This is a genomic window from Escherichia sp. MOD1-EC6475 (assembly GCF_003046645.1).
In the GTDB taxonomy this organism is placed as follows: Bacteria; Pseudomonadota; Gammaproteobacteria; order Enterobacterales; family Enterobacteriaceae; genus Escherichia; species Escherichia ruysiae.
The window spans coordinates 1-57,671 of the sequence record NZ_PZKQ01000005.1; the positions used below are offsets into that span (position 1 = coordinate 1).

General features: G+C 51.9%; 53 protein-coding genes, 1 pseudogene and 1 other annotated feature. Of the genes and pseudogenes, 19 read left to right on the forward strand and 35 right to left on the reverse strand.

Annotated elements, in window-relative coordinates; genetic code table 11:
* Positions 1–43: 43 nt before the first annotated feature.
* Positions 44–859 carry a co-chaperone DjlA gene (gene djlA / locus A7589_RS01150; RefSeq protein WP_001200584.1) on the reverse strand — a complete coding sequence of 272 codons (816 nt, stop codon included), beginning with the start codon at positions 857–859 and terminating at the stop codon, positions 44–46.
* Between the two features lie 254 nt (positions 860–1,113).
* On the opposite strand from djlA, the gene lptD reads away from it, so the two are divergent.
* The 6 genes from lptD to apaH are packed head-to-tail and all read left to right on the forward strand — an operon-like array spanning position 1,114 to position 7,852.
* A complete protein-coding gene (gene lptD / locus A7589_RS01155; RefSeq protein WP_000746181.1) occupies positions 1,114–3,471 on the forward strand; it encodes an LPS assembly protein LptD in 2,358 nt (785 codons plus the stop codon).
* Between the two features lie 52 nt (positions 3,472–3,523).
* Entirely contained in the window at positions 3,524–4,810 is a 1,287-nt protein-coding gene (surA, locus tag A7589_RS01160) for a peptidylprolyl isomerase SurA (RefSeq protein WP_000800488.1), read from the forward strand.
* Positions 4,810–5,799, forward strand: a complete 990-nt coding sequence (gene pdxA / locus A7589_RS01165) for a 4-hydroxythreonine-4-phosphate dehydrogenase PdxA (RefSeq protein WP_000241238.1) — start codon at positions 4,810–4,812, stop codon at positions 5,797–5,799. Before surA ends, pdxA begins: the two co-directional genes overlap by 1 nt.
* Positions 5,796–6,617: a 16S rRNA (adenine(1518)-N(6)/adenine(1519)-N(6))-dimethyltransferase RsmA gene (rsmA, locus tag A7589_RS01170; RefSeq protein ID WP_001042779.1), complete on the forward strand. Its 822-nt coding sequence runs from the start codon at positions 5,796–5,798 to the stop codon at positions 6,615–6,617. Before pdxA ends, rsmA begins: the two co-directional genes overlap by 4 nt.
* Before the next feature lie 2 nt (positions 6,618–6,619).
* A complete protein-coding gene (gene apaG / locus A7589_RS01175) occupies positions 6,620–6,997 on the forward strand; it encodes a Co2+/Mg2+ efflux facilitator ApaG/CorD (RefSeq protein ID WP_000610906.1) in 378 nt (125 codons plus the stop codon).
* 6 nt (positions 6,998–7,003) lie between these two features.
* The gene (gene apaH / locus A7589_RS01180; RefSeq protein ID WP_000257193.1) at positions 7,004–7,852 is read left to right on the forward strand and encodes a bis(5'-nucleosyl)-tetraphosphatase (symmetrical) ApaH; all 849 of its coding nucleotides are present in this window, start codon (positions 7,004–7,006) and stop codon (positions 7,850–7,852) included.
* On the opposite strand, the gene A7589_RS01185 is transcribed toward apaH, so the two are convergent.
* The 10 genes from A7589_RS01185 to A7589_RS01230 form a co-directional block, all read right to left on the reverse strand.
* A complete protein-coding gene (locus tag A7589_RS01185; protein WP_001160968.1) occupies positions 7,849–8,163 on the reverse strand; it encodes a CcdB family protein in 315 nt (104 codons plus the stop codon). The two genes, apaH and A7589_RS01185, sit on opposite strands and share 4 nt — an antisense overlap.
* A 2-nt stretch (positions 8,164–8,165) precedes the next feature.
* Complete coding sequence (locus A7589_RS01190) at positions 8,166–8,399, reverse strand: type II toxin-antitoxin system CcdA family antitoxin (RefSeq protein ID WP_000125566.1); 234 nt, start codon at positions 8,397–8,399, stop codon at positions 8,166–8,168.
* An 85-nt stretch (positions 8,400–8,484) separates the two neighbouring features.
* Complete coding sequence (gene folA, locus A7589_RS01195) at positions 8,485–8,964, reverse strand: type 3 dihydrofolate reductase (RefSeq protein ID WP_024257374.1); 480 nt, start codon at positions 8,962–8,964, stop codon at positions 8,485–8,487.
* Positions 8,965–9,155: 191 nt separating this feature from the next.
* Complete coding sequence (kefC, locus tag A7589_RS01200) at positions 9,156–11,018, reverse strand: glutathione-regulated potassium-efflux system protein KefC (RefSeq protein ID WP_000377119.1); 1,863 nt, start codon at positions 11,016–11,018, stop codon at positions 9,156–9,158.
* On the reverse strand, positions 11,011–11,541 hold the full coding sequence (gene kefF / locus A7589_RS01205; protein ID WP_000600739.1) for a glutathione-regulated potassium-efflux system oxidoreductase KefF: 531 nt from the start codon (positions 11,539–11,541) through the stop codon (positions 11,011–11,013). Before kefF ends, kefC begins: the two co-directional genes overlap by 8 nt.
* Before the next feature lie 110 nt (positions 11,542–11,651).
* Positions 11,652–12,983 (reverse strand): MFS transporter, encoded by a 1,332-nt coding sequence (locus A7589_RS01210; RefSeq protein WP_001183190.1) that lies wholly within the window; start codon positions 12,981–12,983, stop codon positions 11,652–11,654.
* 58 nt (positions 12,984–13,041) lie between these two features.
* The gene (gene fixX, locus A7589_RS01215) at positions 13,042–13,329 is read right to left on the reverse strand and encodes a ferredoxin-like protein FixX (protein ID WP_000203741.1); all 288 of its coding nucleotides are present in this window, start codon (positions 13,327–13,329) and stop codon (positions 13,042–13,044) included.
* On the reverse strand, positions 13,326–14,612 hold the full coding sequence (locus tag A7589_RS01220; protein ID WP_001287715.1) for an FAD-dependent oxidoreductase: 1,287 nt from the start codon (positions 14,610–14,612) through the stop codon (positions 13,326–13,328). The genes fixX and A7589_RS01220 overlap by 4 nt, the downstream gene beginning before the upstream one ends.
* Before the next feature lie 50 nt (positions 14,613–14,662).
* A complete protein-coding gene (locus tag A7589_RS01225; RefSeq protein ID WP_001091503.1) occupies positions 14,663–15,604 on the reverse strand; it encodes an electron transfer flavoprotein subunit alpha/FixB family protein in 942 nt (313 codons plus the stop codon).
* Between the two features lie 14 nt (positions 15,605–15,618).
* Positions 15,619–16,389 carry an electron transfer flavoprotein FixA gene (locus A7589_RS01230; RefSeq protein ID WP_105282525.1) on the reverse strand — a complete coding sequence of 257 codons (771 nt, stop codon included), beginning with the start codon at positions 16,387–16,389 and terminating at the stop codon, positions 15,619–15,621.
* 472 nt (positions 16,390–16,861) lie between these two features.
* Here A7589_RS01230 and caiT point away from each other — a divergent pair, with 472 nt between their 5' ends.
* The 6 genes from caiT to caiE all read left to right on the forward strand — a co-directional run bounded on the left by caiT (position 16,862) and on the right by caiE (position 24,014).
* The gene (gene caiT / locus A7589_RS01235) at positions 16,862–18,376 is read left to right on the forward strand and encodes an L-carnitine/gamma-butyrobetaine antiporter (protein WP_000650972.1); all 1,515 of its coding nucleotides are present in this window, start codon (positions 16,862–16,864) and stop codon (positions 18,374–18,376) included.
* A gap of 30 nt (positions 18,377–18,406) precedes the next feature.
* A complete protein-coding gene (gene caiA, locus A7589_RS01240) occupies positions 18,407–19,549 on the forward strand; it encodes a crotonobetainyl-CoA dehydrogenase (protein ID WP_000347117.1) in 1,143 nt (380 codons plus the stop codon).
* Positions 19,550–19,677: 128 nt separating this feature from the next.
* On the forward strand, positions 19,678–20,895 hold the full coding sequence (caiB, locus tag A7589_RS01245; protein ID WP_000349930.1) for an L-carnitine CoA-transferase: 1,218 nt from the start codon (positions 19,678–19,680) through the stop codon (positions 20,893–20,895).
* Between the two features lie 73 nt (positions 20,896–20,968).
* Entirely contained in the window at positions 20,969–22,522 is a 1,554-nt protein-coding gene (gene caiC / locus A7589_RS01250; RefSeq protein WP_105282526.1) for a crotonobetaine/carnitine-CoA ligase, read from the forward strand.
* A 110-nt stretch (positions 22,523–22,632) separates the two neighbouring features.
* A complete protein-coding gene (caiD, locus tag A7589_RS01255) occupies positions 22,633–23,418 on the forward strand; it encodes a crotonobetainyl-CoA hydratase (RefSeq protein WP_000004401.1) in 786 nt (261 codons plus the stop codon).
* Between the two features lie 5 nt (positions 23,419–23,423).
* Positions 23,424–24,014 carry a carnitine operon protein CaiE gene (gene caiE / locus A7589_RS01260; protein WP_000122891.1) on the forward strand — a complete coding sequence of 197 codons (591 nt, stop codon included), beginning with the start codon at positions 23,424–23,426 and terminating at the stop codon, positions 24,012–24,014.
* Between the two features lie 118 nt (positions 24,015–24,132).
* Here caiE and caiF read toward each other — a convergent pair whose 3' ends face one another.
* The 11 genes and pseudogenes from caiF to A7589_RS01320 all read right to left on the reverse strand — a co-directional run bounded on the left by caiF (position 24,133) and on the right by A7589_RS01320 (position 37,629).
* Positions 24,133–24,528, reverse strand: coding sequence for a carnitine metabolism transcriptional regulator CaiF (gene caiF, locus A7589_RS01265; protein ID WP_000333115.1), 396 nt, complete (start codon positions 24,526–24,528; stop codon positions 24,133–24,135).
* A gap of 261 nt (positions 24,529–24,789) precedes the next feature.
* Positions 24,790–28,011, reverse strand: coding sequence for a carbamoyl-phosphate synthase large subunit (carB, locus tag A7589_RS01275; protein WP_001126396.1), 3,222 nt, complete (start codon positions 28,009–28,011; stop codon positions 24,790–24,792).
* Between the two features lie 17 nt (positions 28,012–28,028).
* Complete coding sequence (carA, locus tag A7589_RS01280) at positions 28,029–29,177, reverse strand: glutamine-hydrolyzing carbamoyl-phosphate synthase small subunit (protein ID WP_010356347.1); 1,149 nt, start codon at positions 29,175–29,177, stop codon at positions 28,029–28,031.
* Positions 29,178–29,633: 456 nt separating this feature from the next.
* Positions 29,634–30,455 (reverse strand): 4-hydroxy-tetrahydrodipicolinate reductase, encoded by an 822-nt coding sequence (dapB, locus tag A7589_RS01285; RefSeq protein ID WP_000543575.1) that lies wholly within the window; start codon positions 30,453–30,455, stop codon positions 29,634–29,636.
* 166 nt (positions 30,456–30,621) lie between these two features.
* A complete protein-coding gene (rihC, locus tag A7589_RS01290; RefSeq protein ID WP_001239106.1) occupies positions 30,622–31,536 on the reverse strand; it encodes a ribonucleoside hydrolase RihC in 915 nt (304 codons plus the stop codon).
* A gap of 65 nt (positions 31,537–31,601) precedes the next feature.
* A complete protein-coding gene (ispH, locus tag A7589_RS01295; protein WP_001166391.1) occupies positions 31,602–32,552 on the reverse strand; it encodes a 4-hydroxy-3-methylbut-2-enyl diphosphate reductase in 951 nt (316 codons plus the stop codon).
* Between the two features lies 1 nt (position 32,553).
* A complete protein-coding gene (gene fkpB / locus A7589_RS01300; RefSeq protein ID WP_000004655.1) occupies positions 32,554–33,003 on the reverse strand; it encodes an FKBP-type peptidyl-prolyl cis-trans isomerase in 450 nt (149 codons plus the stop codon).
* 106 nt (positions 33,004–33,109) lie between these two features.
* On the reverse strand, positions 33,110–33,604 hold the full coding sequence (gene lspA, locus A7589_RS01305; protein ID WP_000083378.1) for a signal peptidase II: 495 nt from the start codon (positions 33,602–33,604) through the stop codon (positions 33,110–33,112).
* A complete protein-coding gene (ileS, locus tag A7589_RS01310; protein WP_001286816.1) occupies positions 33,604–36,420 on the reverse strand; it encodes an isoleucine--tRNA ligase in 2,817 nt (938 codons plus the stop codon). The genes lspA and ileS overlap by 1 nt, the downstream gene beginning before the upstream one ends.
* A gap of 42 nt (positions 36,421–36,462) precedes the next feature.
* Positions 36,463–37,404, reverse strand: coding sequence for a bifunctional riboflavin kinase/FAD synthetase (gene ribF, locus A7589_RS01315; RefSeq protein ID WP_000767345.1), 942 nt, complete (start codon positions 37,402–37,404; stop codon positions 36,463–36,465).
* 7 nt (positions 37,405–37,411) lie between these two features.
* Positions 37,412–37,629 (reverse strand): annotated as a pseudogene (locus A7589_RS01320) (DUF2575 domain-containing protein).
* A 102-nt stretch (positions 37,630–37,731) separates the two neighbouring features.
* On the opposite strand from A7589_RS01320, the gene rpsT reads away from it, so the two are divergent.
* Positions 37,732–37,995: a 30S ribosomal protein S20 gene (gene rpsT / locus A7589_RS01325; protein ID WP_001274019.1), complete on the forward strand. Its 264-nt coding sequence runs from the start codon at positions 37,732–37,734 to the stop codon at positions 37,993–37,995.
* Positions 37,996–38,090: 95 nt separating this feature from the next.
* Here rpsT and nhaR read toward each other — a convergent pair whose 3' ends face one another.
* Both nhaR and nhaA read right to left on the reverse strand, forming a co-directional pair.
* Positions 38,091–38,996 (reverse strand): transcriptional activator NhaR, encoded by a 906-nt coding sequence (gene nhaR / locus A7589_RS01330; RefSeq protein ID WP_000062880.1) that lies wholly within the window; start codon positions 38,994–38,996, stop codon positions 38,091–38,093.
* 59 nt (positions 38,997–39,055) lie between these two features.
* The gene (nhaA, locus tag A7589_RS01335) at positions 39,056–40,222 is read right to left on the reverse strand and encodes a Na+/H+ antiporter NhaA (protein WP_000681376.1); all 1,167 of its coding nucleotides are present in this window, start codon (positions 40,220–40,222) and stop codon (positions 39,056–39,058) included.
* Between the two features lie 584 nt (positions 40,223–40,806).
* Here nhaA and mokC point away from each other — a divergent pair.
* Positions 40,807–40,959 (forward strand): type I toxin-antitoxin system toxin MokC, encoded by a 153-nt coding sequence (gene mokC / locus A7589_RS01340; RefSeq protein ID WP_000809168.1) that lies wholly within the window; start codon positions 40,807–40,809, stop codon positions 40,957–40,959.
* Between the two features lie 104 nt (positions 40,960–41,063).
* Here the strand turns inward: mokC and dnaJ are convergent, their stop codons facing one another.
* Positions 41,064–42,194, reverse strand: a complete 1,131-nt coding sequence (gene dnaJ / locus A7589_RS01345) for a molecular chaperone DnaJ (protein ID WP_032173190.1) — start codon at positions 42,192–42,194, stop codon at positions 41,064–41,066.
* Between the two features lie 88 nt (positions 42,195–42,282).
* Positions 42,283–44,199, reverse strand: coding sequence for a molecular chaperone DnaK (gene dnaK / locus A7589_RS01350; RefSeq protein ID WP_000516135.1), 1,917 nt, complete (start codon positions 44,197–44,199; stop codon positions 42,283–42,285).
* Positions 44,200–44,575: 376 nt separating this feature from the next.
* Between dnaK and A7589_RS01355 the strand changes: the two genes are divergently transcribed.
* From A7589_RS01355 to satP, 3 genes are all read left to right on the forward strand, one after another.
* Positions 44,576–44,980, forward strand: coding sequence for a DUF2541 family protein (locus A7589_RS01355; RefSeq protein WP_000835565.1), 405 nt, complete (start codon positions 44,576–44,578; stop codon positions 44,978–44,980).
* A gap of 26 nt (positions 44,981–45,006) precedes the next feature.
* Positions 45,007–45,720: an acidic protein MsyB gene (gene msyB / locus A7589_RS01360; protein WP_001102346.1), complete on the forward strand. Its 714-nt coding sequence runs from the start codon at positions 45,007–45,009 to the stop codon at positions 45,718–45,720.
* A gap of 148 nt (positions 45,721–45,868) precedes the next feature.
* The gene (gene satP, locus A7589_RS01365; protein ID WP_000528538.1) at positions 45,869–46,435 is read left to right on the forward strand and encodes an acetate uptake transporter; all 567 of its coding nucleotides are present in this window, start codon (positions 45,869–45,871) and stop codon (positions 46,433–46,435) included.
* A gap of 33 nt (positions 46,436–46,468) precedes the next feature.
* Here satP and mog read toward each other — a convergent pair whose 3' ends face one another.
* Together mog and tal are read right to left on the reverse strand one after the other, a co-directional pair.
* Entirely contained in the window at positions 46,469–47,056 is a 588-nt protein-coding gene (mog, locus tag A7589_RS01370) for a molybdopterin adenylyltransferase (RefSeq protein WP_001094685.1), read from the reverse strand.
* 114 nt (positions 47,057–47,170) lie between these two features.
* Positions 47,171–48,124 carry a transaldolase gene (gene tal / locus A7589_RS01375; RefSeq protein ID WP_000130187.1) on the reverse strand — a complete coding sequence of 318 codons (954 nt, stop codon included), beginning with the start codon at positions 48,122–48,124 and terminating at the stop codon, positions 47,171–47,173.
* Between the two features lie 279 nt (positions 48,125–48,403).
* Between tal and A7589_RS01385 the strand changes: the two genes are divergently transcribed.
* On the forward strand, positions 48,404–49,834 hold the full coding sequence (locus tag A7589_RS01385) for an alanine/glycine:cation symporter family protein (RefSeq protein ID WP_001112544.1): 1,431 nt from the start codon (positions 48,404–48,406) through the stop codon (positions 49,832–49,834).
* Between the two features lie 69 nt (positions 49,835–49,903).
* The gene (gene yaaA, locus A7589_RS01390; RefSeq protein ID WP_000906160.1) at positions 49,904–50,680 is read left to right on the forward strand and encodes a peroxide stress protein YaaA; all 777 of its coding nucleotides are present in this window, start codon (positions 49,904–49,906) and stop codon (positions 50,678–50,680) included.
* Between the two features lie 163 nt (positions 50,681–50,843).
* Here the strand turns inward: yaaA and A7589_RS01395 are convergent, their stop codons facing one another.
* The 7 genes from A7589_RS01395 to yjjY form a co-directional block, all read right to left on the reverse strand.
* Positions 50,844–51,158 (reverse strand): DUF2502 domain-containing protein, encoded by a 315-nt coding sequence (locus A7589_RS01395; protein ID WP_194309646.1) that lies wholly within the window; start codon positions 51,156–51,158, stop codon positions 50,844–50,846.
* Between the two features lie 222 nt (positions 51,159–51,380).
* A complete protein-coding gene (thrC, locus tag A7589_RS01400; protein WP_105282529.1) occupies positions 51,381–52,667 on the reverse strand; it encodes a threonine synthase in 1,287 nt (428 codons plus the stop codon).
* Positions 52,668–53,600 (reverse strand): homoserine kinase, encoded by a 933-nt coding sequence (thrB, locus tag A7589_RS01405; protein WP_000241666.1) that lies wholly within the window; start codon positions 53,598–53,600, stop codon positions 52,668–52,670.
* 1 nt (position 53,601) lies between these two features.
* Positions 53,602–56,064, reverse strand: coding sequence for a bifunctional aspartate kinase/homoserine dehydrogenase I (thrA, locus tag A7589_RS01410; protein ID WP_001264708.1), 2,463 nt, complete (start codon positions 56,062–56,064; stop codon positions 53,602–53,604).
* Between the two features lie 25 nt (positions 56,065–56,089).
* Positions 56,090–56,209, reverse strand: a sequence feature (Thr leader region).
* Positions 56,145–56,210 (reverse strand): thr operon leader peptide, encoded by a 66-nt coding sequence (thrL, locus tag A7589_RS01415; protein WP_001386572.1) that lies wholly within the window; start codon positions 56,208–56,210, stop codon positions 56,145–56,147. (Overlaps the previous feature by 65 nt.)
* Positions 56,211–56,423: 213 nt before the next feature.
* Positions 56,424–57,110 (reverse strand): tRNA/rRNA methyltransferase, encoded by a 687-nt coding sequence (locus tag A7589_RS01420; RefSeq protein WP_001241208.1) that lies wholly within the window; start codon positions 57,108–57,110, stop codon positions 56,424–56,426.
* Between the two features lie 399 nt (positions 57,111–57,509).
* Complete coding sequence (gene yjjY / locus A7589_RS01425; RefSeq protein ID WP_001303782.1) at positions 57,510–57,650, reverse strand: YjjY family protein; 141 nt, start codon at positions 57,648–57,650, stop codon at positions 57,510–57,512.
* Positions 57,651–57,671 lie beyond the last annotated feature (21 nt).

Here is a 57,671-nt window from a genome sequence, read left to right on the forward strand (position 1 = left end):
TTCACGCCGCATCCGGCCTACAATGTCTGACTCGCCCTAAAACTTATTTAAATCCTTTCTGCTGCTTTATCAGCTCATACGCCTGCTGAATTTCCTGCGCTTTTTGCTTCGCCATCTCCATCATCTCTGGCGGTAAACCTTTCGCTACCAACTTATCGGGATGGTGTTCACTCATCAGCTTACGGTAGGCACGTTTAATGGTGGTTGCATCATCCGTCGGCTTCACGCCCAGCACGTTACAGGCATCTTCCAGCGTCGGGCCACGCTGCGCTTGCTGCCAGTTACCACCGCCAGACTGCTGCTGATAACCGCCGCCAAATTGCGCTCCGCCCTGCATCATGCGCAGAAACTGGTCAAACTGGGCGCGGGAGATCCCCAACTCTTCAGCAATCACATACAACACCGCCCGTTCGTTTGGATGCAGTGAACCATCGGCAAATGCTGCCTGAATCTGGATCTCCAGAAACATACGAATTAAGTCAAAACGACCAAAGCAGACACTGCGAAACTGACGCATCTTTTCGCGCAGCGGGTAATTGTCTGATTTTCCCACCCGGAATGCATTTTGCGCCGCAGTACGGGAAGCACCGTGTAAATTCATCCGATCCATGAGCAATGTGGCAATATGAATATCAGCCTCAGTAACACGTCCTTTGGATTTGGTTAAATGCCCCATCACTTCAAAAGTGGTGGCAAAAAACAGCGCCTGACGCTCACGCTGGTTGGCGAACCACGCCATTTTGCGGCTGCGGGCTTTATCAAACATATGGCCGATTAACAGACCTAATACAACGCCCCAAAAGCCGCCGCCCATCAGTAAGGCCACGGCCACGCCAATGATTTTTCCCCAATACTGCATATATTCCCCAAATCGACACACGGATATCAGGGCTATCTCCCACAATATAAAGGTGCTTTTACCGTTTTCCGGCTGCGGTCAATTGTGGGACATCGCCTATAATTTGCATTATCATACCTGTCATTCAATGCCGTGCCTAACACCACTGACGCTATTCGGACAGGATTAACACTAGCGTAGAGATGACGAGTACGTTAGTCTCTGACCGTTTGTCACGCGCAACGTTACCGATGATGGAACAATAAAATCAACGTATGAAAAAACGTATCCCCACTCTCCTGGCCACCATGATTGCCACCGCCCTTTATAGTCAACAGGGACTGGCAGCCGACCTCGCCTCACAGTGTATGTTGGGCGTGCCAAGCTATGACCGTCCTCTGGTACAGGGCGATACTAACGACTTACCCGTGACGATTAATGCTGACCACGCAAAGGGGAATTACCCCGATGACGCCGTGTTTACTGGCAGCGTAGATATCATGCAGGGTAACAGCCGTCTGCAGGCCGACGAAGTGCAGCTCCATCAAAAAGAGGCACCAGGACAACCGGAGCCGATACGTACTGTTGATGCGCTCGGTAATGTCCATTACGACGATAACCAGGTGATCCTCAAAGGGCCGAAAGGCTGGGCGAATCTGAACACCAAAGATACCAACGTCTGGGAAGGTGATTACCAGATGGTGGGTCGCCAGGGTCGTGGTAAAGCGGACCTGATGAAACAACGTGGCGAAAACCGCTACACCATTCTGGATAACGGTAGCTTTACTTCCTGTTTGCCAGGTTCTGATACCTGGAGCGTGGTAGGTAGCGAAATTATTCATGACCGCGAAGAACAAGTTGCGGAGATCTGGAACGCCCGCTTTAAGGTGGGTCCGGTTCCGATCTTTTACAGCCCGTATTTGCAATTGCCGGTGGGTGATAAACGCCGTTCTGGTTTCTTGATCCCGAACGCCAAATACACCACCACCAACTACTTTGAGTTCTATCTGCCATATTACTGGAACATCGCGCCAAATATGGATGCCACCATCACGCCGCATTATATGCATCGTCGTGGCAACATCATGTGGGAGAACGAATTCCGTTATCTCACCCAGGCAGGCGCAGGCTTGATGGAACTGGATTATCTGCCTTCGGATAAAGTCTATGAAGATGAACATCCAGAAGATAGCAATTCACGCCGTTGGTTGTTCTACTGGCAACACTCCGGAGTGATGGACCAGGTTTGGCGCTTTAACATCGACTACACCAAAGTCAGCGACCCGACCTATTTCAACGATTTTGATAATAAATATGGTTCCAGTACCGATGGTTACGCAACGCAAAAATTCAGCGTTGGCTATGCGGTGCAGAACTTTGACGCTACGCTTTCAACCAAACAATTCCAGGTCTTTGACGATAACAGTGGCAACAGCTACGCCGCTGAACCGCAGTTAGACGTCAACTACTACCATAACGATCTCGGTCCGTTTGATACCCGCATCTATGGTCAGGCTGTGCATTTTGTAAATACCAATAGCAATATGCCAGAAGCCACACGTCTGCACCTTGAACCGACGATTAATCTCCCGTTGTCGAATAACTGGGGTAGTCTGAATACCGAAGCCAAACTGATGGCGACGCACTATCAGCAGACCAATCTTGACTGGTATAACAGCAATCCGCAAAACAATAAGTTGGCAGATTCTGTTAACCGTGTAATGCCGCAATTTAAAGTTGACGGCAAAATGGTCTTCGAGCGCGATATGGAGATGCTGGCACCGGGTTACACCCAGACGCTGGAACCGCGCGCACAATATTTGTATGTGCCGTATCGCGATCAGAGCGATATCTACAACTACGACTCGTCTCTGCTGCAATCTGACTACTCTGGCCTCTTCCGGGATCGGACTTACGGTGGTCTTGACCGTATTGCTTCTGCTAACCAGGTGACGACCGGTGTCACAACTCGCGTATATGATGACGCAGCCGTTGAACGTTTTAATATTTCCGTTGGTCAAATCTACTATTTCACGGAGTCTCGCACTGGCGATGACAACATAACATGGGAGAATGACGACAAAACGGGATCACTGGTGTGGGCAGGCGACACCTACTGGCGCATTTCCGAACGTTGGGGACTGCGTGGCGGGATTCAGTACGACACTCGCCTGGATAACGTGGCGACCAGTAGTTCCAGCATTGAATATCGCCGGGATGAAGACCGTCTGGTACAGCTGAACTACCGTTACGCCAGCCCGGAATATATTCAGGCTACGCTGCCTAAGTACTATTCCACTGCCGAGCAGTACAAAAACGGTATTTCGCAGGTAGGCGCAGTCGCCAGCTGGCCAATCGCCGATCGTTGGTCAATTGTCGGGGCTTACTACTACGACACCAATGCGAACAAGCAAGCCGACTCTATGTTAGGCGTGCAATACAGCTCCTGCTGCTATGCGATTCGCGTCGGTTACGAGCGGAAGCTGAACGGTTGGGATAACGATAAACAACATGCGGTATATGACAACGCAATCGGCTTTAACATCGAACTTCGCGGCCTGAGCTCTAACTACGGTCTGGGTACGCAAGAGATGCTGCGTTCGAACATTCTGCCGTATCAAAACTCTTTGTGATTTGTTGATTTACCACGTAATCCGCAGTGCGGTTAATTGAAATGGAAAAAGTATGAAGAACTGGAAAACGCTGCTTCTCGGTATCGCGATGATCGCGAATACCAGTTTCGCTGCCCCCCAGGTAGTCGATAAAGTCGCAGCCGTCGTCAATAACGGCGTCGTGCTGGAAAGCGACGTTGATGGATTAATGCAGTCGGTAAAAATGAATGCCGCCCAGGCAAGGCAGCAACTTCCTGATGACGCGACGCTGCGCCACCAAATCATGGAGCGTTTGATCATGGATCAAATCCTCTTGCAGATGGGGCAGAAAATGGGAGTGAAAATCTCCGATGAGCAGCTCGATCAGGCGATTGCCAATATTGCCAAACAGAACAATATGACGCTGGATCAGATGCGCAGCCGTCTGGCCTACGATGGTCTGAACTACAACACCTATCGTAACCAGATCCGCAAAGAGATGATTATCTCTGAAGTGCGTAACAACGAAGTGCGTCGTCGTATCACCATCCTGCCGCAGGAAGTTGAAGCTCTGGCGCAACAAGTCGGTAATCAAAACGATGCCAGCACTGAGCTGAACTTAAGCCACATCCTGATCCCGCTGCCGGAAAACCCGTCTTCTGAGCAGGTAAACGAAGCGGAAACGCAGGCGCGTGCCATTGTCGATCAGGCTCGTAACGGCGCTGATTTCGGTAAACTGGCGATCGCTCACTCTGCCGATCAGCAGGCGCTGAACGGCGGTCAGATGGGCTGGGGTCGTATTCAGGAACTGCCGGGAATTTTCGCCCAGGCGTTAAGCACGGCGAAGAAAGGCGATATTGTTGGTCCGATTCGTTCTGGCGTTGGCTTCCATATTCTGAAAGTTAACGACCTGCGCGGCGAAAGCAAAAATATCTCGGTGACCGAAGTTCATGCTCGCCATATTCTGCTGAAACCGTCGCCGATCATGACTGACGAACAGGCCCGCGTGAAACTGGAACAAATTGCAGCGGACATCAAGAGTGGTAAAACAACTTTTGCTGCCGCAGCGAAAGAGTTCTCTCAGGATCCTGGCTCTGCCAACCAGGGCGGCGATCTTGGCTGGGCAACGCCAGATATTTTCGATCCGGCCTTCCGTGACGCGTTGACCCGCCTGAATAAAGGTCAAATGAGTGCACCGGTTCACTCTTCATTCGGCTGGCATTTAATCGAACTGCTGGATACCCGTAATGTCGATAAAACCGACGCTGCGCAGAAAGATCGTGCTTATCGTATGCTGATGAACCGTAAGTTCTCGGAAGAAGCAGCAAGCTGGATGCAGGAACAACGCGCCAGCGCCTACGTTAAAATCCTGAGCAACTAATGGTTAAAACCCAACGTGTTGTGATCACTCCCGGCGAACCCGCCGGGATTGGCCCGGACTTAGTTGTCCAGCTTGCACAGCGTGAGTGGCCGGTCGAACTGGTTGTTTGTGCCGATGCCACTCTCCTTACCGACCGGGCAGCGATGCTCGGTTTGCCGCTTACTCTCCGCCCTTATTCCCCAGACTCCCCTGCACAACCGCAAACTGCGGGCACATTAACGCTACTTCCTGTCGCGCTACGATCACCTGTGACTGCGGGGCAATTAACGGTTGAAAATGGGCATTACGTGGTAGAGACGCTGGCGCGAGCGTGTGATGGCTGTCTGAACGGTGAATTTGCCGCACTGATTACCGGCCCCGTGCATAAAGGCGTCATTAACGACGCTGGTATTCCGTTTACCGGTCATACCGAGTTTTTCGAAGAACGCTCGCAGGCAAAAAAAGTCGTGATGATGCTGGCAACCGAAGAACTTCGCGTGGCGCTGGCAACGACGCATTTACCGCTACGTGATATCGCTGACGCCATCACCCCACCACTGCTGCATGAAGTCATTTCTATTTTGCATCACGATTTGCGGACCAAATTTGGTATTGCTGAGCCGCGCATTCTGGTCTGTGGACTGAATCCGCACGCGGGTGAAGGCGGTCATATGGGCACGGAAGAGATAGACACCATCATTCCGGTGCTCGACGAGTTACGGGCGCAGGGGATGAAACTCAACGGGCCTTTGCCTGCCGATACCCTGTTTCAGCCTAAATATCTCGACAACGCCGACGCGGTGCTGGCGATGTACCACGATCAGGGTCTTCCCGTGCTAAAATACCAGGGCTTCGGGCGCGGTGTGAACATTACGCTGGGCCTGCCCTTTATTCGCACATCGGTTGACCACGGCACCGCGCTGGAACTGGCGGGACGTGGCAAAGCCGATGTCGGCAGTTTTATTACGGCGCTTAATCTCGCCATCAAAATGATTGTTAATACCCAATGAATAAACGAGTCCACCAGGGCCACTTAGCCCGTAAACGCTTCGGGCAAAACTTTCTCAACGATCAGTTCGTGATCGACAGCATTGTTTCTGCCATTAACCCGCAGAAGGGTCAGGCGATGGTCGAAATCGGCCCCGGTCTGGCAGCGTTGACCGAGCCGGTCGGCGAACGTCTGGATCAACTGACGGTCATCGAACTTGACCGCGATCTGGCGGCACGTCTGCAAACGCATCCGTTCTTAGGCCCGAAACTGACGATTTATCAGCAGGATGCGATGACCTTTAACTTCGGTGAGCTGGCCGAGAAAATGGGGCAGCCGCTACGAGTTTTCGGTAACCTGCCGTATAACATCTCCACGCCGTTGATGTTCCATCTGTTTAGCTATACTGATGCCATTGCCGACATGCACTTTATGTTGCAAAAAGAGGTGGTGAATCGTCTGGTTGCAGGACCGAACAGCAAAGCGTATGGTCGATTAAGCGTCATGGCGCAATATTATTGCAACGTGATCCCGGTGCTGGAAGTACCGCCATCAGCCTTTACACCACCACCAAAAGTGGATTCCGCCGTCGTGCGCCTGGTTCCTCATGCAACGATGCCTTACCCGGTTAAAGATGTTCGCGTGTTAAGCCGTATCACCACCGAAGCCTTTAACCAGCGTCGTAAAACCATTCGTAACAGCCTCGGCAACCTGTTTAGCGTTGAGGTGTTAACGGGAATGGGCATCGACCCGGCGATGCGAGCGGAAAATATCTCTGTCGCGCAATATTGCCAGATGGCGAACTATCTGGCGGAGAACGCGTCTTTGCAGGAGAGTTAACGATGATCAATTCGCCCCGAGTGTGTATTCAGGTTCAAAGTGTTTACATTGAAGCGCAATCTTCACCTGATAATGAACGTTACGTTTTTTCTTATACCGTAACCATACGCAACCTGGGGCGAGCGCCAGTGCAGTTGTTGGGGCGTTACTGGCTGATCACCAATGGCAATGGCCGTGAAACCGAAGTCCAGGGCGAAGGAGTGGTTGGCGTCCAGCCACTTATCGCGCCTGGCGAAGAGTACCAGTACACCAGCGGTGCAATCATTGAAACCCCGCTGGGCACCATGCAGGGTCACTACGAAATGATCGATGAAAATGGCGTCCCTTTCAGCATCGACATTCCCGTATTCCGACTCGCCGTTCCCACACTCATTCATTAAAAGAATATGGCGACATACCTTATTGGCGACGTTCATGGTTGTTACGATGAACTGATCGCATTGCTGCATAAAGTAGAATTTACCCCTGGGAAAGATACCCTCTGGCTGACGGGCGATCTGGTCGCGCGCGGCCCGGGTTCGCTGGATGTTCTGCGCTATGTGAAATCCTTAGGTGACAGCGTACGTCTGGTGCTGGGCAATCACGATCTGCATCTGCTGGCGGTATTTGCCGGGATCAGCCGCAATAAACCGAAAGATCGCCTGACACCGCTGCTGGAAGCGCCGGATGCCGACGAGCTGCTTAACTGGCTGCGTCGCCAGCCTTTGCTGCAAATCGACGAAGAGAAAAAGCTGGTGATGGCCCACGCAGGGATCACGCCGCAGTGGGATCTGCAGACCGCCAAAGAGTGCGCACGCGATGTAGAAGCGGTGCTGTCGAGCGACTCCTATCCCTTCTTTCTCGACGCTATGTACGGCGATATGCCAAATAACTGGTCACCGGAATTGCGGGGGCTGGGAAGACTGCGTTTTATCACCAACGCCTTTACCCGTATGCGTTTTTGCTTCCCGAACGGTCAACTGGATATGTACAGCAAAGAATCGCCGGAAGAGGCCCCTGCCCCACTGAAACCGTGGTTTGCGATTCCTGGCCCTGTCGCTGAAGAATACAGCATCGCCTTTGGTCACTGGGCATCGCTGGAGGGCAAAGGTACGCCGGAAGGTATTTACGCGCTGGATACTGGCTGCTGCTGGGGTGGTACATTAACCTGCCTGCGCTGGGAAGATAAACAGTATTTTGTCCAGCCGTCGAACCGGCATAAGGATTTGGGCGAAGGAGAGGCGGTCGCGTCTTAAATCCCGTCGAGCATAAAATCTAATGCTCCTTTAATCAACGTTCGGTGCGCGCTGGCATCGCAAAATTTCGTTCCCAGCGCGTTAACTGGAACAGTGGCAGTCTCATGCGTCATGAGCACATATTCTTTGCCATCTACCAGTAAAAGGATTGGGTTAAGCCGTTCTGGTGGGCGAATACGGCTAAATCGTTCAATAGGTGTTAATGGAATAACGATACGGCGATTCATCTCACCAATAATGTCGCTGGTAACATCGATAACAAAGGGAAACGCGGCGTTCCTGCCGCGACTGCGGTATACCGTAAATTGCATCGCTAGAAGCTCCGGTACTCATCAGAGAAACATCCGGTTTCATCAGCCAATTGATTTAACGCAGCGATAGCTTCTGCGTTCTCTTCACGCCAACGTGTTGCTGCATGTTTTTTAAGTTCAGCATTGAGCGCAACCGTAAGGGTGGCGCTCATATTTAACCCTGCATCACGAGCGCGATTGACTAACTCACGGTCGACGGTGACGGTCACACTTTGTGTGGTACGTTTTGCAGTCATGATATCGTGCTCCTGTACAATTTATACGTCTAGTATACACGGATATCTGCACGTATCAGTGATGCCGGAATTCTAATATACAGAATTACCGCCGCTCCAGAATCTCAAAGCAATAGCTGTGAGAGTTCTGCACATCGGCGTCGTGGAATTCGCTGAATACCGATTCCCAGTCATCCGGCTCGTAATCCGGGAAATGGGTGTCGCCTTCCACTTCTGCGTCGATATGCGTCAGATACAGTTTTTGCGCTTTGGGCAGGAACTGCTCATAAACGCGACCACCGCCAATCACCATGATTTCTGGTACGTCACCACATGCCGCGATGGCTTCATCCACCGATTTCACCCACGTTACGCGATCGTCCGTACCCGGTTGACTGCTGAGGATAATATTTTTGCGTCCTGGCAGAGGACGACCGATGGATTCCCAGGTATGGCGGCCCATAATCACGGGTTTATTTAAAGTGTTGCGTTTAAACCAGGCGAGATCGGCAGGCAGGTTCCACGGCATGGCGTTTTCCATGCCGATAACGCGATCTACCGCTAACGCCGCAATCAGACTGATCATTGAGATTTCCCGATAAAAAAAATTGTCGCCACTATACGTAAAGCGTAAACCGTCGTCGACTGGTGCGAGGATGATGTTGAGGAAAATTTTATATTCTGCTGGCGAGTCCACGCTCTCCCCCTGGACTCGCCGCATTACAATGAAACAAAAACAAACAGTTAGCTGTAAAGTGTGATTTACGTCACTCTTTATTAGGATGAGGGTTTCGTTTCCGGTTCATCCGCCATGTTGCCGGTATGTTTACCTTCTTCGGTTCCCTGCCAGCCATGTCGTTGAATTAATGACAGATGTTCACGGTCTTCGGTAATGATCTCACTTAACATCGCGCTGGTGCGTTTATAGACTGCCGCGCGGGCTTTGGTGTCGTTTTCGCCCATTGCCATCTCTTCCACCATCTGAATATTAAAGCGGCGGAACACATCCGCGCGTTCTCGCGCTTCATATGGCCCAAGACCTAAACTTTCCAGCGCCAGCCGCCCTGTTTTCAGCGCGCCTTCGAAAGTTTCACGCTCCGGCTTTTCAACGCCAGCCTGGCGCAAACGAATGTAGTGATCGACATCGCGGGCGCGGGCAATAATCTGCAAATGGGGAAAATGCTCCTTCACCATCTCCGTCAGTTGCAGATTGGTTTGCGGATCGTCGATGGCGTTAATCAGCACTTCTGCTTTCGCCGCTCCGGCAGATTCCAGTAAATCCATCCGCGTGGCATCGCCGTAAAACACTTTCATGCCGAATTTGCGCAACGTTTCGATATGGTCAGGATCGTGATCGAGCACCACCATTTTTACCCCACTGGAGAGCAGTAAACGTCCGGTGATCTGCCCAAAACGTCCAAATCCGGCAACAATAACCCGTGGCTGTTCTTCGTCAATCTCATCGGCTTCACGCGCTTCTTCAGTAGAAGATTGCTCAAGGCGATTGAGGATCACCAGCAGAATCGGCGTTGCCGCCATCGACAGCGCCACCGCCAGGGTCAGCGATTTCGCCCACTCCGGCTCCAGCACATTTGCCATCTGCGCCGCACCAAACACCACAAAGGCAAACTCACTGCCCTGCCCTAACAGCACCGCAAACCAGCGACGCTGTTTATTCGGCACCTGCAACGGTCGGGCAATCAGCCACAACATGGCGATTTTGATGATGAGGAAACCAAGCAGCAAAATGACAATGCGTAATGGATTTTCAAGCAGCGTGCCAAAGTCTATCGACATGCCAACGCCAATGAAAAACAGCCCCAGCAGCAAACCTTTGAACGGTTCGATATCGCTTTCCAGCGCATGACGATATTCCGAGCTTGCCAGCAGTACGCCCGCCAGAAACGCGCCCATCGCCATCGACAAGCCAACCTCTTCCAGCAGCAAACCAAAGCCAAACACGAGGAATAACGCCACGGCACTGAATACTTCCCGCAAGCCAGAGCGGGCAACAAAACGCAGCGCCGGACGCGTGACATAGCGCCCCAGCAATACTACCAGCACCAGTGCGCCCGCCACTTTTAATGCCGAGAGAGCAAATGCGCCCATCGTCGTCGAGGCGCTGCTCGCCGCCAGTAGCGGGATCATCGCTACCAGCGGGATTGCGGCAATATCCTGGAACAGCAGTACCGCAAAGGCGCTGCGTCCCATCTGCGTCACCATTAGGTTACGCTCATTCATCGCCTGCATGGCTATCGCCGTAGAGGAGAGCGCCAGCGTCATGCCGATCAGTTCCGCTACCTGCCAGCGCAGCCCAAGTAACATGCAGAATAGCCCCAGCAGGCCGCCACAAATCACCATCTGCAACGCGCCACCACCGAACACCGCCGCACGCAGCTTCCACAGCCTTTGTGGGTCGAGTTCGAGGCCAATGATAAACAGCATCAGCACCACGCCGATTTCAGCAAAGTGCAGGATAGATTCGGCATCGGTCACCAGCCGCAGCCCCCACGGGCCAATAATACAACCCGCGATCAGGTAGCCAAGTACCGATCCCAGACCAAGACGTACCGCAATGGGGACAATCAGCGCCGCTGAACCGAGATAAATCAGCGCCTGAATCAGCGTATGACTATCCATGATGTGCCTCCTGCCATTCCAGCAGACGTTGCTTATAGTGACGCGCCTGCCCTTCGAGGGTTTCGTCGTCACAAATAAAGGTGCAGTGCATGGCAAACGGTGGCAGCCAGTTCAGCCCGCAGTAAATCGCCGTCGCCTGTAGCGGCTGCGACAGCACATCAAAGCCCGGATGATCGCCAATCTCAAAATGGCTTTCCCCGCCGCCGGTCGTCACCGCCCACAGCAAATGTTTGCCATGCAGCGCCGTACCGCCGTGACCGTAAGCCCAGCCGTGCGAGAGGACTTTATCGATCCAAAGTTTAAGGAGCGGTGGAATGCTGTACCACTGCATCGGGTGCTGCCAGACGATCAGATCGGCGCGAGACAGCGCCTCTTGCTCGGCGGCAATATCGATATTGAAGTCAGGATAGAGTTGATAAAGAGAGCGAATTTCGACGCCTTCCAGCGTCCTTGCCTGTTCAAGCATCCGTTTATTCGCATGGGAATGATGCGGATACGGATGCGCATAAATTATGAGGATCATAGTTATTAGCCCGCGTGTTTACGCCTTTGTTTTCCCACAAAATGTAGTCACATATTCACGCGGCTTATAGTCAATAATATTGATTCAGAAAAGAGAGAAATCTGAACAAATTACCCCATTCGCTGCCTGCGGATGGTCATATTGCTGGTCTGCGCCAGTGACATCCCACGGGTTTCCGGGGCAAACGCTACGGAAATCAACAAGCCAAACAGCGAGATCCCCGCCCCCATCAGCATCGTGTTACTGATACCGTAATTATTGATAAAGATCGGCAGCGCCCAAGTTGAAACAATGGTGCCAATCCGACTCAGAGACATAATCACCCCCACGGCAGAAGCGCGGATATCCGTCGGGAAGAGTTCATTAGGATAGAGCCACTGCAAATTACCCGGCCCGCCAGAGAAAAAGGCATACACCGCGAACGCCATCACCACCAGCCAAATCCCCATATCCGGGATCAGCCCCAAAACCGCCAGCGCCAGCGTCATCATGGCAAAGCTGCCAATCAACAATGGACGCCGTCCGGCAGTGTTTAGCCACAGCATCGGCGGAATACAGCCGAGCATAAAGAACAGGCTAATCACCACGTTCCCCAGTGCCGCGTTTTTGCCAACCCCCAATCCCAACAAACCAACGATTTGCGGGCCAAAGGTGTAAATGGCGAACATTGGGATCACCTGGCAGGTCCAGATGGCGGCAACAAACAGAACAAAAGGAAAATGGCGGCGATTAAACAGATCGCGAAAACGGGTTTGCTGTGGCTGCTCTTCATCGAAAGCCACCGGTTCGCCAAACAGTTTGATCATCATCTCTTCGCACTCTTTTACTCGCCCTTTGCGTAGCAGCCAGCGGGGAGATTCAGGCAGTTCGAATCGACCAATCAAAATCAACAAACACGGGATCGCCGCGCTACCCAACATCCAGCGCCAACCACCTTCCATATCATAAAGCCAGTAACCGACCAGATCGGCGCAGGTCGCGCCGACATACCACATGGCGGCGATAAAGCTGATGGAGAACGCCCGCTGACGGGTGCTGGAGAACTCGGTGATCATTGAGGTGGCGATGGGATAATCCGCGCCAATGACAATGCCGATGAGTACCCGCATCACCAGCAGTTCGACGGGGGATGAGACAAACATCGTCGCCACCGATATCACGCCGATGGCGATGATATCAATGAGGAACATTTTGCGCCGTCCGACTTTATCGGAGATATAGCCAAACAGCGATGTGCCAACGAACAGCCCGGCGAGCGTTCCCGCGCCCAGCAAGCCAATCCAGTCAGCGTCCAGTTTCAGTGCCGGAGTCAGTTGCTCCAACGCCACGCCAATCATTACCAGTACGTAACCATCCAGAAACGGACCACCGCTTCCCCACAGCAAAATGCGGCGGTGAATAGAGGAGAATTTGAGATCGTCAAAGTTTCTGGACGGTTGCATGGGTTATTCCTGTTTTTTTGCAATGAGAGTCAGTACGGCGTTACGTATCAAACCAACATCAGCCGTAACGGAACTCCACACCAAAGGTGCCGCGCGGGTATTCCCACTGTTCCAGCGCCGACCCCAGCCCCAGAATGCGACAGGTGCCGCACTCCAGACATCCGGCGTAATCGAAGCGCACACTGCCGTCATCCTGCTTCTTGTACAGACCTGCGGGGCACGCTTTCACCAGCAGCTCCAGCGCCTGTTTATCAGCATCGGCCTTCACAACAATGTGCGGATGCTCTTCATCGACATTGAATTTATTGACGCCCAGTTTGACGTCCACATTGACGGGAGAAGTCATAAAACGGTCACTCCTTTCATGCCATCCTTGATTAGATTGATGAAGCCCACTTTCTTACCGTGGCGGAGGATTTTCTTGCGCATCAGTTCCGGCGCGCTGCCGTCAATGGTGAACAGGTCACGCGCCACGCCCACCGCCAGTTCCGGGTAGCCGCTAAACATGCGTGGGTTATCAAGGAACGCCGGTAGTTTTTGGTACATGCGCATATCGCGCAGCGGGCCACTCTCAAGATGCTGACGATATTCCGCCAGTTTTTGCTTACTGAAATCGTCGCTTTTCATCGCTGAAAGCACAGTTTTTGCTGCTGCTTCCCCGGCGGCAATCGCCAGATCCATACCGCGAATGGTAAAACCGAGGTTCATACACATTCCGGCGGCATCACCCGCAATCAATACGCCGTCACCAACCAACTCCGGCAGCATGTTGATGCCTGCTTCCGGCACTACGTGAGCGGAATATTCCACCAGCTTGCCGCCCGCAATCAGCGGTGCAACTGCCGGATGCTGTTTGAAATCTTCCAGCATTTGCGGCACCGATTTTTTCGCGTCATGCAGATGATGGAGACCACAAACCAGCCCCAGCGACAGAGTGTTTTCATTGGTATAAAGGAAGCCACCGCCCATCAGGCCATCAGTGGGGGAACCCGCAAACAGGCAAGCCGCGCCCTGATTACCCTGCAACTGAAAACGGTCTTCGATAACCGACTTCGGTAACTCGATCAGTTCCTTCACGCCAACCGCCACATCCGTCGGTTTAACGCGTTTTGCCATCCCCAGCTTTTCGGCAAGGATGGAGTTCACCCCGTCAGCAAGGATCACCGTTTTTGCTTCAATCACATCGCCATCGGCTTCTACGCCGACAACTTTGCCATCGCGCTGTACGAGGTTATCGACGCGGATCCCGGTAATTAACTGCGCGCCCGCTTCTTCAGCCTGCTCCATCAGCCAGGCATCAAATTTACTGCGCAAAACGGAGTAAGAACGCTGGGATGGCGAGGTTTCGTCGCCATTGCAGTAGTCCATGGTCATCGCTGACTTTTCCGTCATAAACGCGAGTTTTTCATGGGTGATCAGGCGTTCTACGGGGGCGGAGTCGGCGAAACCAGGAATAATGTGTTCCAGACTGTGGGCATAGAGACGCCCACCGGTGACGTTCTTGGCACCTGCGGAATTGCCACGCTCGATAACTAACACTTGCGCCCCTTCGCGGGCGAGCACCAGTGCGGCAACCGAACCGGCAAGCCCTGCACCGACGATGATGGCGTCAAAGATATCTTCGGACATAAGAACTCCCTGTCAGCGGCAGAGCCGAAATACAGCCCTGCCTGAGTGGATCAACGCGCTAAAGCTGCGGTCAGCGCCGGAAGGATCTTCACGGCGTCGCCAACAATGCCGTAATCCGCGTACTGGAAGATCGGCGCATTTTTATCTTTATTGATGGCGAAAATGGTTTGCGACGCGTTAGCGCCAACCATGTGCTGGATCTGCCCGGAGATCCCCACAGCCAGGTACAGTTCAGGTTTCAGCATCAGGTTGGAGATACCGACATAGCGTTCGTGCTCCATCCATTTTTCGTTTTCTGCCACCGGACGAGAACAGGCCAACTCCGCACCTATCGCCTTGCAAAGCTGTTCTGCCAGCGCAATGTTCTCTTTGCTGCCAATACCGCGACCGACGCTGACCACCAGGCGGGCTTTGTCGAGATCGACGCTGTTGCTCTGGCGCGCCTGGGTTGCCGTGCGGGTAATCGCCACAGCCGGAGCCTGCCACTCCACGGTATGCGTTTCGCCAGTACGTGACGCGTCTGGCTGAGCCGCATCGAACGTGCCGCTGCTGATGGTCAGTACCGCATACGGCGTGACAATGCGTTCTTCGCCAATCGCCAGACCACCGTAAACCATGTGTTTCACTGTCGCTTTACCGTCCTGTACGCTGACGGTGCTAGCATCGTTAGACACCGCCGCTTTAAGGCGATAACCCAGTTTTGCCGCCAGTAATTTGCCGCGACGGGTGTTTGGCAACAGCACCAGACCGTCTGCGCCGTGCTGGCGAATAGTGTCAGCCATGACACCGGCGTAATCTTCGATCATCCGATCGTCCGGTTTGCCGTTTAATTTCCAGACATGATTAGCGCCAAGCTGGATTGCCTGTGCGCCGTCGGCATCATTGAGGACAAAGGTGTTGATTTGATTAGCTAAAGCCTGCGCACCGTTCATCAGTTCCGGCAGACGAGAAGGGGTATCGCTGAATACCCAGACTTGAGAAAACGTGTTCATAGCATCCCCTGTAATTAAATGACTTTGCGAAGATTTTCAGCAAATGCGGCGATCTGTTCTTCGCCGTCGCCTTCAATCACGATGCGTTGACGCTCGCGCTGTTTCGGCGCGGCAACCTGTTGTTCAGACCAGGCTGCCTCTGCGTTAAAACCGATATCCGCCGCCGACCACACCTGAACCGGCTTTTTCGCCGCGCCGAGAATGGCTTTCATCGAAGGAATTTGTGGGGCGCTGATATCAGTGGAAACAGCAACAACCGCAGGCAGCGGAATGCTTAACGTTTCTGTTTCATCTTCCAGTTCGCGCTCAACGGTGAGGGTATCTGCCGTCAGGGAGAGGATTTTGCTGACGCCGTTAACGGCCGGAATATTGAGGATTTCGCCCACCAGCAACCCAACCTGCTGGGCATAAAGGTCAGAAGAACCATCGCCGCAGAGGATCAGATCAAAGCCTGCTTTCTGGGCAGCCGCAGCCAGTGCGGTTGCAGTTTGTTGCGGCAGTGCCTGCTCGAACTGATCATCAATCACTACAATCAGTTCATCCGGGCCGCGCGACAACACATCTTTACGCCCTTTGGCGTTGGTCAGGGCTTTACCGCCCACACTTAAGGCCGTCACCTGCGCCTCTGCCGCCTGCTGTTTTAACTGGCAAGCCGCTTCAATAGCGTTCAGATCGTATTGGCTTATTTTGGCATCGGCTTTACTGAAGTCTAATGAACCATCAGCATTATTGATCGCAATATCCTGTTCATCAGGCACGCACTTATAGCAAGTAATAATCTTCATTGCATCTCCAGAAATCATGAAGGAAACGTCGTTCATATCGGTGGTGTTAATTACAGATATCACGCCATTTAATTCCGGAATAAAACTTTAATCACCAATATTGAAAATGTCACACGCAGATAAATCCAACTTTCAATATTGTTAAGTTCCTCACCAATATTGAAAACACGGCGTAGAAAAAAGAAATTTTCAATATTGTTTTATGGATCACCAATATTGAAAGTCAGATGCTATTTTTTTACTCACAATCAAACATAATAAATTGATTAACAAGGAATATTTACATAAAAACACTCTGTTTTCACCCGATAATAAAACGTGACTATCATCACAGAATACGGCCAACTGAATACCCATTATGAGTTAGCCATCAACGCGTTCACGAGGTTAATAATAATTATATTAAATGTTAACAAAAATAAAACAAACGGGAACGCAAAATAAATATTCGTTTTCACAGTGGAATTAACTCATGAAAGATGAAAAGAGAAAAACGGGAATAGAACCGAAGGTATTCTTTCCGCCGTTAATAATCGTTGGCATACTTTGCTGGCTTACAGTCAGAGATCTGGATGCGGCGAATGTCGTTATTAATGCCGTATTCAGTTACGTCACCAATGTATGGGGATGGGCATTTGAATGGTATATGGTGGTGATGCTTTTCGGCTGGTTCTGGCTGGTGTTTGGCCCGTATGCCAAAAAGCGTTTAGGTAACGAACCACCGGAATTTAGCACCGCCAGTTGGATCTTTATGATGTTCGCCTCCTGTACGTCTGCTGCCGTACTGTTCTGGGGCTCTATTGAGATCTACTACTACATCTCTACCCCGCCGTTTGGCTTAGAACCGAACTCAACCGGCGCGAAAGAGCTGGGACTGGCCTACAGCTTGTTCCACTGGGGGCCGTTGCCGTGGGCCACTTACAGCTTCCTTTCCGTCGCCTTCGCTTACTTCTTCTTTGTCCGCAAAATGGAAGTGATTCGCCCCAGCTCCACCCTGGTGCCGCTGGTAGGTGAAAAACACGCCAAAGGGCTGTTCGGTACTATTGTCGATAACTTCTATCTCGTCGCCTTGATCTTCGCGATGGGCACCAGTCTGGGCCTTGCCACGCCGCTGGTGACCGAGTGTATGCAATGGTTGTTTGGCATTCCGCATACCCTGCAACTGGACGCTATCATCATTACCTGCTGGATTATCCTCAACGCCATTTGCGTGGCCTGCGGCCTGCAAAAAGGGGTTCGTATCGCCAGTGACGTGCGTAGTTACCTGAGCTTCCTGATGCTGGGGTGGGTGTTTATCGTCAGCGGCGCCAGCTTCATCATGAACTACTTCACCGACTCGGTGGGGATGTTGCTGATGTATCTGCCGCGCATGTTGTTCTATACCGATCCTATCGCCAAAGGCGGCTTCCCGCAGGGCTGGACCGTGTTCTACTGGGCATGGTGGGTGATTTACGCCATCCAGATGAGTATCTTCCTCGCCCGTATCTCCCGTGGTCGTACCGTGCGTGAACTGTGCTTCGGCATGGTGCTGGGACTGACAGCGTCCACCTGGATCCTGTGGACCGTGCTTGGCAGTAACACTCTGCTGTTGATGGATAAAAACATCATCAACATTCCGAACCTGATCGAACAGTACGGTGTGGCGCGCGCCATCATCGAAACCTGGGCCGCTCTGCCGCTCAGCACCGCGACCATGTGGGGCTTCTTCATTCTCTGCTTTATTGCCACCGTTACGCTGGTTAACGCCTGCTCTTATACCCTGGCGATGTCCACTTGCCGCGAAGTACGCGATGGTGAAGAGCCGCCGCTGCTGGTGCGTATCGGTTGGTCAATTCTGGTTGGCATTATCGGTATTGTTCTGCTGGCGCTCGGCGGCCTGAAACCGATTCAAACCGCCATTATCGCCGGAGGATGCCCGCTGTTCTTCGTCAACATTATGGTGACGCTCTCCTTTATTAAAGACGCGAAACAGAACTGGAAAGATTAATTAACCCCCAAAATATCAAGAGGTTGAAAGATGGATTTTAATTTAAATGATGAGCAGGAACTGTTTGTCGCCGGTATCCGCGAACTGATGGCCAGCGAAAACTGGGAGGCCTATTTTGCCGAGTGCGACCGTGACAGCGTCTACCCGGAACGTTTTGTCAAAGCACTGGCGGATATGGGTATCGACAGTCTGCTGATCCCTGAAGAGCACGGTGGTCTGGACGCGGGGTTTGTTACCCTCGCCGCCGTGTGGATGGAACTGGGGCGTCTGGGGGCACCAACCTACGTGCTGTACCAGTTGCCGGGCGGGTTTAACACCTTCCTGCGCGAAGGCACACAAGAGCAGATCGACAAGATTATGGCGTTCCGTGGCACCGGTAAGCAGATGTGGAACTCGGCGATTACTGAACCGGGCGCAGGCTCCGACGTGGGTAGCCTGAAAACGACTTATACCCGTAGAAATGGTAAGATTTATCTTAATGGTAGTAAGTGTTTTATTACCAGCAGCGCCTACACCCCGTACATCGTGGTGATGGCGCGCGACGGAGCTTCTCCGGACAAACCTGTCTACACCGAATGGTTTGTTGATATGAGCAAACCGGGCATCAAAGTGACCAAACTTGAGAAGCTCGGTCTGCGTATGGATAGCTGCTGTGAAATCACCTTTGACGATGTAGAACTGGACGAGAAAGACATGTTCGGTCGGGAAGGTAACGGCTTTAACCGCGTCAAAGAAGAGTTCGACCACGAACGTTTCCTGGTAGCCCTGACCAACTACGGTACAGCAATGTGCGCCTTTGAAGATGCAGCGCGCTACGCCAACCAGCGCGTACAGTTTGGCGAGGCAATTGGTCGTTTCCAGTTGATTCAGGAAAAATTCGCCCATATGGCGATCAAATTAAACTCCATGAAAAACATGCTGTATGAAGCAGCGTGGAAAGCAGACAACGGCACCATCACCTCTGGCGATGCAGCGATGTGCAAATACTTCTGCGCCAATGCGGCATTTGAAGTTGTGGATAGCGCAATGCAGGTGCTGGGCGGTGTCGGGATTGCGGGCAACCACCGCATCAGCCGCTTCTGGCGTGACCTGCGTGTAGACCGCGTCTCCGGGGGATCTGACGAAATGCAGATCCTGACGCTGGGTCGTGCGGTGCTGAAGCAATACCGCTAAGTCCGTGCGCTGCCTGATGCGACGCTGACGCGTCTTATCAGACCTACGGGAGCACGAATGTAGGCCGGATAAAGCGTTTACGCCGCATCCGGCAGTCATGCGCTACATAAATTTTTCAGGAGCAAATAATGGATCATCTACCCATGCCGAAATTCGGACCGCTGGCCGGATTACGGGTTGTCTTCTCCGGTATCGAAATCGCCGGACCGTTTGCCGGGCAAATGTTCGCAGAATGGGGTGCGGAAGTTATCTGGATCGAGAACGTCGCCTGGGCCGACACCATTCGCGTTCAACCGAACTACCCGCAGCTCTCCCGCCGCAATTTGCACGCGCTGTCGTTAAATATTTTCAAAGATGAAGGCCGCGAAGCGTTTCTGAAATTAATGGAAACCACCGATATCTTCATCGAAGCCAGTAAAGGTCCGGCCTTTGCCCGTCGTGGCATTACCGATGAAGTACTGTGGCAGCACAACCCGAAACTGGTTATCGCTCACCTGTCCGGTTTTGGGCAGTACGGCACCGAGGAGTACACCAACCTTCCGGCCTATAACACCATCGCCCAGGCCTTCAGTGGTTACCTGATTCAGAACGGTGATGTTGACCAGCCAATGCCTGCTTTCCCGTATACCGCCGATTACTTCTCCGGCCTGACCGCCACCACGGCGGCGCTGGCGGCACTGCACAAAGTGCGTGAAACCGGTAAAGGCGAAAGTATCGACATCGCCATGTATGAAGTGATGCTGCGCATGGGTCAGTACTTCATGATGGATTACTTCAACGGCGGCGAAATGTGCCCGCGCATGAGCAAAGGTAAAGATCCCTACTACGCCGGTTGCGGTCTGTACAAATGCGCTGATGGCTACATCGTGATGGAGCTGGTGGGTATTACTCAGATCGCAGAGTGCTTTAAAGATATTGGCCTTGCGCATCTGCTTGGTACGCCGGAAATCCCGGAAGGCACCCAGCTTATCCACCGTATCGAATGCCCTTACGGTCCGCTGGTAGAAGAGAAACTCGATGCCTGGCTGGCAGCACACACCATCGCGGAAGTAAAAGAACGCTTTGCCGAACTGAATATCGCCTGTGCCAAAGTACTGACCGTACCGGAACTGGAAAGCAATCCACAGTACGTCGCCCGTGAATCGATCACTCAGTGGCAAACGATGGATGGCCGCACCTGCAAAGGGCCGAACATCATGCCGAAATTCAAAAATAATCCCGGGCAAATCTGGCGCGGAATGCCATCGCACGGCATGGACACGGCAGCCATTTTGAAAAATATCGGCTACAGCGAAAACGACATTCAGGAGTTGGTCAGCAAAGGTCTGGCCAAAGTTGAGGACTAAACGCGTGGCGTCAGTCGGCTTGCCTGACTAGCGCCCGCCCAATAACAAACGAACAAAAATGGATAGAGGTGCAATGGATATCATTGGCGGACAACATCTACGTCAAATGTGGGACGATCTGGCGGACGTTTACGGCCATAAAACGGCGCTGATTTGTGAATCCAGCGGCGGAGTCGTTAACCGGTACAGTTATCTTGAGTTAAATCAGGAGATTAACCGCACGGCAAACCTGTTTTATACGCTGGGGATCCGCAAAGGCGACAAGGTCGCGCTGCATCTGGACAACTGCCCGGAATTTATCTTTTGCTGGTTCGGGCTGGCAAAAATTGGCGCGATTATGGTGCCGATTAACGCCCGCCTGCTACGCGAAGAGAGTGCGTGGATCCTGCAAAATAGCCAGGCGTGCCTGCTGGTGACCAGTGCGCAATTCTATCCCATGTATCAACAGATTCAGCAGGAAGATGCCACGCAGCTACGGCACATTTGCCTGACCGATGTGGCGCTTCCCGCTGATGATGGCGTCAGTTCGTTTACTCAACTGAAAGATCAACAACCTGCCACCTTGTGCTATGTGCCGCCGCTATCGACCGACGATACGGCGGAAATTCTCTTTACCTCCGGCACCACTTCCCGACCGAAAGGGGTGGTGATTACCCATTACAATCTGCGCTTCGCCGGATATTACTCCGCCTGGCAGTGCGCCCTGCGTGACGATGACGTCTACCTGACGGTGATGCCTGCGTTTCATATCGACTGCCAGTGTACAGCGGCGATGGCGGCGTTTTCTGCCGGAGCCACCTTTGTGCTGGTCGAGAAATACAGCGCCCGCGCCTTCTGGGGACAGGTACAGAAGTATCGTGCCACCGTCACCGAATGTATTCCGATGATGATCCGCACCTTGATGGTGCAGCCGCCTTCTGCGAACGATCGACAACACTGCCTGCGGGAAGTGATGTTTTATCTCAACTTGTCGGAGCAGGAAAAAGACGCTTTTTGTGAACGCTTCGGCGTTCGCTTGCTGACGTCTTATGGGATGACGGAAACCATCGTCGGCATTATCGGCGATCGCCCCGGCGATAAGCGTCGCTGGCCGTCGATTGGTCGGGCGGGGTTTTGCTACGAAGCGGAAATCCGCGACGATCACAATCGTCCGCTCCCGGCAGGTGAGATCGGCGAAATTTGCATTAAAGGCGAACCAGGGAAAACCATCTTCAAAGAGTACTTTCTCAACCCGCAAGCCACTGCGAAAGTGCTGGAAGCCGATGGCTGGCTGCATACTGGCGATACCGGATACCGCGACGAAGAGGGCTTTTTTTATTTCGTCGATCGTCGCTGCAACATGATCAAACGCGGCGGAGAAAATGTCTCCTGCGTGGAGCTGGAAAATATTATCTCCGCCCATCCGAAAATTCAGGATATCGTGGTTGTTGGTATTAAAGATTCTATTCGCGATGAAGCCATTAAAGCGTTCGTGGTACTGAATGAAGGTGAAACATTGAGCGAAGAGGAATTTTTCCGCTTCTGCGAACAAAATATGGCGAAATTTAAAGTGCCATCTTATCTGGAGATCAGAAAAGATCTGCCGCGTAATTGCTCGGGGAAAATAATCAGAAAGAATCTGAAATAAACATAATGGCAGGGAATTATCCTGCCAGCTAATAATCACGTTCTAAAAATAAATGCATTCTTTGCAGGGATGTTGTCGTCCCTGAGAAAAAATAAAAATGGAGAAAAGGAATGAGTGAATCATTACATCTGACCCGCAATGGATCAATTCTGGAAATTACCCTTGATCGTCCAAAAGCAAATGCTATTGATGCAAAAACCAGCTTTGAGATGGGCGAAGTATTTCTTAATTTCCGTGACGATCCGCAATTGCGCGTCGCTATTATTACCGGAGCCGGAGAGAAATTCTTCTCTGCTGGCTGGGATTTAAAAGCGGCAGCAGAAGGCGAAGCGCCGGATGCTGATTTCGGGCCAGGCGGATTTGCTGGGTTAACCGAAATTTTCAATCTCGATAAACCGGTTATCGCAGCCGTGAACGGCTACGCCTTTGGCGGCGGCTTTGAACTGGCGCTGGCGGCAGATTTTATTGTTTGTGCCGATAACGCCAGCTTCGCCCTGCCGGAAGCCAAACTGGGTATTGTCCCGGACAGCGGCGGCGTGCTGCGTCTGCCGAAGATCCTGCCACCTGCCATCGTCAATGAAATGGTAATGACTGGCAGAAGAATGGGCGCAGAAGAGGCGCAGCGTTGGGGGGTAGTCAACCGCGTGGTTAGCCAGGCGGAACTGATGGATAACGCCCGCGAACTGGCGCAGCAACTGGTTGACAGCGCCCCGCTGGCGATTGCGGCGCTGAAAGAGATCTACCGCACCACCAGCGAAATGCCGGTAGAAGAAGCGTATCGCTATATTCGCAGCGGCATGTTGAAACACTATCCATCGGTTCTGCATTCGGAAGATGCCATTGAAGGGCCGCTGGCGTTTGCCGAGAAGCGCGATCCGGTGTGGAAAGGGCGTTAACAACCGTGAGCTATTACGCCTTTGAGGGATTAATTCCGGTGGTTCACCCGACGGCGTTTGTCCATCCCAGTGCAGTACTGATTGGCGATGTGATTGTGGGAGCCGGTGTCTACATCGGCCCCCTCGCCTCGCTGCGCGGTGATTACGGACGACTGATTGTGCAAGCGGGAGCCAATATTCAGGATGGCTGCATCATGCACGGCTACAGCGATACTGACACCATTGTCGGGGAAAACGGTCATATCGGTCATGGCGCTATCCTGCATGGCTGTGTGATCGGTCGTGATGCATTGGTCGGGATGAACAGCGTGATCATGGATGGTGCGGTCATTGGCGATGAGAGCATTGTTGCCGCCATGAGCTTTGTCAAAGCAGGTTTTTGCGGCGAGAAACGCCAGTTGTTGATGGGCACGCCAGCCCGTGCGGTGCGCAGCGTCAGCGATGACGAGTTGCACTGGAAGCAATTGAACACTAAAGAGTATCAGGATCTTGTCGGGCGTTGCCATGCAGCGTTACATGAAACGCAACCGTTGAGGCAAATGGAGGAAAATCGTCCCCGTTTGCAGGGGACGACGGATGTGACGCCAAAACGGTAACATCGTCGGATGCGGCGTAAACGCCTTATGCGACCTGGCTGGAAAGCAACCGTAGGCCGGATAAGATGCGCCAGCATCGCATCCGGCAACCAGGCCGCGCGGTATCAACGAAATTAAATTAACGACGCATACTCTTCGACAACATCATCTGCCACTTCTGCTCGCGGTTAAGTTCCGTGAGCGGAACGGCAGGAATACGTGGCGTCTTTCTTACGCCGACTAATTTTTCCCGACTGTTATTACGCAGGCGCGCGTAAATTTGCTCATCGATATCGATCACTTTAACCAGTCGCTGACACTGACATCCCCGCCCTTCCAGCTTATTAGGGATCATCTTAACTTCGCAGCTTATTTCTGCGACTTCCGACAGAATATAAGTCAGGGTATTAATCGCCTTGCTGTGTTCAATATCGAAATGAATAGAGATCTCTCTTGCTATCACCCAACGATTTTCAGCCATCATCCATTCGGCGATTAACAAATAGAGTGGTTTTTCAACATATCCTTCACACATACGAACTCCAGTTTCACAAATTAAAAGTCTGGCTATGACTCGTTTTGAAGCAATCAAACAAGGCCATATTAAAATTGTGGATATATCGATAGTATGCAACTTCCCTGTCAATAAGTGTGAGCTAAATCCTGCTTACATCATCAAAAATAGAGTTTCCAGGAAAGATTGTCCTTACTGGTAAAAAAAAACGGTTCTCATCAGAGAACCGTATTAGTTATTCGATCAAATTGGCGGATAAAAAATATCTGCCATGACACGCTATTATTTGATCTGCGCGTGCATTTCCTGTACCGAAATAACTTTTTCGGTCGCATCGGCATTCAGTGCCATCGCAGTAGCAAAACCGCCGTTCAGGGTGGTGTCGTAATGCACTTTATATTGCAGCGCGCTGCGACGAATCACGCGGGAGTCTTCAATCGCGCGGCGACCTGACGTGGTGTTGATGATGTAGGTATATTCGCCATTCTTGATACGATCCTGAATGTGCGGACGACCTTCATGCACCTTGTTCACCAGACGCGGATTAATACCCGCTTCACCCAGCACAATCGCCGTGCCGTGGGTCGCATCCAGCTCGAAGCCCTGTTTCAGCAGTTTTGCCGCCAGATCAACCACGCGTTCTTTGTCGCCTTCACGCACGGAGAGCAGCGCACGGCCCTGTTTCTTCATGGTGGAGTTACTGCCCAGTTGCGCTTTAGCAAACGCTTCAGCGAAGGTACGACCAACGCCCATCACTTCCCCGGTAGAGCGCATTTCTGGCCCTAACAGCGGGTCAACGCCGGGGAATTTGTTGAACGGCAGCACCACTTCTTTTACCGAGTAGTACGGCGGAATAACCTCTTTGGTTACGCCCTGCTCAGCCAGCGATTTCCCTGCCATGACGCGCGCCGCCACTTTCGCCAGCGGAACACCGGTGGCTTTGGAGACGAACGGAACGGTACGCGCCGCACGCGGGTTAACTTCAATCAGGTAAACTTCGTTGTTTTTCACTGCAAACTGCACGTTCATCAGACCGCGCACCTGCAATTCGAAGGCCAGTTTCTGCACCTGCTGGCGCATTACATCCTGAATTTCCTGACTTAAGGTGTACGCCGGCAGCGAACATGCGGAGTCGCCGGAGTGCACGCCCGCCTGCTCGATGTGCTCCATGATGCCGCCAATCAGCACCATTTCGCCGTCGCAGATGGCGTCAACATCCACTTCTACCGCGTCGTCGAGGAAGTGATCCAGCAGCACCGGCGCATCGTTAGAGACACTCACCGCCGTCTGGAAGTAACGGCGCAGGTCGGCTTCATCGTAGACGATTTCCATCGCCCGACCGCCGAGAACGTAAGATGGGCGCACCACCAGCGGGTAGCCAATCTCTTTCGCCTTCTCAACCGCCATTTCAATAGCCGTAACGGTGGCGTTAGCCGGTTGTTTCAGTTTCAGACGGTCAACCGCGTGCTGGAAGCGTTCACGGTCTTCCGCGCGGTCGATGGCATCCGGGCTGGTGCCAATAACCGGCACGCCAGCGGCTTCCAGTGCGCGCGCCAGTTTCAGCGGGGTCTGACCGCCATACTGGACAATAACGCCTTTCGGCTTCTCAATACGCACGATTTCCAGCACATCTTCCAGGGTTACCGGTTCGAAGTAGAGACGGTCGGAAGTGTCGTAGTCGGTGGAGACGGTTTCCGGGTTACAGTTAACCATAATGGTTTCGTAACCGTCTTCGCGCAGCGCCAGCGAGGCGTGTACGCAGCAGTAGTCGAATTCGATACCCTGGCCGATACGGTTCGGGCCGCCGCCGAGCACCATGATTTTTTCACGGTCAGTAGACGGATTCGCTTCGCACTCTTCTTCATAAGTGGAGTACATGTAAGCGGTGTCGGTGGCGAACTCTGCCGCACAGGTATCCACACGTTTGTAGACCGGATGTAGGTCATACTGGTCGCGCAGCTTACGGATTTCCGCTTCGCGCACACCCGCCAGTTTTGCCAGACGCGCATCGGCAAAGCCTTTGCGTTTCAACTGGCGCAGGAAGTCAGCGTTCAGGCCAGTGATGCCCACTTCCGCCACTTTCTCTTCCAGACGCACCAGCTCTTCGATTTGCACCAGGAACCAGCGGTCAATGTTGGTCAGGTTGAAAACGCCGTCTACAGACAGACCCGCGCGGAAAGCATCGGCGATGTACCAGATACGCTCAGCGCCTGCATCTTTCAGTTCGCGACGGATTTTGGTCAGGGCTTCCGGGTCGTCGAGGCTCACTTTCGGGTCGAAGCCAGTCGCGCCCACTTCCAGGCCGCGCAGGGCTTTTTGCAAAGACTCCTGCTGCGTGCGACCAATCGCCATCACTTCGCCAACCGATTTCATCTGGGTGGTCAGACGGTCATTAGCACCGGCGAATTTCTCGAAGTTGAAGCGAGGAATTTTAGTAACCACGTAGTCGATGGACGGTTCGAAGGAGGCCGGAGTACGCCCGCCGGTGATGTCGTTCATCAGCTCGTCAAGGGTGTAACCCACCGCCAGTTTCGCCGCCACTTTGGCAATCGGGAAGCCGGTGGCTTTCGATGCCAACGCCGAAGAACGCGACACACGCGGGTTCATTTCGATAACAATCAGGCGACCGTTTTTCGGGTTAACCGCAAACTGAACGTTGGAACCGCCGGTTTCAACGCCAATTTCACGCAGTACCGCCATCGAGGCGTTACGCATGATTTGATATTCTTTGTCGGTCAGCGTCTGGGCTGGCGCCACGGTAATGGAGTCACCGGTGTGGATGCCCATCGCATCGAAGTTTTCGATAGAGCAGACGATGATGCAGTTGTCGTTTTTATCACGCACCACTTCCATCTCGTACTCTTTCCAGCCGATCAGCGACTCATCAATCAGCAGCTCTTTGGTCGGGGAGAGATCCAGACCACGGGCGCAAATCTCTTCAAACTCTTCGCGGTTATAGGCGATACCGCCACCGCTGCCGCCCATAGTAAAGCTAGGTCGAATGATGCACGGGAAGCCAACTTCAGCGGCAACCGCCAGCGCCTCTTCCATAGTATGTGCGATACCAGAACGCGCAGTTTCGAGGCCGATTTTCTTCATCGCCACGTCGAAACGGCGGCGGTCTTCTGCTTTATCAATCGCGTCGGCGGTAGCACCAATCATGGTCACACCGAACTCTTCCAGCACGCCCTGACGCTCAAGCTCCAGCGCGCAGTTCAGCGCCGTCTGACCGCCCATCGTTGGCAGCACCGCGTCCGGGCGCTCTTTTTCAATAATCTTGCGTACCACTTCCCAGTGAATCGGCTCAATGTAGGTCGCATCAGCCATTTCCGGGTCGGTCATGATGGTCGCCGGGTTGGAGTTCACCAGAATGACGCGATACCCCTCTTCACGCAGGGCTTTACATGCTTGCGCGCCAGAGTAGTCAAACTCACACGCCTGACCGATAACAATCGGGCCCGCACCCAGAATCAGGATACTTTTTATATCTGTACGTTTTGGCATGGCTCTTTTACTCCTGATTACTTAGCGGTTTTACGGTACTGCTCAATTAACTCGATAAAGTGGTCGAACAACGGCGCTGCGTCGTGTGGGCCTGGGCTGGCTTCAGGGTGTCCCTGGAAGCTGAACGCCGGTTTATCGGTGCGATGAATCCCTTGTAACGTACCGTCGAACAGGGATTTATGCGTGACACGCAGGTTTGCAGGTAATGTTGCTTCGTCCACCGCAAAACCGTGGTTCTGGGCGGTGATCATCACCACGTTTTTCTCAATATCTTTCACCGGGTGGTTGCCGCCGTGGTGACCAAATTTCATTTTGATGGTCTTCGCACCACTTGCCAGCGCCAGCAGCTGATGACCGAGGCAAATGCCAAATACCGGGATGTCGGTTTCGAGGAATTTCTGGATGGCGGTAATGGCGTAATCGCACGGTGCCGGGTCGCCAGGACCGTTGGAGAGGAAGATACCGTCCGGGTTCATTTTCAGCACATCTTCCGCAGAAGTTTGCGCCGGAACGATGGTCAGGCGGCAGCCTCTGTCCACCAGCATCCGCAGGATGTTGCGCTTGGCACCAAAATCATAAGCCACGACGTGGAACGGCAGCTCGTCTTCTTTTTTCGCTTCGGGCAGGCCTCCGGTCAGCGTCCAGCTCCCTTGTGTCCAGCTATAGGCTTCTGCGGTGGTCACTTCTTTTGCCAAATCCATGCCGTTCAGACCTGGGAACGCGCGGGCTTTTTCTAACGCCAGCGCCGCATCCGGGTTATCGCCTGCGATAATGCAGCCATTCTGTGCGCCTTTCTCGCGCAGTAAACGCGTCAGCTTACGGGTATCGATATCGGCAATCGCCACGATGTTATGGCGTTTCAGGTAGGAAGAGAGGTCTTCGGTATTACGGAAGTTGCTGGCAACCAGCGGCAGGTCGCGAATCACCAGACCTTGAGCATGTACCTGAGAAGATTCTTCATCGGCGTCATTAGTGCCGACATTGCCAATATGGGGATAAGTAAGAGTAACGATTTGACGAGAATAGGAAGGATCAGTGAGGATTTCTTGATAACCGGTCATTGAAGTATTGAAAACGACTTCCCCAACCGCCGAACCTGTTGCCCCTATGGCCCGACCGTGAAACTGGGTTCCGTCTTCCAGAACCAATAGCGCTGACTTAATCAAAACACCCTCCAGAGAATATTCACTCACTTTATTTGCATATTAATTCACAATGATGCGATGAATCAATGCAAATCTGCTTACCGACGAATTTCTGGCAAACGGCGGCATTCTGGAGATATGGGAGCTAAAAGTCAACTCAACAGCGGGATTTATTATATAATTTTATGCATCATGCCTGCTTTACGGGCACTAACCGACAAAAACACCATCTAACAAGGTCTGGAAAACGCTTGCGCAGCGAGAAGAATATGTAAATGCAAAAACCGGAGAAGAAAAGTAGACCAGATGGTCAAAATTTACATTAAAACAACAATTATCAGCCACAAAACACTTAATTTTTCCTTCATTAGGAAAAAACCATCACCAAATAACAAAAATAACAGGTCTTAAAAATAAAGACCTGTAAAATCATAAAATTAGATAAGTTATTTTTTCATCATCTACAGTGTTTTATCACTATAAACTGTTGAGATTAAGCACATCTCGCATATCAAAAATACCATTTTTCTTGCTATTAAGCCACAAAGCCGATCTGACCGCACCGTTGGCAAAAGTCATACGGCTGGAAGCCTTATGGGTAATCTCCAGACGCTCACCAATATCGGCAAACATCGCAGTATGCTCGCCCACAATGTCTCCGGCGCGGACGGTGGCAAAACCTATCGTTCCGGGAACGCGTTCACCGGTATGCCCTTCGCGGCTGTAAACGGCACAATCTTTCAGATCTTTATCCAACGCATGGGCAATCGCTTCCCCCATCGCCAGCGCGGTGCCTGACGGCGCATCGACTTTATGTCGATGATGTGCTTCGATAATTTCGATATCAGTGTAGTCACCCATTACCTGAGCCGCTTTCTCCAGCAACTTAAGCATGACGTTGACACCGACGCTAAAGTTGGCGGCAAAGACAATTGCAATATCTTCGGCGGCATTACGAATCGCCTGTTTGCCTGCTTCGTCAAAACCCGTAGTGCCGATCACCATTCCTTTGCCGTGTTGGCGACAAAAGGCCAGATGATTCAGCGTGCCTTCCGGACGAGTAAAATCGATAAATACATCAAAATCATCTTTTACAGCATCAAGGCTGCTTTGTACGATAACGCCGGTTTTCCCGGCACCGGCCAGTTCGCCAGCATCGCTGCCCAGTAAAGAAGATCCTTCGCGTTCCAGCGCCGCGCCAAGCTGCACGCCCTCTAATGCCAACGCCGCCTGAATCAACTGGCGGCCCATTCGCCCCCCGGCTCCCGCGATGGCAACGCGGATGTTTGCATCATGCATAGCTATTCTCTTTTGTTAATTTGTATAGACCGTTTTCAGAGTAACCAGCGCATCGCTACGCCGCCAGCCAAAAACGCTGATAATTAGAAATTAATGATAAACAGGGAGGGATATCAGTGAAAGGCATGAGTCAGTGAATGACTACATGCCGATAACATGTGACTGGTTACGGTGCCAGCGCCAGCACCTCCGCTACCCACTGCTGGAAACCTTTCACATCCAGATCCAGCGCAACCTGAACATTTGCCGGTTTATCCAGCCGACCGTCAATATCGACGACTGTCGTACCTGCAGTAAATTCACCCTGCGTTTCTACCGCCACAAAACACGGCTTGAGAGTGAACAAGTCCGGGCGAACCAGCCAGGCAATGGCACAGAGATCGTGCATTCGCAGGCCACTTTGCATACTGCCGCTGCGGTAGTGGCTAAACAGTGCATGAAGCATTTTTCCGGTGCGATTCAATTCCGGCAGTGTGGTGAGGTATTCGGGAGTGAGCATCGCCTGATTGGTAACGTCCAGGCCACACATCACAATCTCCAGCCCGCTCTGGAAGACCTGGGCCGCCGCTTCAGGATCAATAGCAATATTAAACTCGGCATTTGGCGTGAAATTTCCACGACCGGCAGAACCACCCATGATGACCAGACGACGAATATGTGGTTTGCATTCCGGGCACTGTGAAAGCAATAGCGCGATATTCGTCAACGGGCCGATCGCCACCAACGTAATCGGTTCTGGCGCGCACATTAGCGCATCACGAATCGCCAGAAACGCCGGTTTCTCCAGTGGTTTCCGATTGTGCTCAACGAAGTCATAACCTTCCATGCCGGATTCGCCATGAACATAAGACGCATCACGCGGTGCGCGAACCAGCGGTGTTGCCGCCCCCTGGGCGAGTGGGATATCCGCATTCCAGAAATGCAGCAATTGCAGCGCATTTCGGGTAGTTTTATGCACCGAGACATTGCCTCCGACAGTCGTCATCAGTTGGAGATCGAGTTGTGGGGCAAAGATCGCGGCAGCAATCGCTGCGGCATCGTCGATACCTGGATCGGTATCCAAAAAAATCGGCAAGCGCATGTTTTCTCCATAAAAAATGCCGGTAACGAGACCGGCATTTTCGCATAACTTAGGCTGCTAATGACTTAATCAACTTCACGAATATCGACACGCAGCTCTTTCGGTACTTCGAAAACAATGTTTTCTTCACGGCCTTCCAGCGGTATGGCTTCGCCACCGCCAAGCTGCTGTAAACGTGCGACTACGTTCTGTACCAGAATATCCGGAGCTGATGCGCCAGCGGTCACACCGACGCATTTCGCTTCTTTTACCCACTCTTCCTGGATATCTGCCGCATCGTCAATTAAAAACGCGCGTTTGCCCATACGCTGTGCCAGTTCCGCCAGACGGTTGGAGTTAGAGGAGTTTTTCGAACCGACCACCAACACCACTTCCGCCTGCTCTGCCAGGGCGCGTACCGCTTCCTGACGGTTGGTAGTGGCGTAGCAGATATCATCTTTGCGGGGACCGACAATTTTCGGGAAGCGTTTACGCAGCGCGTCGATCACATCAGACGTGTCATCCACCGACAGCGTGGTTTGGGTCATAAAGGAGAGCTTCTCTTCGTTTTTGACCGTCAGTTTCCACACATCGTCTGGCGATTCGACCAGATACATTCCCCCTTCCGGGTTGCTGTACTGACCCATTGTCCCTTCCACTTCCGGGTGCCCGGCGTGACCGATGAGAATAGATTCTTCGCCACGACGGCTGGCGCGGGCGACTTCCATATGCACTTTGGTCACCAGCGGACAGGTAGCATCAAACACCGTCAAATCGCGGCTTTTTGCTTCGTTACGTACCGCCTGAGAAACACCGTGTGCGGAGAAAATCAGGATCGCGCCGTCCGGCACTTCGCTGATCTGCTCAATAAAGATAGCCCCACGCTCGCGCAGGCTATCGACCACGTAGCGGTTGTGTACCACTTCGTGACGGACATATATCGGTGCGCCGTAAATGGCCAGCGCGTTTTCAACAATGCTGATAGCGCGGTCTACCCCGGCACAAAAACCACGTGGGTTGGCCAACAGGATCTGCATGTTACGCCTCCAGTGCCGGATCGATTTCCAGCACTTCAATATCAAAATGAACGGTCTGCCCGGCCAGCGGATGGTTGAAATCAACGGTAATGGAGTCACCGTTAATTTCGCGGATCACGCCAGGCATCTCACTGCCATCCATTGCGGTAAAAAGCATAATTGCACCAATTTCTGGCTCGCCTGCATCCATAAACTCACGGCGGGAGAAGTACTGAATCAGGTCCGGTGACGGCACGCCAAACGCCGCATCTGGCTCCAGCGAGAAGGTGGTTTTATCGCCCACTTTCAGCCCCAGCAGGTGTTGCTCCAGCCCTTCAGAAAGAGAAGCATCACCCAGACGGAACAGCGCCGGTTTACCGTTGTTGCGGGTAGACTCGGCGGTGGTGCCATCGTCGAGTTTTAGCGTGAAGTGCACCAGGACGGCGCTATTGCTCTGTACAGATTCAGACATGCAGGTTTGCTCTTGTATTTGAGGATTTTTGCCGGATGCGGCCTACGATTTCGCAGCAATCGGTAGGCCGGATAAGATGCGTCAGCATCGCATCCGGCAGGGTTTATTATTGTTTTTTCGCTTTCGAAGGCAAAAAACCTTCCAGCACAATCAATGCCGCACCGACACAGATTGCGCTATCGGCGAGGTTGAAGGTGGCGAAATGCCAGTCGCCGACGTAGAAGTCGATCATATCGACCACAAAGCCGTGCCACAGGCGGTCGAACAGGTTGCCCAGTGCGCCGCCAATAATCAGCGCGTAAGCGATATTGTTTAGCTTTTGCGTAGCCTTCGAGCGATACATCATCACCGTCAGGATCACACTAATACCAATCGCAATACCGGCAAAGAACCAACGCTGCCAGCCGCCGCTATCGGCAAGGAAACTAAACGCTGCGCCATAGTTACGCGCATAATGCAGATTAAGCGACGGGAACAGCGGAACCGTATCCCCCAGAGCAAAGTTCTGGAGGATCAGGTATTTGCTGCCCAGATCGATAATCAGCACGACCACTACCAGCCACAGCCAGCGTAGCCCTGTTGAACAGATCGATTGACTCATCAGGCAAACTTACGTTTTTCACCGTCACCGGCGACGTTGCTGACACAGCGGCCGCAGATTTCTGCGTGTTCCGCCACCTTGCCGACATCCTGGGTGTAGTGCCAGCAGCGTGGGCACTTCTCACCTTCGGCTTTACTCAACGCGACTTTCAGCCCTTTGAGTACTTCGCTCTGCTGCGCATCAGCAGGTGCGTCGTTATAGTCTGCAACGGTAGCGCCGGAGGTCAACAGGACAAATCGTAATTCATCGCCCAGCGCGGTCAGTTTCGCCGCCAGTTCCGGTTCTGCATACAAGGTTACTGCCGCTTCCAGCGAGCCACCCACTTTCTTGTCGGCACGCGCTTGCTCAATGACTTTGTTCACTTCGCCACGCACTTTCAACAGCTCGTCCCAGAACGCATCGTTCATTGCTTCACTGTCTGCCAGACCAAACAGGCCTTCGTACCACTCACCGGTAAAGACGTATTTTTCACGTTCGCCCGGCAGGTAGCCCCACACTTCATCAGCGGTGAAGGAGAGGATTGGTGCCATCCAGCGCACCAGCGCTTCAGCGATGTGATACAGCGCAGTCTGGCAGCTACGACGCGCCACGCTATCCGCTTTGGCGGTGTACTGACGGTCTTTGATGATGTCGAGGTAGAAGGAACCCATCTCAACGGAGCAGAAGCGCATCAGACGCTGTACCACTTCGTGGAAATCGTATGCTTCGTACGCCTTGAGGATGTCTTCCTGTGCCGCTTTCGCACAACCTACGGCCCAGCGATCCAGTACCACCATCTCTTCCGGTTTCACCATATCTTTTGCTGGATCAAAACCGTTCAGGTTTGCCAGCAGGAAGCGCGCGGTGTTACGGATACGACGATAGCTGTCGGCAGCACGTTTCAGGATCTCGTCAGAAACGGCCATTTCACCGGTGTAGTCAGTTGATGCCACCCACAGACGCAGAATATCCGCGCCTAGTTTGTTCATCACATCCTGCGGCGAAACGGTGTTGCCGATGGATTTAGACATCTTGCGACCCTGACCATCCACGGTAAAGCCGTGGGTCAGTACCTGACGATACGGCGCTTTGCCTTTCATCGCGGTGGAGATCATTAGGGAAGACATGAACCAACCACGGTGCTGGTCAGAACCTTCCAGATACATGTCCGCTGCGTGACCGGCAAATTCCGGACGCACGTCAACAACAGAAGAGTGGGTAGATCCGGAGTCAAACCATACATCCAATGTGTCCGGCACTTTCACGTACTGATCAGCTTCATCGCCGAGGATCTCTTTCGCATCAAGATCCCACCACGCCTGGATGCCGTCAACTTCAACGCGTTTTGCCACTTCTTCCATTAGTTCGAGGGTACGCGGATGCAGCTCTTCCGTGTCTTTGTGCACGAACAGTGACATCGGTACGCCCCAGGTGCGCTGACGGGAGATACACCAGTCAGGACGGTTAGCAACCATCGACTCGATACGCGCCTGGCCCCAGTCCGGGATCCACTGCACGCCTTTGATCTCTTTCAGTGACTGCGCACGCAGACCTTTCTGATCCATGCTGACGAACCACTGCGGCGTCGCGCGGAAGATGATCGGCGTTTTGTGACGCCAGCAGCACGGATAGCTGTGCTGCATTTTCTCAACATGCAACAGCGCGCCTTTTTCCTGCAGCAGCGCAACGACGATGTCGTTCGCTTTGAAGACGTTCACGCCATCCAGCGTCGGGTAAGTGCCCGGCAGATAAGTGCCGTCCGGACCAACCGGGTTTGCGGTTTCCAGGCCGTATTTCTGACCAATCACATAGTCGTCCGGGCCGTGGCCAGGCGCGGTGTGAACGGCACCGGTACCGGCATCCAGGGTAACGTGATCGCCGAGGATTGCCGGAACGTCGAAACCCATAAACGGATGGCTAAAGCGCAGCAGCTCAAGCTCCGCACCTTTTACCGTGCCGAGAATGGTGTAATCGGTCACGCCGATACGCTGCATTACGCTTTCAACCAGATCTTTCGCCAGAATCACGGCCTGACCGTCGATCTGCACCAGCGCATAGTCGAAATCTGGTGCAATAGAGATTGCGCGGTTGGCAGGCAGAGTCCACGGCGTGGTGGTCCAGATTACCAGCGAGATTGGGCCGTTAACGTTGCTTACGGCAAATTTTGCTTTCAGTGCATCCTGATCGACTGCCTGGAAAGCAACGTCGATGGACGGAGAAGTTTTGTCGTAATACTCAACTTCCGCTTCCGCCAGCGCAGAACGGCAGTCAACGCACCAGTGAACTGGCTTCGCGCCTTTGTGCAGGTGACCATTGCCGATGATTTTGCCCAGCGCGCGGATGATATTGGCTTCAGTTTTGAAGTCCATGGTCAGGTACGGGTGCGACCAGTCGCCCAGCACGCCCAGACGGATAAAGTCTTTGCGTTGACCGTCAACCTGGGTCGCCGCGTATTCGCGGCACTTGGCGCGGAACTCGGCGGCGGTGAATTTCTCACCCGGCTTACCGTATTCTTGCTCTACTTTCAGCTCGATCGGCAGACCGTGACAGTCCCAGCCAGGCACATATGGCGAGTCATAACCGGAAAGCCCTTTGGACTTGATGATTATGTCTTTCAGAATCTTGTTAACCGAGTGACCAATATGAATGCTGCCATTCGCATATGGAGGGCCATCATGCAGAATGAAGGTTTTTTTGCCTTTTTTAGCCGCACGAATGATGCCGTACAGGTCATCATCAGTCCAACGCGCCAGCATTCCCGGTTCGCGCTTGGCGAGATCGCCACGCATCGGGAACCCTGTTTCCGGCAAATTCAGGGTTGATTTATAGTCACTCATCAGATTCTCGGTTCCGTATTTCGGTTTGATTACATAACAGGCTTAAGCCGGTTTTGTTAGCCCAAAAAATTCGCGGGCGGTTAATTCATCACGCGCAATCTGCGCTTTCAGTTCGTCCAGCGACGCAAATCGCTGCTCACTGCGTATTTTTTTACGCAGCACTACTTGTATATGGCGACCGTACAGGTCCATTGCAACATCTAACAAATGCACTTCCAGCTGCTGGCGGATACCTGCAACCGTTGGGCGCGTGCCGATGTTTGCAACGCCGGGTAACGGCTTTTCACCGAGGCCCAGCACTTCCACCGCATAAACCCCTTTCACCGGGGAGACCTGACGGCGTAGCGGTACATTCGCCGTCGGGAAACCAATGGTGCGCCCTAACTCATCACCGTGGACAACGCGCCCGGAGATGGCAAACGGGTGCCCCAATAAACTTTCCGCCAGAGCAAGGTTGTCATCTGCCAATGCCTGACGCACAGCGGTACTGCTGATACGCACGCCGCCTTCGCAAAAAGTTTGCGTACTGGTGATGTCGAAGCCGTATTCCGCGCCAGCTTTCTGTAATAACAAGAAATCACCTTCACGACCAGCGCCAAAGCGGAAATCATCACCAACAGCCAGAAATTTTACCCGCAAATGCTTTACCAGTAGATCGCTGATAAAGTTTTGCGCCGTCAGCGCCGCAAAACGCCTGTCGAAACGCACGCACAGCACATACTCCACGCCGCACTCTGCGAGGTAACGCAGTTTTTCCCGCAGTCGGGTCAGGCGTGCCGGAGCTTTATCGGTAGCAAACAGTTCCAGCGGTTGAGGCTCAAAAAGCATCACCATCACCGGTAAGTTGCGCTTGCGCCCTTCTTCCTGCACCCCCTGCAACAGCGCGCGATGACCGCGATGCACGCCGTCGAAATTACCAATAGTCAGCACACACCCTTCTTGCGGGGCCTGGCTGAGATTATGTATGCCGCGTATCAGCTTCATGTCTGGCTCAAAACAGTGAAAATCGTCCGAGTATACCTTGTACAGCGGTCAAGGTTAACCGGCGATTGAGTACTGAAATCAGAAAGAAGTGGCTTTTCATTGCCATGGCGCAAATCACGGTAAGAAACTAACGACCTGCTGCAATTTTATCGCGGAAAAGCTGTATTCACACCACGCAAGCTGGTAGAATCCTGCGCCATCACTACGTAACGAGCGCCGCCATATTAACGGCGCTTATTTGCACAAATCCATTGACAAAAGAAGGCTAAAAGGGCATATTCCTCGGCCTTTGAATTGTCCATATAGAACACATTTGGGAGTTGGACCTTGGCTAATATCAAATCAGCTAAGAAGCGCGCCATTCAGTCTGAAAAGGCTCGTAAGCACAACGCAAGCCGTCGCTCTATGATGCGTACTTTCATCAAGAAAGTATACGCAGCTATCGAAGCTGGCGACAAAGCTGCTGCACTGAAAGCATTTAACGAAATGCAACCGATCGTGGACCGTCAGGCTGCTAAAGGTCTGATCCACAAAAACAAAGCTGCACGTCATAAGGCTAACCTGACTGCGCAGATCAACAAACTGGCTTAATCGCCTTTTGTTGTCAGCTTTGTAAAAAAACCCGCGTAAGCGGGTTTTTTTATGTCTCCAGCAGGCCAAAACTGCAGCCTGCAAAGTACGAATGGTTATTTCGCGGCTGGCGTAAACAGCGCAGAGTAATCAGCATTGCAAATACGCTGTACCGCAGGGTGTTGAATCATCCTTTCGGCAAAAATCGCATGGTACTCTTCCATGACATTCTCAACTCGCCCAATCTCCACAACCGAGTTATCATTATAAAAATCATTGGCATACAGCGAAGGTGCAACGAAAATAGCGTTATGCGTCGCCCCAAAGGCTTTCATCAACGCCGCATCATCAAACTCCCCCAGAATTTCAACGTTTAAGCCCTGAGAGTTAAACCAGTTTAATAGCTTGCGTCCCAACATTGAGCGACGCCCCGGAATAAGTAAACGACGCTCTTCCAGACAGGCAGGAAACGGCTTTTCCGGCAGCGGGTTAGTGCACCAGAAACTGACGCCACACTCGCCAATTTTCATGGAAAACAGCCCTTCTTGTTGGGTGGAGTCGATCGGACAGTCAGAGATGATCATATCCAGCTTATGCTGACTCAACTGCTCTAACAGCATCTCGTGCGTCGATTCGAAACAGCGTAGATGAATCTGCTCGTCTTCTACAACTGCGGCATCCAGAACACTGCTGACCAGGCGTTTGGAAAGGGCATCAGCCACACCAACATCAAACAATAAGTTGGACTCTTTGCGATAGTTGACGATATCCAGCATTTCCTGGCTTAGCGTGAACATTTTATCGGCATAGCGATAGACCAGTTCCCCCAGTTCACTGGGTTCCAGACCGCGTCCTTTACGCTTAAATAATTTCCCTTGCAGGCGCTCTTCCAGCGCCCGGATCTGTCCGGTAATGGTTTGTGGTGTTAAATAAAGCGCCTCCGCTGCGCCAACCACAGAGCCTTCTTTGTAGACATGCCAGAAGTAATACAAGTGGTTGTAATTGATATGAGACATGCTCATTTCTCTCCCTGATAAGAATGAAAAGGGAGCCATTTATGGCTCCCCGGAACATCGTCCAGTCAAACTGATGGACGTAAGCGAATGCGTAACCAGCTATATCCAATTACCGCCGAAGAGATTGAGCCAACCAGAATGCCCAATTTCGCCCAGTTAATCAGTTCTGGATCTACGCTACCAAAGGCCAGGCTGGCGATAAAGATAGACATAGTAAAACCGATACCACACAGGATACCAACCGCCATAATTTGCTGATAAGTGGTTCCCTCTGGCAAATGCGCCAGTTTCAAACGCAGCGCCAGCCAGCAGAACAAACTAATCCCCAACGGCTTGCCAATCAGCAAACCGGCGATGATCCCTAATGGCAGGATGGAGGTCAGGCCATCCAGCGTCACGCCTTGCAGAGAAACGCCGGCATTGGCAAAAGCAAACAGCGGCAAAATCAGATAAGCCACCCACGGATGCAATACATGCTCCAGGCGCTTCGCCGGAGAACGTCCATGCTTCTCTTTCAATGGAATAAAGAAACCGACAATGACGCCTGCCAGCGTTGCGTGGACGCCTGATTTCAACACTGCAGTCCACAACACCACGCCGACCAGAATATAAACGCCCGTGCGGCGAACACCACAAATGTTCAGCACCGCGAGCACCGCAATTGCTACCGCTGCAACGCCAAGAGAGGCCATCGACAAGTCATTAGTGTAAAACAAGGCGATGATAATGATGGCTCCAAGATCGTCGATAATAGCCAGTGCCATCAAAAAGATCTTCAGTGCTAACGGTACACGGCTTCCCAATAACGCCAGGACACCGAGGGCAAAGGCAATATCAGTCGCCGCCGGGATTGCCCACCCTTCACGAGTGATAGGATCGGCGTAGTTAAAGGCCAAATAGAGCAATGCCGGGACAATCATCCCGCCGATTGCGGCAATAACCGGAAACGCAGCCTGGCGTAAACTAGCCAGCGATCCTTGCATCAGCTCGCGTTTAACTTCCAGACCAACTAACAGGAAAAATATCGCCATTAGCGCGTCATTTATCCATAACAGCATGTTTTTATTGATTTCAAGAGAACCTACCCGCAGCTGAACCGGCGTCTCAAGAAAGTCGTGATACCATCCACTGGTTGCACCGCTGTTGGCCATAATCATCGCCAGAACAGCGGCAATGATGAGAATAATGCCTCCCGAGGCATCACTGCTAAAGAATCGATGCAGATGTTTCACTTTTTATTTCTCTTTCAGGTGAATAGATCGTTTTTACTATTTTACTCTGCGCGAATCATCGTTAAAATCAGATTATAGTGTAGGAATAATTCGCTTTTAACGATCTATAAAGAAGATTGCGTCACCAGCAGAGGGAGTGTTTTTGGCGCCCGAAAGCGGTGGCTGATGACCTCAAGCCCTGATAATCATAGCTTAATGTCAAGATTTCTGAGGGGTTTATTCGGAATAAGTAATAATTAATTTGCAATAAACCGGAGCTGTTTGTTAAGGCGATATTTCAAATATCTCCAATTTATCGTCAATAATCGCAATAAAAAGCTAAATCAACGTTAACTAATTGAATCCTTAAAAAATTACGCCATAAAAATGCGAGGCGTCTTCAGGATTAGAATCGATAAAACAGAATGGATTAAAGAGAGCGGTATAATAACGGCGGGTGCTTGAGGCTGTCTGTCTCAGGCATTAGCTGGATGGCAGATAGAGAAAAGCCCCGAGTGATATTTTACCATCAACCCGAGGCCCCCTATATGCAGAACACATGTAGAGTGCCTCTTACTGACCGTAAGGTCAAGGATAAGAGAGCAATGAAGCAGCATAAGGCGATGATAGTCGCCCTGATCGTCATCTGTATCACCGCCGTAGTGGCGGCGCTGGTAACGAGAAAAGACCTCTGTGAGGTTCACATCCGAACTGGCCAGACGGAGGTTGCTGTTTTCACGGCTTACGAATCCGAGTAAGGGCAACGGCGGGGAGCGATCCCCGCCACTTTACAGGCGCCCGCATATCTTCAACGCACCCTATTTTTTACCCCGGCCTGCCCACGGGCAGGCTTTTGGGGAAATTAGCGAGTCAGGTCGTCAAAAAACTTCTTCACGCCATCAAAGAAGCTCTTTGAGCGCGGGCTATTGTGTTCGCCGGTTGGGCCACCGAAGCTTTCTTGCAGCTCTTGCAGCAGCTGTTTCTGCTTCTCGTTCAGACCTACCGGTGTTTCGACGACAACACGGCACAGCAAATCGCCCTGTGCACCGCCGCGAACAGACTTGACGCCTTTACCACGCATACGGAACAACTTACCGGTCTGCGTTTCGCCTGGCACTTTCAGTTTTACGCGACCATCAAGGGTCGGCACTTCGATTTCACCGCCCAACGCCGCCATTGCGAAGTTGATCGGTACTTCGCAATACAGGTTGTTGCCTTCACGTTCGAAAATCGGGTGCTGTTTAACCTGAACCTGAACGTACAGATCGCCTGCCGGTGCGCCATGTTCGCCTGCTTCACCTTCGCCCGCAAGACGGATGCGGTCTCCAGTATCCACCCCTGCCGGGATTTTAACGGACAGCGTTTTGCTACGCTCAACACGACCATGACCATGGCATTTGTTGCACGGATCTTTGATAAGCGTACCGCGCCCCTGACAGTGCGGACAGGTCTGCTGTACAGCGAAGAAGCCCTGGCGCATCTGCACCTGACCAGAACCATGACAGGTCGGACAGGTCTGCGGCTGCGTACCTGGTTTTGCACCGCTACCGTGGCAAACGTCACACTCTTCCAGAGTCGGAATGCGGATCTCTTTGGTCACGCCACGTACAGCTTCTTCGAGGGTGAGCTCCATGTTATAGCGTAAATCAGCACCGCGCGCCGCACGTTGACGACCACGTCCGCCGCCAAAAATATCGCCGAAAACGTCACCAAAAATATCGCTGAAGTCTGCGCCGCCGCCAAAACCGCCGCCGCCCATGCCGCCTTGCTCAAACGCCGCATGGCCGTACTGATCATATGCCGCGCGTTTTTGCGAGTCGGTCAGAACTTCATAAGCTTCCTTGATCTCTTTAAATTTCGCCTCGGCCTCTTTGTCATCCTGGTTACGGTCCGGGTGATATTTCATGGCCAGGCGTTTATAGGCCTTTTTGATTTCACGCTCTTCCGCTGTTTTGGAAACGCCTAAAATCTCGTAATAATCTTGCTTAGCCATTTTTTTTGATTTGCCCCTAGATGAATGCACGGGCGGAGAGGAAAATCCCCTTCGCCCGTGTCAGTATAATTACCCGTTTATAGGGCGATTATTTTTTGTCTTTGACTTCTTCAAACTCGGCGTCGACAACATCGTCATCTTTCGCGTTGTTTGCAGAAGCATCAGCACCGGCAGTCTGCTGCTGTGCATGTTGCTGCTGGGCGATTTCCATCAGTTTCTGGGAAACCTGTGCCAGTTCCTGCATTTTCGCTTCGATAGCGGCTTTGTCTTCACCTTTCAGAGCAGTTTCCAGTGCAGTCAGCGCAGACTCGATAGCAGTTTTGTCGTCAGCCGGCAGTTTGTCGCCAGCTTCTTCAACCTGCTTACGGGTGCTGTGCAGCAGATGGTCGCCCTGGTTGCGAGTCTGTACCAGCTCTTCAAACTTACGGTCTGCTTCGGCGTTAGCTTCCGCGTCGCGTACCATTTTCTGGATTTCATCTTCGTTCAGACCAGAAGAAGCCTTGATGGTGATCTTCTGCTCTTTACCGCTGTTTTTGTCTTTTGCGGAAACGTGCAGGATACCGTCAGCATCGATATCGAAGGTAACTTCGATCTGCGGCATACCGCGCGGAGCCGGGTTGATACCATCCAGGTTGAACTGACCCAGAGATTTGTTATCAGCCGCACGTTTACGTTCACCCTGCAGCACGTGGATGGTTACCGCAGACTGGTTGTCTTCAGCGGTAGAGAACACCTGGCTGTGCTTGGTCGGGATAGTAGTGTTTTTCGCGATCAGCGTCGTCATCACACCACCCATGGTTTCGATACCCAGAGACAGCGGGGTAACGTCCAGCAGCAGTACGTCTTTCACGTCGCCAGTCAGTACACCACCCTGAACGGCAGCACCGATTGCCACAGCTTCGTCCGGGTTAACGTCTTTACGCGGCTCTTTACCAAAGAACTCAGCAACTTTCTTCTGAACCATTGGCATACGAGTCTGACCACCAACGAGGATAACATCGTCGATATCAGATACGGACAGGCCAGCGTCCTGCAGAGCAACTTTCAGCGGCTCAATGGAACGGTTCACCAGGTCTTCGACCAGGCTTTCCAGTTTTGCACGAGTCACTTTGATGTTCATGTGTTTCGGACCGGTCGCGTCTGCGGTGATGTACGGCAGGTTAACGTCGGTCTGCTGAGCGGAAGACAGTTCAATTTTCGCTTTTTCTGCCGCTTCTTTCAGGCGCTGCATTGCCAGCGGATCGTTGCGCAGGTCAATGCCCTGATCTTTCTTGAATTCTTCAACCAGGTAGTTGATCAGACGGCTGTCGAAGTCTTCACCACCCAGGTGGGTATCACCGTTGGTTGCCAGAACTTCGAAGGTTTTTTCGCCATCAACTTCGTCGATTTCGATAATGGAAATATCGAAAGTACCACCACCCAGGTCATAAACCGCGATAGTGCGGTTGCCAGTACCTTTGTCCAGACCGTAAGCCAGTGCAGCAGCGGTCGGTTCGTTGATGATACGTTTTACTTCCAGACCAGCGATACGGCCTGCGTCTTTAGTTGCCTGACGCTGAGCATCGTTAAAGTATGCCGGTACAGTGATAACTGCTTCAGTTACCGGTTCGCCCAGGTAATCTTCTGCAGTTTTCTTCATTTTTTTCAGCACTTCAGCAGAAATCTGCGGCGGTGCCATTTTCTGGCCTTTAACTTCGACCCATGCGTCGCCGTTATCAGCAGCAATAATTTTGAATGGCATGATGGAAACATCACGCTGTACTTCTTCGTCCTGGAAGCGGCGGCCAATCAGGCGTTTAATCGCAAACAGGGTGTTTTGCGGGTTCGTCACTGCCTGACGTTTAGCCGGCTGACCAACCAGAGTTTCACCATCCTGGGTATAGGCAATGATAGAAGGCGTGGTGCGATCGCCTTCGGCGTTCTCCAGCACACGAGGAGTGGTGCCATCCATAATCGCTACACAAGAGTTGGTAGTACCCAGGTCGATACCAATTATTTTACCCATCTAAACGTCTCCACTATATATTCGGTCATCATGTGGTTGTGAGTCTGTAATAGGGGCGAAACGTCTGGTTTCAACTGCCCAATTTCATTTTTTTGCAGACTCACTCACTGCGGTTGACTACTAAATGGGGTCGTAACCCACGTCATCAAGGGGGAGATGCAAAAATTTTTTGTGCTTTTGCGCAGAAATTTCACGATATGCCGGAAGAACTGAAAAAAAAGGGAACAATAACATTCACGTAAATAATGAATTTTACACAAGTTATTCACTAGAAAATTGTAATAAAAAGAAAAGATTACGTACCTGAATCTTCTTTTAGTCAGCAGTAAACTAATGGCTATTCTTCCCCCGACTACTCCCCGCTAAGAGAATCTTAATGAAATCCATTTTTATGATTTCCGCCAGCCTCGTGCTCGGCCTGATGCTGTGCTGCACCGCGCAGGCCAACGACCATAAAATCCTCGGCGTCATTGCCATGCCGCGTAACGAGACCAATGATCTGACGTTGAAACTCCCCGTTTGCCGCATTGTAAAACGCATACAACTCACTGCCGATCATGGCGATTTACAGTTAAGTGCCGCGTCGGTTTATTTCAAAGCAGCCCGTAGCGCCAGCCAAAGCCTGAACATTCCGGCTGAAATCAAAGAAGGGCAAACCACCGGCTGGATCAACATTAACAGCGATAACGACAACAAACGCTGCGTGTCAAAAATCACCTTTTCCGGTCATACGGTGAACTCATCGGATATGGCCACGCTGAAAATTATCGGCGACGACTAACCTTTTAATACAGAAGCCACAATGACATGAACGTCAACTATCTACATGATTCAGACTTAGATTTTCTACAGCATTGCAGCGAAGAACAGCTGGCAAACTTTACCCGCTTACTCACTCATAATGAAAAAGGCAAAACCCGCCTGTCCAGCGTATTAATGCGCAACGAACTGTTTAAATCGATGGAAGGGCATCCCGAGCAGCATCGCCGCAACTGGCAGCTAATTGCTGGGGAATTACAACATTTTGGCGGCGATAGCATCGCTAACAAACTGCGCGGACACGGCAAACGGTATCGCGCTATTTTACTCGATGTCTCCAAACGGCTGAAACTTAAAGCCGATAAAGAGATGTCTACCTTTGCAATTGAGCAACAGTTACTCGAACATTTTCTGCGCAATACCTGGAAAAAAATGGACGAGACGCATAAAAAGGAGTTTTTGCAGGCCGTCAACGCAAAGGTTAACGAACTGGAAGAGCTGCTGCCGTTATTGATGAAAGACAAACAACTGGCCAAAGGCGTGTCGCATCTGCTTTCCAGCCAACTTACCCGCATTTTGCGTACCCACGCTGCGATGAGCGTGCTTGGGCATGGTCTGCTACGCGGCGCGGGTCTGGGAGGGCCGGTGGGTGCAGCATTAAATGGGGTTAAAGCCGTTAGCGGCACTGCCTTTCGGGTGACAATTCCAGCAGTGTTACAAATCGCCTGTCTGCGGCGAATGGTTAGCGCCACTCAGGTCTGATACGTGACACAGGGGAAAATTTTCATTTTCCCCTCAAAAGATCATAGACACTGCCCCACTGGCTGATTATTATGCCGCGCCCTGAAAACACTACAGTTATTCAGGGAAATTATTTCACCATTCATTCGATGATGATTTTTGAGGAATTATGGGCAACACTAAGTTGGCTAATCCGGCACCGCTGGGCCTGATGGGCTTCGGCATGACCACCATTCTGCTTAACCTGCACAACGTGGGTTATTTCGCCCTGGACGGTATTATTCTTGCCATGGGCATCTTCTACGGCGGCATCGCGCAAATTTTTGCCGGTCTGCTGGAGTACAAAAAAGGCAATACTTTCGGTTTAACCGCCTTTACCTCTTACGGTTCTTTCTGGCTGACGCTGGTTGCGATTCTGCTGATGCCGAAACTGGGTCTGACCGATGCGCCAAATGCGCAGTTCCTTGGTGTCTACCTGGGTCTGTGGGGCGTGTTTACGCTGTTTATGTTCTTCGGCACGCTGAAAGGCGCACGCGTTCTGCAATTCGTTTTCTTCAGCCTGACCGTGCTGTTTGCCCTGCTGGCTATCGGTAATATTGCCGGTAACGCTGCAATCATCCATTTCGCAGGCTGGATTGGCCTGATTTGCGGTGCCAGCGCAATCTATCTGGCGATGGGTGAAGTGCTGAACGAGCAGTTTGGTCGCACCGTTCTGCCGATTGGTGAATCCCACTAATTGTTTGAGATCCCCCCGTTCGGGGGGATTTTTTTATTCGCTCACTTCGCGTCTTGCACTCTTCGGTCTGAATGCAGCAACCACTTCTGGTGCCGTTTCAACGTATGGCCCTTCCAGCAACTGAATGCAGTACGGTACGCTGGCAAAAATACCGTGCACCACAACGTTACCCTCAGCGTCCTTCACACCTTCCAGCGTCTCTTTAATAGACTTCGGCTGACCGGGTAAGTTAAGGATCAGTGCCTGTTTACGAATCACGCCAACCTGACGCGAAAGGATCGCCGTCGGCACAAAATGCAGGCTAATCTGGCGCATCTGTTCACCAAAGCCCGGCATCTCGCGGTCAGCTACTGCCAGCGTTGCATCAGGCGTCACGTCACGGCGCGCCGGCCCAGTCCCTCCCGTAGTGAGTACCAGATGGCAACTCATTTCATCCACCAGCTCACACAGGGTTTGTTCAATGATCGCCTGCTCATCAGGGATTAAGCGGGTTTCCAGCTCAAATGGCGTTGTCAGTGCTGATGTCAGCCATTCTTCCAGTGCAGGGATGCCTTTATCCTGATAAACGCCGCTGGATGCGCGATCAGAGATGGAAACTAAGCCGATACGTAAAGTATTCATCAAGATTTTTCCGTTTAAACAGTCTCGTTAAACAGAATGATACACTGCGAAGGGAGTGACAGACAGGCTTCAGAAGAGGTAGCGTGACCGACTTCCCGGTCACGCTAAGAATGATTACAGCAGATCGCCGATCATTTTTTCCAGTTTTTCCTGGTCAACAGCAAACTTACGGATACCTTCCGCCAGTTTATCTACTGCCATTGGATCCTGGTTGTGCTGCCACAGGAACTCGGACTCGGTGATACGCGCCGGACGCGCTTTCACTTCGCCGGTGTAAGACAGTTTACGTTCGATAGCCCCTTCGCTCTCAGCCAGCTCTTTCAGCAGTGCCGGTGCAATGGTCAGACGGTCGCAGCCTGCCAGTTCCAGAATTTCGCCGATGTTACGGAAGCTTGCGCCCATAACCACGGTTTCATAACCGTGCTCTTTGTAGTACTGGTAGATTTCCGATACAGATACCACGCCCGGATCTTCTGCCGGCGCATACTCTTTCTTATCGGTATTGGCTTTGTACCAATCCAGAATACGACCAACGAACGGAGAGATCAGGAACACGCCCGCTTCCGCACAAGCACGCGCCTGAGCGAAGGAGAACAGCAGAGTCAGGTTACAGTTGATACCTTCTTTTTCCAGCTGTTCAGCAGCACGGATACCCTGCCAGGTAGACGCCAGTTTGATCAGAATACGATCGTTGCTGATGCCCGCATCGTTGTAGAGTTTGATCAGGCGTTTTGCTTTCGCAATTGACGCTTCAGTGTCATAAGAAAGACGCGCATCAACTTCAGTGGAGATACGGCCAGGAACCAGTTTCAGGATTTCCAGACCAATGTTTACGGCCAGTTTGTCAGTCGCGTCCACGATTTGCTGTGCGCGATCATTGCTCTGCTGTTTCGCCCATGCGACAGCATCATCAATCAACTTGCGGTATTCCGGAATCTGCGCTGCATTAAGAATGAGAGAAGGGTTGGTTGTGGCATCCTGCGGTTGATACAGCTTCATTGCCGCGATGTCCCCAGTGTCGGCCACTACAGTGGTGTACTGACGAAGGGAGGTCAATTTGTCCGTCATGATAGTATTTCTCTTTAAACAGCTTGTTAGGGGGATGTAACCGGTCTGCCCTGATGATATCACGACGCAACGACAGCGCAACCGCAGACGAGAGGGTTATAGCCAGGCGAGACTGTTTAGGTTTTCTGACACTGCGTTGATATCGCTCGCCATTTTTAAACAAAAACTCGAGTATGCTACCCAGGCGTTATCTACCAATGCACATCGTATATAATTCTTAATCAATTGGTAACGTTTACACAGGAATGTAACCGCGTGCCGGCGACAAGAGGGATACGAATGCCTGATTTTTTCTCTTTTATTAACAATGTTCTATGGGGATCAGTGATGATCTACCTGCTCTTCGGTGCAGGTTGCTGGTTCACTTTTCGCACCGGATTCGTTCAGTTTCGCTATATTCGCCAGTTTGGCAAAAGTCTCAAAAATAGCGTTCATCCCCAACCGGGTGGCTTAACCTCTTTTCAGTCACTGTGCACCAGCCTTGCCGCGCGCGTCGGCAGCGGTAACCTCGCAGGTGTTGCGTTGGCCATTACTGCCGGTGGACCCGGTGCTATCTTCTGGATGTGGATTGCCGCATTTATCGGCATGGCGACCTCTTTTGCAGAATGTTCCCTTGCCCAGCTTTATAAAGAACGTGACGCTAATGGGCAGTTTCGCGGTGGTCCAGCATGGTATATGGCGCGTGGATTGGGGATGCGCTGGATGGGCGTGCTATTCGCTATCTTTTTGCTCATTGCCTACGGATTGATTTTCAGCGGTGTTCAGGCAAACGCCGTTGCCCGCGCGATGAATTTTGCGTTTGATGTTCCACCATTAGTAACTGGCATCATTCTCGCCGTCTTTACCCTGTTGGCGATAACCCACGGTATTCATGGCGTAGCCCGACTGATGCAATGGTTTGTCCCCGCGATGGCATTAATCTGGGTACTCGCCAGTCTGGTCATTTGTGCGATGAATATCGAGCAACTTCCTCACGTCATTTGGTCTATTTTTGAAAGCGCCTTTGGCTGGCAGGAAGCGGCAGGCGGCGCGGCGGGCTACACCCTGAGTCAGGCGGTTACAAACGGCTTTCAGCGCAGTATGTTTTCTAATGAGGCGGGAATGGGTTCGACACCAAACGCAGCGGCGGCAGCGGCATCCTGGCCGCCGCATCCGGCTGCGCAAGGCATTGTCCAGATGATTGGCATTTTCATCGACACCCTGGTCATCTGCACGGCGAGCGCCATGCTGATATTACTGGCCGGAAACGGTACAACCTATATGCCGCTGGAGGGTATACAACTTCTCCAGAAAGCGATGCGAGCACTAATGGGTTCCTGGGGGGCAGAGTTTGTCACAATAGTGGTAATTCTGTTTGCCTTCAGCTCCATCGTCGCCAATTACATTTATGCAGAAAATAATCTTTTCTTTTTACGCCTGAACAGCCCCAAAGCGATCTGGTGCCTGCGTATCTGCATCTTTACCACCGTGATTGGTGGCACGCTACTTAGCCTACCCATGATGTGGCAACTGGCTGATATTATTATGGCGTGTATGGCGATCACTAATCTGACCGCTATTTTACTGCTCTCTCCGGTAGTGCATACCATTGCTAGTGATTATCTTCGCCAGCGTAAACTTGGTGTGCGTCCGGTGTTTGATCCACTGCGCTACCCGGATATCGACCAGCAACTCGCGCCTGATACGTGGGATGATGTTTCGCGAGACTAATCACAACTATCGATCAATTCATCCGCTTTTTTTGCTACAGTCGCTGTAAATTTCCTGCAAGGACTGGATATGCTGATTCTGATTTCACCTGCGAAAACGCTTGATTATCAAAGCCCGTTGGCTACCACGCGCTATACGTTGCCGGAGCTGTTAGACAACTCACAGCAGCTTATTCACGAAGCGCGGAAGCTGACGCCCCCGCAGATTAGCACGCTGATGCGCATCAGCGACAAACTGGCGGGTATCAACGCCGCTCGCTTTCATGACTGGCAGCCAGATTTCACGCCAGAGAATGCCCGACAGGCGATTCTGGCGTTCAAAGGCGATGTCTACACCGGTTTACAGGCCGAAACCTTCGGTGAAGACGATTTCGCTTTTGCCCAGCAGCATTTGCGTATGCTTTCCGGTTTGTATGGCGTACTGCGCCCGCTCGATTTAATGCAGCCATATCGTCTGGAGATGGGTATCCGTCTTGAGAACGCCAGGGGTAAAGATCTGTACCAATTCTGGGGTGATGTGATCACCAACAAGCTGAACGAGGCGCTCGAAGCGCAAGGCGATCAGGTAGTGATTAACCTGGCATCAGATGAGTATTTTAAATCAGTGAAACCGAAGAAACTGAATGCTGAGATTATCAAGCCGGTGTTCCTCGATGAGAAGAACGGTAAGTTTAAGGTTATTAGCTTCTACGCTAAAAAAGCGCGTGGCCTAATGAGTCGTTTTATTATTGAAAATCGCCTGACCAAACCAGAGCAACTGACTGGTTTTAATAGTGAAGGTTACTTCTTCGATGAAGCCAGTTCCAGCAATGGCGAACTGGTGTTTAAACGCTACGAACTGCGTTAAGTGTGTGGTAAATGCCGGATGCGGCGTAAACGCCTTATCCGGTCTACAAAGCATGTAGATTCAATATATTGTAGAGATCACGTAGGCCTGATAAGCGTAGCGCATCAGGCAATTTGGCGTTTGTCATCAGTCTCAAATGCCGGAGGTCATCCGGCATTTATATTTACCGATGGTGACTGTCCGGACCTGGACGATGATCGCCGCCGTGATCGTGTCGATGATCTCCACGGTGATCATTTCGATGATCATTATACCAATTATGACGCGGCGATCCGTGTGGGTGCCAGCGATTGTCTCGCCATTCATAATTTCGATACCACCAGTCACGGTCACGCCAGTAACCGCCATCCCAGTAGTAACCACGGTGGTCGCGATCGCCAATCTGTAATGTCACTGAAGGTACTAGCATTATTTCCCCAGCCTGCGCTGCCATAGGAGCGACCAGAATCAGGGAAAGTGCGAGTAGGATAGGTTGCATCTTTTTCACAGGTGACTCCTTTTATCATTGCCAGTTATGGGCCGATATCAGGAGCTTACGGTAAAAGAATCCCTGTTGTCATTCTCTACAATTGAAAGAGCTAAGTTACCGCATTTATTGAAAATTTCTCCTTTTTTTCTGTCGATTTTTCTCATGTTTTCTCCATAAAAAAGCCGAACTGCATAAACGCAAGTCCGGCCATTTTCAGGAAATTAATGGATACTACTTATGATTCATCATCAGCTTGCGCAACGCGGCGAAATCGGCGGGCAGATTATGAGAAAGCAGCGGTAATTCAGCTCGTTCTGCCAGCTCTTTTGGCAGCGCCAGCGATTCACCGAGAATCGCTTCCACACTCTCTTTAAACTTCGCCGGATGTGCGGTGCCGAGGAACAGACCATATTCGCCTGGATGCAACTGGTCACGCAGCGCACGGTAAGCCACAGCAGCGTGCGGTTCTGAGGTATAGCCCAGCTCTTTTAACTCGCGCATCGTCTGTTGCGTGGTTTCATCATCCACCGCAGCATAACCCAGCTCTTTCAGTTGCCAGACTTTCCGGCGGAACAACTCTTCCACACGCGGCCAGTTATTCGGCTGGCTAACATCCATCGCATTGGATAACGTCGCCTGGGTGGCTTTTGGCGACCACTGCCCGTCGTGCAGGAAACGCGGCACTGTATCGTTCACGTTAGTGGCAGCGATAAAACGCTTCACCGGCAGACCGAGAGATTTCGCCAGCAGGCCTGCCGTCAAATCGCCGAAGTTACCGCTCGGCACCGAGACAACCAGCTGGTTGCGCGCTTCCTGCGGCAACTGCGCCACAGCTTCAAAGTAGTAGCAAATTTGTGCCAGCAAGCGGCTGATGTTAATGGAGTTAGCGGAGTTTAACCCCAGCGCCACTTTCAGTTCTTCATCATCAAACGCCTGCTTCACCAGAGCCTGACAGGCATCGAAATCGCCGTCGATGGCAACGGTTTCAATATTGCCGCCCAGCGTACAGAACAGCTTTTCTTGCAGGGGACTGATTTTGCCGTGTGGATAGAGGATAACCACTTTTACATTCGGTAAACCGTAGAAAGCGTGAGCCACTGCCGCCCCGGTATCGCCGGAGGTTGCAGTCAGAATGGTCACTGGCTTATCGCCCGCAATATGGGTCAGCATTTGCGCCATAAAGCGACCGCCGAAATCTTTAAATGCCAGCGTTGGCCCGTGGAACAGTTCCAGACAACCGACATCGCTTTCAACTTTGGCAACCGGAGCCGGAAAGGCAAACGCCGCGCGCACGCGCTCTTCCAGTACGTCCTGCGGGATCTCATCACCAATAAACGCTGAGAGGATCTTCGCGCTGCGAGTGACAAAATCCAGCTTCAGCATCTCATCAATTTCGGTCAGACTAAATTCCGGTAGGTCGTGCGGAAAAAACAGCCCCTGATTTTTGCCCAACCCCTGCGTTACGGCTTGCGCAAAGCTGACCTGCTCGTTGTGATCTTTCAGATTGTAGAGTTTCATTTATTTTTCCAGTACTCGTGCGCCCGCCGTATCCAGCCGGCAAATATGAACAAAACCTTCCTGATTTTGCAGGTAGTTCTTACCCAACCAGTCGGCAACGCGCTGGGCGGTATCCGGCTTGTCACACAAAGCGAACAAGGTCGGACCGGAGCCAGAGATACCGCTCGCTACCGCGCCGATTTCCGCAACCGCCTGCCGCGCCTGCCTGAAACCTGGCAATAAACGTTCACGGTAGGGTTCAGCGATAACATCTTTCATCAACTTCGCGGCAAGCTCAGGCTGACGGGAATAGCAGGCATGAATGAAGCCCGCCAGATGTCGCCCGTGCGCAATGCAATCCTGGCGGCGATACTGCGCCGGTAATATCGCTCGAGCTTCTGCTGTCGAGACTTTAATCCCCGGATACGCCAGCACCCACAGCCACTCATCAAACCCCGGCACTTGCTGGCTGATGATGCCATTTTCTTCGATCATCAACTGCATACCACCAAGAAAACACGGTGCCACGTTGTCGTAATGAATGCTGCCAGAGATACGCCCTTCCAGCTCGCCCATCAAGGCCAGTAAGCGGGTATCATTGAGCGGCTTGCCGCAGTGTTCATTCATTGCTACCAGTGCCGCAACCACCGAACAGGCGCTGGAACCTAAGCCAGAACCGATCGGCATATTCTTTTCCAGGGTCATCGCCACTGGAATTTGCTTGCCCAACTCCTGGCAAAAACGCTCCCAGCACTGATAAACGATATTTTCTCGTGGCTCTGACGGTAGCTTGTCGGCAAACCGTCCAAGGTTGTTGAGACTGAATGTCTCTGCCGCCTCAACAGTCACTACATCTCCGAGCAATGCACCATCAACAGGCGTTACCGCCGCGCCAAGCACATCAAACCCGACGCTCATATTGGCACTGGAAGCCGGAGCATAAACTTTAACCATGTCAGACTCCTAACTTCCATGAGAGGGTGCGTAGCAGATCGGCAAAGACACCGGCAGCCGTAACTTCATTGCCCGCGCCGTATCCACGCAGAACCAACGGCAGCGGCTGATAATAGTGGCTATAGAAGGCCAGGGCATTTTCGCCATTTTTCACTTTGAACAGCGGATCGTTGCCATCTACTTCAGCAATTTTCACGCGGCAGACGCCATCTTCATCAATATTGCCAACATAGCGCAAAACTTTGCCCTCATCTCGAGCCTTCGCCACGCGCGCGGCAAAGAGATCGTCGAGCTGTGACAGATTCGCCATAAAAGCTGCAACATCACCCTCTGCGTTAAACTCTGCGGGCAGCACAGGTTCGATCTCAATATCCGCTAATTCCAGTTCGCGTCCGGTTTCACGGGCGAGAATCAACAGTTTGCGCGCCACATCCATACCAGAAAGATCATCACGCGGATCCGGTTCGGTATAACCCATTTCGCGCGCCAGCGTGGTCGCCTCGGAGAAACTCATGCCTTCGTCTAACTTGCCGAAGATGTAAGAAAGCGAACCAGAAAGAATGCCGGAGAATTTCATCAACTCATCACCTGCGTTGAGCAGGTTTTGCAGATTCTCAATGACCGGTAATCCCGCACCGACGTTGGTGTCATAGAGGAATTTACGTCGCGATTTTTCCGCCGCATAACGCAACTGGTGGTAGTAATCCATCGACGAGGTGTTGGCCTTTTTGTTTGGCGTAACAACGTGGAAACCTTCGCGCAGGAAGTCGGCATATTGATCCGCTACCGCCTGGCTGGAGGTGCAGTCAACAATGACCGGGTTCAGCAGATGATATTCTTTCACCAGGCGAATTAAGCGCCCAAGGTTGAACGGCTCTTTCGCTTGCGCCAGTTCTTCCTGCCAGTTTTCCAGGTTAAGACCATGCACATTGGTCAGCAACGCCTTCGAATTGGCAACGCCACAGACTCGTAAATCAATATGTTTGTTCTTCAGCCAGCTTTGCTGACGCTTCAGTTGCTCCAGCAGCGCGCCGCCAACGCCACCGACGCCAATCACAAACACTTCGATAACCTGATCGGTATTGAACAGCATCTGGTGGGTAACGCGCACACCAGTGGTCGCATCATCGTTATTTACCACCACGGAGATTGAACGTTCAGAAGACCCTTGGGCAATGGCGACAATGTTGATATTAGCGCGAGCCAGCGCGGCAAAGAATTTCGCCGAGATCCCACGCAGCGTGCGCATACCATCGCCCACCACCGAGATAATAGCCAGCCGTTCTGTCACTGCCAGCGGCTCCAGTAAGCCTTCTTTCAGTTCAAGATAGAACTCTTCCTGCATTGCCCGTTCAGCTCGCACACAGTCGCTTTGTGGAACGCAGAAACTGATGCTGTATTCGGAAGACGATTGCGTAATCAGCACCACTGAAATGCGGGCGCGTGACATTGCTGCAAAGACGCGCGCCGCCATGCCGACCATCCCTTTCATTCCGGGACCAGAAACGCTGAACATCGCCATGTTATTCAGATTGGAAATACCCTTGACCGGTAATTCATCTTCATCACGGCTGGCACCAATGAGCGTCCCTGGCGCTTGTGGATTTCCGGTGTTTTTAATCAGGCAAGGGATCTGGAACTGAGCGATGGGGGTAATGGTGCGGGGGTGAAGAACTTTAGCGCCGAAATAGGAAAGCTCCATCGCTTCCTGATAGGACATCGACTTTAACAACCTCGCATCGGGCACCTGACGCGGGTCGCAGGTATAGACCCCGTCGACGTCCGTCCAGATTTCGCAACAATCGGCACGTAAACAGGCAGCCAGCACCGCAGCGGAGTAGTCGGAACCATTACGTCCCAGCACCACCAGTTCGCCTTTTTCATTACCGGCGGTGAAGCCTGCCATCAGCACCATGTGGTCAGCCGGAATGCGGCTTGCCGCAATACGGCGGGTGGATTCAGCAATATCGACGGTAGATTCGAGGTAATGACCGACTGCCAGCAGTTTTTCGACTGGATCGATAACGGTAACGTTGTGACCGCGCGCTTCCAGTACACCGGCCATAATGGCGATCGACATTTTTTCACCACGGCAGATCAACGCAGCGTTGATGCTGTCCGGGCACTGTCCCAACAGGCTGATACCATGCAGAACATGTTTGATTTGGGCAAATTCTTGATCGACGAAAGTTTTCAGTTGCGCCAGCGGGAATCCCGGCTGGGCGGCGGCGAGTCCCGTCAGAAGTTCGGCAAAAATACGTTCGGCATCGCTGATATTGGGCAAAGCATCCTGGCCGCTAATCGTTTTTTCAATCATCGCCACCAGATGGTTGGTTATTTTGGCGGGAGCAGAGAGGACTGTAGCCACCTGCCCCTGCCTGGCATTGCTTTCCAGAATATCGGCAACCCGCAGAAAACGTTCTGCATTTGCCACTGATGTACCGCCGAACTTCAACACTCGCATGGTTGTTACCTCGTTACCTTTGGTCGAAAAAAAAGCCCGCACTGTCAGGTGCGGGCTTTTTTCTGTGTTTCCTGTACGCGTCAGCCCGCACCGTTACCTGTGGTAATGGTGATGGTGGTGGTAATGGTGGTGCTGATGCGTTTCATGGATGTTGTGTACTCTGTAATTTTTATCTGTCTGTGCGCTATGCCTATATTGGTTAAAGTATTTAGTGACCTAAGTCAATAAAATTTTAATTTACTCACGGAAGGCAACCAGTTCATAAGCTGCTGGCAGATGCTCTTTTTTTAATCCACTCAGAGACAGATTTCCCGTTGCAGTCAGAATGAAAACCTAAAAACAACATGACGTGGCGTTTTTTATTTGGTGATATTTTTTTCAATATCATGCAACAAACGATGCAACATTGCGGTATCCCGTTGCTCTAAAAGCCCCAGACGTTGCTGTAACCAGTCGACCAGTTTTGTGTCATCTGCCACCGCTAACGTCGTTAACAACGACATGGCACGTTCGCGTAAAGCGCGCAGTTGATGTTGGTCTGCCGTTGCGTTACTTTTCGTCGGTTGTTGTATTAATGTTGCTAATTGATAGCAATAGACCATCACCGCCTGCCCCAGATTGAGCGAAGGGTAATCTGCCACCATTGGCACACCGGTAAGAATATCAGCCAGTGCCAGTTCCTCGTTGGTCAGCCCGGAATCTTCACGACCAAAGACCAGCGCCACGTGATTCATCCACGCCAATTTTTCTTCCAACAATGGCACCAGTTCCACCGGTGTCGCGTAGTAATGATATTTCGCCCGACTACGCGCTGTGGTGGCAACAGTGAAATCTACGTCATGTAACGATTCAGCCAGCGTCGGAAAAACTTTAATATTATCAATAATATCACCGGAGCCATGTGCAACCCATCGGGTGGCTGGCTCCAGGTGTGCCTGACTATCGACAATCCGCAGTTCACTAAATCCCATCGTTTTCATTGCCCGCGCTGCTGCCCCAATATTTTCTGCTCTGGCGGGTGCGACCAGAATAATCGTCAAACGCATGTTGCTACTCTTCTTGACCAAATAACCGCGAATAGAGTGATGAATGTCAACTTACTGCGCGGAGAGAATTTACAAAATATTAACGCAAGTCGCAGAAAAAGCCCTTTACTTAACTTAAAAAAAGCTAAACTATTTCTTGACTGTACTAACCGTTCAATTGTTAAAAAACGCTACATATCTTTCTGTTTACTTAGGATAATTTTATAAAAAATAAATCTCGACAATTGGATTCACCACGTTTATTAGTTGTAGGATGCAACTAGTTGGATTATTAAAATAATGTGACGAAAGCTAGCATTTAGATACGATGATTTCATCAAACTGTTAACGTGCTACAATTGAACTTGATATATGTCAACGAAGCGTAGTTTTATTGGGTGTCCGGCACGTCTTAGCCTGTTATGTCGCTGTTAAAATGGTTAGGATGACAGCCGTTTTTGACACTGTCGGGTCCTGAGGGAAAGTACCCACGACCAAGCTAATGATGTTGTTGACGTTGATGGAAAGTGCATCAAGAACGCAATTACGTACTTTAGTCATGTTACGCCGATCATGTTAATT

Bases quoted from the DNA above. Each gene is read 5' to 3' on its own strand.
- djlA (WP_001200584.1), bottom strand. From the start codon at position 859: ATGCAGTATTGGGGAAAAATCATTGGCGTGGCCGTGGCCTTACTGATG.
- lptD (WP_000746181.1), top strand. From the start codon at position 1,114: ATGAAAAAACGTATCCCCACTCTCCTGGCCACCATGATTGCCACCGCC.
- surA (WP_000800488.1), top strand. From the start codon at position 3,524: ATGAAGAACTGGAAAACGCTGCTTCTCGGTATCGCGATGATCGCGAAT.
- pdxA (WP_000241238.1), top strand. From the start codon at position 4,810: ATGGTTAAAACCCAACGTGTTGTGATCACTCCCGGCGAACCCGCCGGG.
- rsmA (WP_001042779.1), top strand. From the start codon at position 5,796: ATGAATAAACGAGTCCACCAGGGCCACTTAGCCCGTAAACGCTTCGGG.
- apaG (WP_000610906.1), top strand. From the start codon at position 6,620: ATGATCAATTCGCCCCGAGTGTGTATTCAGGTTCAAAGTGTTTACATT.
- apaH (WP_000257193.1), top strand. From the start codon at position 7,004: ATGGCGACATACCTTATTGGCGACGTTCATGGTTGTTACGATGAACTG.
- A7589_RS01185 (WP_001160968.1), bottom strand. From the start codon at position 8,163: ATGCAATTTACGGTATACCGCAGTCGCGGCAGGAACGCCGCGTTTCCC.
- A7589_RS01190 (WP_000125566.1), bottom strand. From the start codon at position 8,399: ATGACTGCAAAACGTACCACACAAAGTGTGACCGTCACCGTCGACCGT.
- folA (WP_024257374.1), bottom strand. From the start codon at position 8,964: ATGATCAGTCTGATTGCGGCGTTAGCGGTAGATCGCGTTATCGGCATG.
- kefC (WP_000377119.1), bottom strand. From the start codon at position 11,018: ATGGATAGTCATACGCTGATTCAGGCGCTGATTTATCTCGGTTCAGCG.
- kefF (WP_000600739.1), bottom strand. From the start codon at position 11,541: ATGATCCTCATAATTTATGCGCATCCGTATCCGCATCATTCCCATGCG.
- A7589_RS01210 (WP_001183190.1), bottom strand. From the start codon at position 12,983: ATGCAACCGTCCAGAAACTTTGACGATCTCAAATTCTCCTCTATTCAC.
- fixX (WP_000203741.1), bottom strand. From the start codon at position 13,329: ATGACTTCTCCCGTCAATGTGGACGTCAAACTGGGCGTCAATAAATTC.
- A7589_RS01220 (WP_001287715.1), bottom strand. From the start codon at position 14,612: ATGTCCGAAGATATCTTTGACGCCATCATCGTCGGTGCAGGGCTTGCC.
- A7589_RS01225 (WP_001091503.1), bottom strand. From the start codon at position 15,604: ATGAACACGTTTTCTCAAGTCTGGGTATTCAGCGATACCCCTTCTCGT.
- A7589_RS01230 (WP_105282525.1), bottom strand. From the start codon at position 16,389: ATGAAGATTATTACTTGCTATAAGTGCGTGCCTGATGAACAGGATATT.
- caiT (WP_000650972.1), top strand. From the start codon at position 16,862: ATGAAAGATGAAAAGAGAAAAACGGGAATAGAACCGAAGGTATTCTTT.
- caiA (WP_000347117.1), top strand. From the start codon at position 18,407: ATGGATTTTAATTTAAATGATGAGCAGGAACTGTTTGTCGCCGGTATC.
- caiB (WP_000349930.1), top strand. From the start codon at position 19,678: ATGGATCATCTACCCATGCCGAAATTCGGACCGCTGGCCGGATTACGG.
- caiC (WP_105282526.1), top strand. From the start codon at position 20,969: ATGGATATCATTGGCGGACAACATCTACGTCAAATGTGGGACGATCTG.
- caiD (WP_000004401.1), top strand. From the start codon at position 22,633: ATGAGTGAATCATTACATCTGACCCGCAATGGATCAATTCTGGAAATT.
- caiF (WP_000333115.1), bottom strand. From the start codon at position 24,528: ATGTGTGAAGGATATGTTGAAAAACCACTCTATTTGTTAATCGCCGAA.
- carB (WP_001126396.1), bottom strand. From the start codon at position 28,011: ATGCCAAAACGTACAGATATAAAAAGTATCCTGATTCTGGGTGCGGGC.
- dapB (WP_000543575.1), bottom strand. From the start codon at position 30,455: ATGCATGATGCAAACATCCGCGTTGCCATCGCGGGAGCCGGGGGGCGA.
- rihC (WP_001239106.1), bottom strand. From the start codon at position 31,536: ATGCGCTTGCCGATTTTTTTGGATACCGATCCAGGTATCGACGATGCC.
- ispH (WP_001166391.1), bottom strand. From the start codon at position 32,552: ATGCAGATCCTGTTGGCCAACCCACGTGGTTTTTGTGCCGGGGTAGAC.
- fkpB (WP_000004655.1), bottom strand. From the start codon at position 33,003: ATGTCTGAATCTGTACAGAGCAATAGCGCCGTCCTGGTGCACTTCACG.
- lspA (WP_000083378.1), bottom strand. From the start codon at position 33,604: ATGAGTCAATCGATCTGTTCAACAGGGCTACGCTGGCTGTGGCTGGTA.
- ileS (WP_001286816.1), bottom strand. From the start codon at position 36,420: ATGAGTGACTATAAATCAACCCTGAATTTGCCGGAAACAGGGTTCCCG.
- ribF (WP_000767345.1), bottom strand. From the start codon at position 37,404: ATGAAGCTGATACGCGGCATACATAATCTCAGCCAGGCCCCGCAAGAA.
- nhaR (WP_000062880.1), bottom strand. From the start codon at position 38,996: ATGAGCATGTCTCATATCAATTACAACCACTTGTATTACTTCTGGCAT.
- mokC (WP_000809168.1), top strand. From the start codon at position 40,807: ATGAAGCAGCATAAGGCGATGATAGTCGCCCTGATCGTCATCTGTATC.
- dnaJ (WP_032173190.1), bottom strand. From the start codon at position 42,194: ATGGCTAAGCAAGATTATTACGAGATTTTAGGCGTTTCCAAAACAGCG.
- dnaK (WP_000516135.1), bottom strand. From the start codon at position 44,199: ATGGGTAAAATAATTGGTATCGACCTGGGTACTACCAACTCTTGTGTA.
- A7589_RS01355 (WP_000835565.1), top strand. From the start codon at position 44,576: ATGAAATCCATTTTTATGATTTCCGCCAGCCTCGTGCTCGGCCTGATG.
- msyB (WP_001102346.1), top strand. From the start codon at position 45,007: ATGAACGTCAACTATCTACATGATTCAGACTTAGATTTTCTACAGCAT.
- satP (WP_000528538.1), top strand. From the start codon at position 45,869: ATGGGCAACACTAAGTTGGCTAATCCGGCACCGCTGGGCCTGATGGGC.
- mog (WP_001094685.1), bottom strand. From the start codon at position 47,056: ATGAATACTTTACGTATCGGCTTAGTTTCCATCTCTGATCGCGCATCC.
- tal (WP_000130187.1), bottom strand. From the start codon at position 48,124: ATGACGGACAAATTGACCTCCCTTCGTCAGTACACCACTGTAGTGGCC.
- A7589_RS01385 (WP_001112544.1), top strand. From the start codon at position 48,404: ATGCCTGATTTTTTCTCTTTTATTAACAATGTTCTATGGGGATCAGTG.
- yaaA (WP_000906160.1), top strand. From the start codon at position 49,904: ATGCTGATTCTGATTTCACCTGCGAAAACGCTTGATTATCAAAGCCCG.
- A7589_RS01395 (WP_194309646.1), bottom strand. From the start codon at position 51,158: ATGCAACCTATCCTACTCGCACTTTCCCTGATTCTGGTCGCTCCTATG.
- thrC (WP_105282529.1), bottom strand. From the start codon at position 52,667: ATGAAACTCTACAATCTGAAAGATCACAACGAGCAGGTCAGCTTTGCG.
- thrB (WP_000241666.1), bottom strand. From the start codon at position 53,600: ATGGTTAAAGTTTATGCTCCGGCTTCCAGTGCCAATATGAGCGTCGGG.
- thrA (WP_001264708.1), bottom strand. From the start codon at position 56,064: ATGCGAGTGTTGAAGTTCGGCGGTACATCAGTGGCAAATGCAGAACGT.
- A7589_RS01420 (WP_001241208.1), bottom strand. From the start codon at position 57,110: ATGCGTTTGACGATTATTCTGGTCGCACCCGCCAGAGCAGAAAATATT.
- yjjY (WP_001303782.1), bottom strand. From the start codon at position 57,650: ATGACTAAAGTACGTAATTGCGTTCTTGATGCACTTTCCATCAACGTC.